62 protein-coding genes are annotated in these 53,655 nt (G+C 70.0%); 19 read left to right on the forward strand and 43 right to left on the reverse strand.

The window, feature by feature from the left end:
* Positions 1 to 231 precede the first annotated feature (231 nt).
* The 6 genes from QMK24_RS22495 to QMK24_RS22520 form a co-directional block, all read right to left on the reverse strand.
* Entirely contained in the window at positions 232 to 1,389 is a 1,158-nt protein-coding gene (locus QMK24_RS22495; protein ID WP_198359189.1) for a methyltransferase domain-containing protein, read from the reverse strand.
* The gene (locus QMK24_RS22500) at positions 1,386 to 2,351 is read right to left on the reverse strand and encodes an MvdC/MvdD family ATP grasp protein (RefSeq protein WP_198359190.1); all 966 of its coding nucleotides are present in this window, start codon (positions 2,349 to 2,351) and stop codon (positions 1,386 to 1,388) included. Before QMK24_RS22500 ends, QMK24_RS22495 begins: the two co-directional genes overlap by 4 nt.
* Positions 2,348 to 2,629 (reverse strand): putative ATP-grasp-modified RiPP, encoded by a 282-nt coding sequence (locus QMK24_RS22505; protein ID WP_198359191.1) that lies wholly within the window; start codon positions 2,627 to 2,629, stop codon positions 2,348 to 2,350. The genes QMK24_RS22500 and QMK24_RS22505 overlap by 4 nt, the downstream gene beginning before the upstream one ends.
* Before the next feature lie 347 nt (positions 2,630 to 2,976).
* Positions 2,977 to 3,348, reverse strand: coding sequence for a hypothetical protein (locus QMK24_RS22510; protein WP_283468411.1), 372 nt, complete (start codon positions 3,346 to 3,348; stop codon positions 2,977 to 2,979).
* Positions 3,342 to 3,848 carry an ATP-binding protein gene (locus QMK24_RS22515; RefSeq protein ID WP_198359193.1) on the reverse strand — a complete coding sequence of 169 codons (507 nt, stop codon included), beginning with the start codon at positions 3,846 to 3,848 and terminating at the stop codon, positions 3,342 to 3,344. The genes QMK24_RS22510 and QMK24_RS22515 overlap by 7 nt, the downstream gene beginning before the upstream one ends.
* A 60-nt stretch (positions 3,849 to 3,908) precedes the next feature.
* The gene (locus tag QMK24_RS22520) at positions 3,909 to 4,607 is read right to left on the reverse strand and encodes a bifunctional DNA primase/polymerase (protein ID WP_283468415.1); all 699 of its coding nucleotides are present in this window, start codon (positions 4,605 to 4,607) and stop codon (positions 3,909 to 3,911) included.
* A gap of 253 nt (positions 4,608 to 4,860) precedes the next feature.
* On the opposite strand from QMK24_RS22520, the gene QMK24_RS22525 reads away from it, so the two are divergent.
* Positions 4,861 to 5,727, forward strand: coding sequence for a helix-turn-helix domain-containing protein (locus tag QMK24_RS22525; protein WP_198359195.1), 867 nt, complete (start codon positions 4,861 to 4,863; stop codon positions 5,725 to 5,727).
* Positions 5,727 to 5,951 carry a DUF397 domain-containing protein gene (locus QMK24_RS22530; RefSeq protein ID WP_198359196.1) on the forward strand — a complete coding sequence of 75 codons (225 nt, stop codon included), beginning with the start codon at positions 5,727 to 5,729 and terminating at the stop codon, positions 5,949 to 5,951. Before QMK24_RS22525 ends, QMK24_RS22530 begins: the two co-directional genes overlap by 1 nt.
* A 65-nt stretch (positions 5,952 to 6,016) precedes the next feature.
* Here the strand turns inward: QMK24_RS22530 and QMK24_RS22535 are convergent, their stop codons facing one another.
* The 4 genes from QMK24_RS22535 to QMK24_RS22550 form a co-directional block, all read right to left on the reverse strand.
* Entirely contained in the window at positions 6,017 to 6,925 is a 909-nt protein-coding gene (locus QMK24_RS22535; protein ID WP_198359197.1) for a hypothetical protein, read from the reverse strand.
* A gap of 184 nt (positions 6,926 to 7,109) precedes the next feature.
* A complete protein-coding gene (locus QMK24_RS22540; RefSeq protein ID WP_283468419.1) occupies positions 7,110 to 8,540 on the reverse strand; it encodes a hypothetical protein in 1,431 nt (476 codons plus the stop codon).
* Positions 8,541 to 8,701: 161 nt separating this feature from the next.
* Entirely contained in the window at positions 8,702 to 9,214 is a 513-nt protein-coding gene (locus tag QMK24_RS22545; RefSeq protein ID WP_283468420.1) for a hypothetical protein, read from the reverse strand.
* Positions 9,211 to 9,918, reverse strand: coding sequence for a P-loop NTPase family protein (locus QMK24_RS22550; protein WP_198359139.1), 708 nt, complete (start codon positions 9,916 to 9,918; stop codon positions 9,211 to 9,213). Before QMK24_RS22550 ends, QMK24_RS22545 begins: the two co-directional genes overlap by 4 nt.
* A gap of 316 nt (positions 9,919 to 10,234) precedes the next feature.
* Between QMK24_RS22550 and QMK24_RS22555 the strand changes: the two genes are divergently transcribed.
* The gene (locus QMK24_RS22555) at positions 10,235 to 10,456 is read left to right on the forward strand and encodes a hypothetical protein (protein ID WP_198359140.1); all 222 of its coding nucleotides are present in this window, start codon (positions 10,235 to 10,237) and stop codon (positions 10,454 to 10,456) included.
* 59 nt (positions 10,457 to 10,515) lie between these two features.
* Here the strand turns inward: QMK24_RS22555 and QMK24_RS22560 are convergent, their stop codons facing one another.
* From QMK24_RS22560 to QMK24_RS22575, 4 genes are read right to left on the reverse strand one after another with little or no spacing between them, the layout of a single operon-like run.
* Positions 10,516 to 11,517 carry a hypothetical protein gene (locus tag QMK24_RS22560; RefSeq protein ID WP_198359141.1) on the reverse strand — a complete coding sequence of 334 codons (1,002 nt, stop codon included), beginning with the start codon at positions 11,515 to 11,517 and terminating at the stop codon, positions 10,516 to 10,518.
* A gap of 13 nt (positions 11,518 to 11,530) precedes the next feature.
* Positions 11,531 to 12,193, reverse strand: coding sequence for a hypothetical protein (locus QMK24_RS22565; RefSeq protein ID WP_283468424.1), 663 nt, complete (start codon positions 12,191 to 12,193; stop codon positions 11,531 to 11,533).
* Positions 12,190 to 13,236: a C40 family peptidase gene (locus QMK24_RS22570; protein WP_283468426.1), complete on the reverse strand. Its 1,047-nt coding sequence runs from the start codon at positions 13,234 to 13,236 to the stop codon at positions 12,190 to 12,192. The genes QMK24_RS22565 and QMK24_RS22570 overlap by 4 nt, the downstream gene beginning before the upstream one ends.
* 7 nt (positions 13,237 to 13,243) lie before the next feature.
* Positions 13,244 to 13,612, reverse strand: coding sequence for a helix-turn-helix domain-containing protein (locus QMK24_RS22575; protein WP_198359144.1), 369 nt, complete (start codon positions 13,610 to 13,612; stop codon positions 13,244 to 13,246).
* Positions 13,613 to 13,777: 165 nt separating this feature from the next.
* Between QMK24_RS22575 and QMK24_RS41535 the strand changes: the two genes are divergently transcribed.
* The 8 genes from QMK24_RS41535 to QMK24_RS22615 are packed head-to-tail and all read left to right on the forward strand — an operon-like array spanning position 13,778 to position 22,009.
* Positions 13,778 to 14,398 carry a DUF6668 family protein gene (locus tag QMK24_RS41535; protein ID WP_349307914.1) on the forward strand — a complete coding sequence of 207 codons (621 nt, stop codon included), beginning with the start codon at positions 13,778 to 13,780 and terminating at the stop codon, positions 14,396 to 14,398.
* Entirely contained in the window at positions 14,391 to 14,690 is a 300-nt protein-coding gene (locus QMK24_RS22585) for a hypothetical protein (RefSeq protein ID WP_198359146.1), read from the forward strand. Before QMK24_RS41535 ends, QMK24_RS22585 begins: the two co-directional genes overlap by 8 nt.
* Positions 14,691 to 14,737: 47 nt before the next feature.
* On the forward strand, positions 14,738 to 15,484 hold the full coding sequence (locus QMK24_RS22590; protein ID WP_283468429.1) for a DUF8175 domain-containg protein: 747 nt from the start codon (positions 14,738 to 14,740) through the stop codon (positions 15,482 to 15,484).
* Positions 15,484 to 16,710, forward strand: a complete 1,227-nt coding sequence (locus tag QMK24_RS22595; protein ID WP_283468430.1) for a TrbL/VirB6 family protein — start codon at positions 15,484 to 15,486, stop codon at positions 16,708 to 16,710. Before QMK24_RS22590 ends, QMK24_RS22595 begins: the two co-directional genes overlap by 1 nt.
* 36 nt (positions 16,711 to 16,746) lie before the next feature.
* Positions 16,747 to 18,246 carry an SCO6880 family protein gene (locus tag QMK24_RS22600; RefSeq protein ID WP_283468435.1) on the forward strand — a complete coding sequence of 500 codons (1,500 nt, stop codon included), beginning with the start codon at positions 16,747 to 16,749 and terminating at the stop codon, positions 18,244 to 18,246.
* Positions 18,247 to 18,264: 18 nt separating this feature from the next.
* A complete protein-coding gene (locus QMK24_RS22605) occupies positions 18,265 to 19,728 on the forward strand; it encodes a putative type IV secretion/conjugal transfer ATPase (protein WP_283468436.1) in 1,464 nt (487 codons plus the stop codon).
* Positions 19,725 to 21,482 carry a type IV secretory system conjugative DNA transfer family protein gene (locus QMK24_RS22610; RefSeq protein ID WP_198359151.1) on the forward strand — a complete coding sequence of 586 codons (1,758 nt, stop codon included), beginning with the start codon at positions 19,725 to 19,727 and terminating at the stop codon, positions 21,480 to 21,482. The genes QMK24_RS22605 and QMK24_RS22610 overlap by 4 nt, the downstream gene beginning before the upstream one ends.
* Positions 21,479 to 22,009: a DUF4913 domain-containing protein gene (locus QMK24_RS22615; RefSeq protein ID WP_283468438.1), complete on the forward strand. Its 531-nt coding sequence runs from the start codon at positions 21,479 to 21,481 to the stop codon at positions 22,007 to 22,009. Before QMK24_RS22610 ends, QMK24_RS22615 begins: the two co-directional genes overlap by 4 nt.
* 47 nt (positions 22,010 to 22,056) lie before the next feature.
* Here QMK24_RS22615 and QMK24_RS22620 read toward each other — a convergent pair whose 3' ends face one another.
* From QMK24_RS22620 to QMK24_RS22630, 3 genes are read right to left on the reverse strand one after another with little or no spacing between them, the layout of a single operon-like run.
* Entirely contained in the window at positions 22,057 to 24,048 is a 1,992-nt protein-coding gene (locus QMK24_RS22620) for a coiled-coil domain-containing protein (RefSeq protein WP_283468441.1), read from the reverse strand.
* 35 nt (positions 24,049 to 24,083) lie between these two features.
* The gene (locus QMK24_RS22625) at positions 24,084 to 25,562 is read right to left on the reverse strand and encodes a relaxase/mobilization nuclease domain-containing protein (protein WP_198359153.1); all 1,479 of its coding nucleotides are present in this window, start codon (positions 25,560 to 25,562) and stop codon (positions 24,084 to 24,086) included.
* Positions 25,562 to 25,960: a hypothetical protein gene (locus QMK24_RS22630; protein ID WP_283468443.1), complete on the reverse strand. Its 399-nt coding sequence runs from the start codon at positions 25,958 to 25,960 to the stop codon at positions 25,562 to 25,564. Before QMK24_RS22630 ends, QMK24_RS22625 begins: the two co-directional genes overlap by 1 nt.
* Before the next feature lie 303 nt (positions 25,961 to 26,263).
* Here QMK24_RS22630 and QMK24_RS22635 point away from each other — a divergent pair, with 303 nt between their 5' ends.
* Together QMK24_RS22635 and QMK24_RS22640 are read left to right on the forward strand one after the other, a co-directional pair.
* Positions 26,264 to 26,617: a hypothetical protein gene (locus QMK24_RS22635; RefSeq protein ID WP_283468444.1), complete on the forward strand. Its 354-nt coding sequence runs from the start codon at positions 26,264 to 26,266 to the stop codon at positions 26,615 to 26,617.
* 432 nt (positions 26,618 to 27,049) lie between these two features.
* The gene (locus QMK24_RS22640) at positions 27,050 to 27,511 is read left to right on the forward strand and encodes an HNH endonuclease (protein ID WP_198359156.1); all 462 of its coding nucleotides are present in this window, start codon (positions 27,050 to 27,052) and stop codon (positions 27,509 to 27,511) included.
* Between the two features lie 112 nt (positions 27,512 to 27,623).
* Here the strand turns inward: QMK24_RS22640 and QMK24_RS22645 are convergent, their stop codons facing one another.
* From QMK24_RS22645 to QMK24_RS22670, 6 genes are all read right to left on the reverse strand, one after another.
* Positions 27,624 to 28,634: a zeta toxin family protein gene (locus QMK24_RS22645; protein ID WP_198359157.1), complete on the reverse strand. Its 1,011-nt coding sequence runs from the start codon at positions 28,632 to 28,634 to the stop codon at positions 27,624 to 27,626.
* Positions 28,631 to 28,861 carry a hypothetical protein gene (locus QMK24_RS22650; RefSeq protein WP_198359158.1) on the reverse strand — a complete coding sequence of 77 codons (231 nt, stop codon included), beginning with the start codon at positions 28,859 to 28,861 and terminating at the stop codon, positions 28,631 to 28,633. The genes QMK24_RS22645 and QMK24_RS22650 overlap by 4 nt, the downstream gene beginning before the upstream one ends.
* Before the next feature lie 323 nt (positions 28,862 to 29,184).
* On the reverse strand, positions 29,185 to 29,337 hold the full coding sequence (locus QMK24_RS22655) for a hypothetical protein (protein WP_198359159.1): 153 nt from the start codon (positions 29,335 to 29,337) through the stop codon (positions 29,185 to 29,187).
* A gap of 77 nt (positions 29,338 to 29,414) precedes the next feature.
* Positions 29,415 to 31,046 carry a 3'-5' exonuclease gene (locus QMK24_RS22660; protein ID WP_198359160.1) on the reverse strand — a complete coding sequence of 544 codons (1,632 nt, stop codon included), beginning with the start codon at positions 31,044 to 31,046 and terminating at the stop codon, positions 29,415 to 29,417.
* Positions 31,043 to 31,417, reverse strand: a complete 375-nt coding sequence (locus QMK24_RS22665) for a hypothetical protein (RefSeq protein ID WP_198359161.1) — start codon at positions 31,415 to 31,417, stop codon at positions 31,043 to 31,045. The genes QMK24_RS22660 and QMK24_RS22665 overlap by 4 nt, the downstream gene beginning before the upstream one ends.
* Positions 31,418 to 31,448: 31 nt before the next feature.
* Entirely contained in the window at positions 31,449 to 32,879 is a 1,431-nt protein-coding gene (locus QMK24_RS22670) for a coiled-coil domain-containing protein (RefSeq protein ID WP_198359162.1), read from the reverse strand.
* Between the two features lie 94 nt (positions 32,880 to 32,973).
* Here QMK24_RS22670 and QMK24_RS22675 point away from each other — a divergent pair, with 94 nt between their 5' ends.
* A complete protein-coding gene (locus QMK24_RS22675) occupies positions 32,974 to 33,480 on the forward strand; it encodes a hypothetical protein (RefSeq protein ID WP_283468448.1) in 507 nt (168 codons plus the stop codon).
* Positions 33,481 to 34,240: 760 nt separating this feature from the next.
* On the opposite strand, the gene QMK24_RS22680 is transcribed toward QMK24_RS22675, so the two are convergent.
* The 13 genes from QMK24_RS22680 to QMK24_RS22740 form a co-directional block, all read right to left on the reverse strand.
* A complete protein-coding gene (locus tag QMK24_RS22680) occupies positions 34,241 to 34,594 on the reverse strand; it encodes a hypothetical protein (RefSeq protein WP_198359164.1) in 354 nt (117 codons plus the stop codon).
* Between the two features lie 44 nt (positions 34,595 to 34,638).
* Positions 34,639 to 36,774 (reverse strand): hypothetical protein, encoded by a 2,136-nt coding sequence (locus QMK24_RS22685; protein WP_198359165.1) that lies wholly within the window; start codon positions 36,772 to 36,774, stop codon positions 34,639 to 34,641.
* Between the two features lie 724 nt (positions 36,775 to 37,498).
* Positions 37,499 to 38,053, reverse strand: coding sequence for a hypothetical protein (locus QMK24_RS22690; protein ID WP_198359166.1), 555 nt, complete (start codon positions 38,051 to 38,053; stop codon positions 37,499 to 37,501).
* Between the two features lie 76 nt (positions 38,054 to 38,129).
* Positions 38,130 to 38,981, reverse strand: coding sequence for a hypothetical protein (locus QMK24_RS22695; protein ID WP_198359167.1), 852 nt, complete (start codon positions 38,979 to 38,981; stop codon positions 38,130 to 38,132).
* An 85-nt stretch (positions 38,982 to 39,066) separates the two neighbouring features.
* The gene (locus QMK24_RS22700) at positions 39,067 to 39,546 is read right to left on the reverse strand and encodes a hypothetical protein (protein WP_198359168.1); all 480 of its coding nucleotides are present in this window, start codon (positions 39,544 to 39,546) and stop codon (positions 39,067 to 39,069) included.
* A gap of 210 nt (positions 39,547 to 39,756) precedes the next feature.
* Positions 39,757 to 40,227, reverse strand: coding sequence for a hypothetical protein (locus QMK24_RS22705; protein WP_198359169.1), 471 nt, complete (start codon positions 40,225 to 40,227; stop codon positions 39,757 to 39,759).
* 44 nt (positions 40,228 to 40,271) lie between these two features.
* Positions 40,272 to 40,547, reverse strand: a complete 276-nt coding sequence (locus QMK24_RS22710) for a DUF6211 family protein (protein ID WP_198359170.1) — start codon at positions 40,545 to 40,547, stop codon at positions 40,272 to 40,274.
* 769 nt (positions 40,548 to 41,316) lie between these two features.
* A complete protein-coding gene (locus QMK24_RS22715) occupies positions 41,317 to 41,712 on the reverse strand; it encodes a DUF6409 family protein (protein WP_198359171.1) in 396 nt (131 codons plus the stop codon).
* A gap of 220 nt (positions 41,713 to 41,932) precedes the next feature.
* Positions 41,933 to 42,619 carry a hypothetical protein gene (locus QMK24_RS22720; protein WP_283468451.1) on the reverse strand — a complete coding sequence of 229 codons (687 nt, stop codon included), beginning with the start codon at positions 42,617 to 42,619 and terminating at the stop codon, positions 41,933 to 41,935.
* An 84-nt stretch (positions 42,620 to 42,703) separates the two neighbouring features.
* The gene (locus QMK24_RS22725; RefSeq protein WP_198359173.1) at positions 42,704 to 43,405 is read right to left on the reverse strand and encodes a hypothetical protein; all 702 of its coding nucleotides are present in this window, start codon (positions 43,403 to 43,405) and stop codon (positions 42,704 to 42,706) included.
* A 110-nt stretch (positions 43,406 to 43,515) separates the two neighbouring features.
* Complete coding sequence (locus tag QMK24_RS22730) at positions 43,516 to 44,178, reverse strand: hypothetical protein (protein WP_198359174.1); 663 nt, start codon at positions 44,176 to 44,178, stop codon at positions 43,516 to 43,518.
* Positions 44,179 to 44,393: 215 nt separating this feature from the next.
* Positions 44,394 to 44,564, reverse strand: a complete 171-nt coding sequence (locus QMK24_RS22735) for a hypothetical protein (RefSeq protein ID WP_283468454.1) — start codon at positions 44,562 to 44,564, stop codon at positions 44,394 to 44,396.
* Between the two features lie 164 nt (positions 44,565 to 44,728).
* Positions 44,729 to 45,205 (reverse strand): hypothetical protein, encoded by a 477-nt coding sequence (locus QMK24_RS22740; RefSeq protein ID WP_283468455.1) that lies wholly within the window; start codon positions 45,203 to 45,205, stop codon positions 44,729 to 44,731.
* 368 nt (positions 45,206 to 45,573) lie between these two features.
* On the opposite strand from QMK24_RS22740, the gene QMK24_RS22745 reads away from it, so the two are divergent.
* The 4 genes from QMK24_RS22745 (at position 45,574) to QMK24_RS22760 (ending at position 48,473) form a co-directional block, all read left to right on the forward strand.
* Positions 45,574 to 45,960, forward strand: coding sequence for a hypothetical protein (locus QMK24_RS22745; RefSeq protein ID WP_283468457.1), 387 nt, complete (start codon positions 45,574 to 45,576; stop codon positions 45,958 to 45,960).
* A gap of 95 nt (positions 45,961 to 46,055) precedes the next feature.
* Positions 46,056 to 47,459, forward strand: coding sequence for a DDE-type integrase/transposase/recombinase (locus tag QMK24_RS22750; protein ID WP_269290301.1), 1,404 nt, complete (start codon positions 46,056 to 46,058; stop codon positions 47,457 to 47,459).
* The gene (locus tag QMK24_RS22755) at positions 47,443 to 47,667 is read left to right on the forward strand and encodes a hypothetical protein (protein WP_269290299.1); all 225 of its coding nucleotides are present in this window, start codon (positions 47,443 to 47,445) and stop codon (positions 47,665 to 47,667) included. The genes QMK24_RS22750 and QMK24_RS22755 overlap by 17 nt, the downstream gene beginning before the upstream one ends.
* Positions 47,664 to 48,473, forward strand: coding sequence for an ExeA family protein (locus QMK24_RS22760; RefSeq protein WP_269290297.1), 810 nt, complete (start codon positions 47,664 to 47,666; stop codon positions 48,471 to 48,473). Before QMK24_RS22755 ends, QMK24_RS22760 begins: the two co-directional genes overlap by 4 nt.
* 32 nt (positions 48,474 to 48,505) lie before the next feature.
* Here the strand turns inward: QMK24_RS22760 and QMK24_RS22765 are convergent, their stop codons facing one another.
* Together QMK24_RS22765 and QMK24_RS22770 are read right to left on the reverse strand one after the other, a co-directional pair.
* On the reverse strand, positions 48,506 to 48,742 hold the full coding sequence (locus tag QMK24_RS22765) for a hypothetical protein (protein ID WP_283468460.1): 237 nt from the start codon (positions 48,740 to 48,742) through the stop codon (positions 48,506 to 48,508).
* Positions 48,743 to 48,878: 136 nt separating this feature from the next.
* Positions 48,879 to 50,483, reverse strand: a complete 1,605-nt coding sequence (locus QMK24_RS22770; protein WP_283468461.1) for a ParB N-terminal domain-containing protein — start codon at positions 50,481 to 50,483, stop codon at positions 48,879 to 48,881.
* Positions 50,484 to 51,061: 578 nt separating this feature from the next.
* Between QMK24_RS22770 and QMK24_RS41885 the strand changes: the two genes are divergently transcribed.
* Entirely contained in the window at positions 51,062 to 51,394 is a 333-nt protein-coding gene (locus tag QMK24_RS41885) for a DUF6233 domain-containing protein (RefSeq protein WP_502962635.1), read from the forward strand.
* A gap of 24 nt (positions 51,395 to 51,418) precedes the next feature.
* Here the strand turns inward: QMK24_RS41885 and QMK24_RS22775 are convergent, their stop codons facing one another.
* The 5 genes from QMK24_RS22775 to QMK24_RS22795 all read right to left on the reverse strand — a co-directional run bounded on the left by QMK24_RS22775 (position 51,419) and on the right by QMK24_RS22795 (position 53,545).
* Positions 51,419 to 51,649: a hypothetical protein gene (locus QMK24_RS22775; protein WP_283468463.1), complete on the reverse strand. Its 231-nt coding sequence runs from the start codon at positions 51,647 to 51,649 to the stop codon at positions 51,419 to 51,421.
* A 125-nt stretch (positions 51,650 to 51,774) separates the two neighbouring features.
* Positions 51,775 to 52,041 carry a hypothetical protein gene (locus QMK24_RS22780; RefSeq protein ID WP_283468464.1) on the reverse strand — a complete coding sequence of 89 codons (267 nt, stop codon included), beginning with the start codon at positions 52,039 to 52,041 and terminating at the stop codon, positions 51,775 to 51,777.
* Positions 52,038 to 52,364: a hypothetical protein gene (locus tag QMK24_RS22785; RefSeq protein WP_283468465.1), complete on the reverse strand. Its 327-nt coding sequence runs from the start codon at positions 52,362 to 52,364 to the stop codon at positions 52,038 to 52,040. Before QMK24_RS22785 ends, QMK24_RS22780 begins: the two co-directional genes overlap by 4 nt.
* Before the next feature lie 318 nt (positions 52,365 to 52,682).
* Complete coding sequence (locus QMK24_RS22790) at positions 52,683 to 53,225, reverse strand: bifunctional DNA primase/polymerase (RefSeq protein ID WP_283468466.1); 543 nt, start codon at positions 53,223 to 53,225, stop codon at positions 52,683 to 52,685.
* Positions 53,222 to 53,545 (reverse strand): hypothetical protein, encoded by a 324-nt coding sequence (locus tag QMK24_RS22795; RefSeq protein WP_283468467.1) that lies wholly within the window; start codon positions 53,543 to 53,545, stop codon positions 53,222 to 53,224. The genes QMK24_RS22790 and QMK24_RS22795 overlap by 4 nt, the downstream gene beginning before the upstream one ends.
* Between the last annotated feature and the right edge of the window lie 110 nt (positions 53,546 to 53,655).

Here is a 53,655-nt window from a genome sequence, read left to right on the forward strand (position 1 = left end):
CCGGGTAGCGCACACCGCTGCGCCGGCGGCCCGCCCTCGGTCTGACGTGGCCACACGTCCGGGTCTGGTGTGCTCCATGGGCGTGCAGTACGGGCAGATCAGCGGGGATATGGCGCGCTCGTGCCGGGCCATGCTGGGCCGGTAGTAGCTCGGGTCTCGCTCCGGCACATGGACACATGGACCGGCCCCGCTGCCAGAAGGTAGCGGGGCCGGTCCATGTGGGGCGCTCGCTCAGAACTTCGCCACAACGCTCCCGGGGTCCTCGAACCACACACGGTGTGTTCCGTCCGGGGTGACGGTCAGGCCGAATCGCCCCCATGACGGGCGCTGGTGCTGGTCGAACCAGCGCCATGACGCCTCGGCGACGGTCCATAGGTCCGGGTCGGCGGCCTGCTGGTAGGCCGCCGCCCCGGACGGCGGGTAGGACGCCTTTGCCCATGAGCCGTCCGGCATGACCAGCCGGCGGGTGGCGTGGTCCTGGTCGTCGATGCCGTATTCGAGATCGACGCCGGGGAGATGGGCGGCGAGGAGGAACAGGAAGTGAGGGGAGTCGAACGCTTCCAGGGGGATGCCGGCCGGGCCGCCCTGTCCGGACGCCGGTGGGCGCTGGGTTGCCGGGGTGTCGTAGCCCGTGGGGTGGTGTCGGGCGCGCATGAATGAACCGCCGTCACAATGGAACGTCCCTTGCAGGCTTCCGTCTGCGATGGCGTGGAGGACCGCCAGGCCGGAGCTGAGCGGCGGCATCACGTTGGCGATGATCCGGCCGCCGGGCGCGAGTGCCGCGGCCAGGTCCGGGCCGATGCGGTCCAGCGCGCACGTGGCGATGATCCGGTCGAACGATCGCGGTGACCACTGCTGGGTGCTGGCGTCGCAGGTCACCACCTGGGGGGTGGGCCGGTCCAGGCTGGCCAGCCTGGACCGGGCTGCCTCGGTCAGCTCGGGGTCGATGTCGGCGGTGGTGAGCTGGTCGGCGCCGGCGAGCCGGTGCGCGATCAACGCGGCGTTGTAGCCGGTGCCGGTCCCGATCTCCAGCACGGTGTCTTTGAATCCGATGTCCAGGGATTCCAGCATCCGCACCATGAGGCTGGGCTGCGTGCTGGAGGCGGTGGGCACCCCATGCCAGCCGCCGTCCTCGACGGGTGTTGCCGTGGCGGGGTCCAGGCGCGTGACCAGGGAGGTGTTCGCGTAAATGGGGGTGAGCCAGTGCTCTTTGTCGGCTGCGGTCCTCTGGCGCCACACGGTCGGGCTGCCGCCGCCATTCTGGTAGTAGACGGGGACGAACCGGTGCCGGGGCGTCTGCTCCAGCGCCCGCCGCCAGTGGCCGCCGTGCAGGTCACCGGACTCCTGCAAGGTGCGGGCCAGGGTGCGGGCGTGCGGCCGCCACTTCATGTGCACCACCCTTTCAGGGTGTCGGCGATCGTGTCGGCCAACGGGAACTCGACCTTCTCGTTCAGCCATGCGAACTGCCCGGACGGATTGGCCTCGTAGAACGTCCAGCGGCCATCGGTCCGGACAACGAAATCGTGCGCCGCGTACGTGAGCCCCATCCATTTCATGTAGGTGCGGATCGCGGCGGCGACGGAGCAAGGGACGGCCACCGAGCTGTACGTCAGCGCGTCGTAATCGGTCCGCCAGTCCAGGCCGGCCGCCGTGCTACCGGCGTCGATCCTCACCCCGTGACAGGCGCCGCCGATGACGATCACCCGCACCTCGTAGGCCTTGTCCTGAACTTCCTCCTGGAACAGGTGGGCGCTCGTCTCGATCCCGTCGAGCTCGTCCAGGTCGACGCGGCGGGTATACATCGTTTCCACCTGGCCGGTGTGCGCGATGTACGGGATGCCCAGCGGCTTGGTGATGAGCGGGGCTCCGACCTCCTTGGCGAACCGGCGGACTTCCTCGGCGCTGTTGGTCACCAGCGTGGGCAGGGTGTCCAACCCGGCCGCGGCCGCCACCCGAAGTTGTTCGGGCTTGAATTCGGCGGCGGCGGCCCGGCTGGGGTGATTCATCCACGGCACCGGAAGCCCGGTCAGGACACCGCCGAGCCCGATCCGGGCCGCGCCGCGCGCCCAGTGCTCGTCCGCGACGGACAGCCCGGGGAACTCGAACTGCTGCGGCCGATTCCAGTAGACGGCGCCGATGTCGGCCAAGTCCACACTGCGGCACGCGGTGGTCAGCCGGCCTTCCCACGGGCCCGCTGCGGGTCCGCCGCGGTGGTGGGCGCTGAGCTCCACCTCGGCCGGGAACTGCGCGGTGTCCATGCGGAAAGCGGGCACAGCCCGGTCGGTCAGGGCCTGCACGATTAAGTCGGTGGCGGCCTCATGGGGGCCGTCGACTACCAGGACGGTCCTCATTCGAATACGCCCGGGTCGGCGCCCTCGTCGTGCTGCGGCGGATTTTTGGTGTCTCCATCGGGGTTGGTTTTCTTGCTCGTCGCCATCGCCGTCAACGGGGTCCCGTCGGCGTACGCGGCGGTCTGGGTTCGCGGGTCGTACACCGGCCGGGGGTCGGGCACCGCCTGGGGGTCGGCCGTTTGGAGGCGGGCGCCGGTGACGGCGTAGGGCCGTACGGGGCCGGGCCTGGCTCCGACGGGGGCCGGTGTCTGGAGTGGGAAGGGTGCTGCGATCCGCATGGAATCTCCTTGGTCCTGGGTGATGGGATGTGCTGCCGGGTGGATCGGGGCCGCTGCCCGCCCCCAACGGGGGTGTGAGGGGCGGGCAGCGGCTGCGGGGTCACCGCGCGCTCGGCGGGAGGCGGTGCCGGCGGTAGGTGTCCCCGGCATCCCGTCCCGCCGGGCCGGAGGCCGGCGGCGGGACGGGGGCTGGAGGGGTGAGGATCAGTCCGCACGCCGCTGGAGGGATCCGTTGGTTCCCGACGCCACGGGGGTGGCGGGTTCGTCACCGGACCGTGCCGCCTCGGGCTCGGGCGTGGATGCGGCCGGTTCTGGCAGGGGGCAGGGTGGCGGCTGGATGGCAAACATCAGTCCTCGTTCCGGTTGGCGGGTTGTTGGAGGGTGAGCACGTGGTGAAGCGCGTCTCCGTCCGGCGAGAGCGACACCGCGACGTCTTCGCCAGCGACAAGGGCCCGTAGCACGGTGCTGTGTTGCCCCGGGTCGTCGATCCAGCCCCGGATGGGATGGGCCTGCGGGGGATCGGCCTGGGCGGCGATCCGGTCGAGCCGGTCGAGGAGCCACCGCAGGGCGTCCTGAGGCGTGTCCAGTGCCTGACGTGCGCATTTGATCGGCCTGCCGGTCGTTGACACGGCGTCATGCGAGCCCCGGTAGGTGCCGGGTGCCGGCAGAGTGAGGATGAGTGTCCGGCGTTCGTCCCGGCTGTGGGTCCGCGTCAGCACGCTGCCCCCTGCCGGTGAGCGGACACCGTGCACTCCGCCCAGATGGCTACAGCCACACCGTCGCCGACGATCTGACGCACTCCCCACCGGTCCGCGGTGATCTGCACGATGAGCAGTCCCCGGCCGTGGTCGTCTCCGTCCTCCGGTCGAGTTGCCTGGATCTCGCCCGGGTGGGACCGCTCGGCGGCGACGGTCAGCGTCACCACATCGTCCAGCAACCGGCAGATCACGCGGATGAGCGGCGTGTCGGTGTGGTCGACCGCGTTGGTCACCAGCTCGCTGACGATCAGTTCGCAGCCTCGGGCGTCGACCTCGTCGACCAGCCACTCGGCCAACGCCGCCCGGATGTGCTGGCGGGCCCGCCCCGGTGAGGTGGTCGCGCGCGGAAGGATCAGGCCGGCACATGCTGACGACGGGCGCCTCCGTCGGCGGGGCCGGGGTTGATCGTGCACGACGGGCAGGGTGGTGCCGAGTTCGTGGGGTGCGGCGGGCGGCGTCATGGGCCCGGCCTCCTCGGGTGCGGTGCCGTGCGCGGGCGTCTCGACCGCGCGTGTGCGGGGTCAGGGACGGGGCGGCGGCCGGAGCGCGACCATCACAGCGGCGGCCTGCGGCAGCGGGATCTCAGGGGCGGGCTCCTGGGCCCATTCGACGTGTCCGCCCGCGGCCGCGCCGGGTAGCGGGACGGGATGGGGCCATTCCTGGACGGTGACCCCGTGCACCTGCGGGAGCGGCTGCGGCTGCGGCGCGTTGCTGATCAGGACCGTGGCCCGTTCCCCGATGACGCGGAACTCGCGCACGGTCGCCGTACGCAGGACGGGAGCGATGATGCCGACCCCGGCCAGCCGCTCGTTCACTTCATCGCAGGTGAGGCCGTCAACCACTACTGAGGCGATGACCGCCGTCCCGCCGCCGCGTGCGATCACCCCGTACGCCGCCCGCTCGGCCCACAGGACGTCCAGGGCGTACGGGTTGGTGGTGGCCTCCTTCTCCCACCGGTGCGAGTCCTCGGGATGCAGGTCCTGGAGGGGGCACGGAAACGGGGGCAGAGACAGGCCGTCCGGCGCCTGGCCCCGGCGGCCATTACAGCTCGGCGTGACCTGCCATCCATACGAGGCGTACCGGCCCGCCCACGACCGGGCTTCCTCCGCCCGGTGGCGGAACTCGTCATTGCCGTGAGGCCGCTGAACCTGCATCAGACGGCGGCGGGGGTTTGATCGCAGGCCGGCTAAGTCCTGGGCTCCTCGGCTGATGGGCGACATGTCCGCACTCCCTTGATGGGTTCCGCGGGCCGTCGGCCGTTGATCATTGCGCGACCGGCTCGCTACATCCCGTGACGGGATTCCCTCCTAGAATGTGTCATGCAATCCCATGAGACAAGTGCATCACTAGATTTCACTCCTCAGAACTGGGCGGAAGGGCGATGTGACCATGGCTGACCGGGGTGTTGGGGATGAGGCAGACTTGCAACCGGCAAATCCATCACGACGACCGGTGCGGCGAAGGGGGCGGCAGATGAGCGAAATGGGCGGTCCAACGGTCCGGCGCCGCCGCCTGGGTAGCGAACTGCGGCGGCTGCGCGAGGCGGCCAATCTGGATCAGGCGGCGGCAGCTCGGCACCTGGAGTGCTCCACCTCCAAAATCTCTCGCCTGGAAAAGGGCAAGGGCCTGGCCAAAGCGATTGAGCTGCGAAGCCTGCTCGATCTGTACAAGGTCACCGACGATGAAGCCCGGAATCAGCTGCTTCTGATCCACCGCCAGGCGGCGGAAACCGGCTGGTGGGAGCAGGCGGAGTACGAACAAGTCCTGCCGTCCGGACATGGCGTGTACGTGGGCCTGGAGTCCGACGCCCGCAGCGTGCAGACCTGGCAACTGGGCTTCGTCCCGGGCCTCCTCCAAACCGAGGATTACGCCCGTGCTGTGCTCTCCGACGCTCGCCGGCAGTCTGCTGACGTCGATCGTCTGGTACACGTCCGTATGCAGCGCCAAGCACGCCTTGCCGACGGTCCTGATGCACTGGACGTCTGGGCGGTCATCGACGAAGGCGCGCTACTGCGCCCGGTCGGTGGCCCGGATGTGATGCGTGCGCAGGTACAGGCGCTGATCGCGGCGGCGGAGCGACCCAACATCACCATTCAGGTATGTCCGCTCGCCAAGGGCGCGCATCCTGGCCTCGCCGGATCGTTCTCGATCCTGGAATTCGGGCCGTCCGACCCGCGGGTCGGGTACGTGGACGGGCGAGGCGGGGCGCTGTTCGTCGAGCGGGATGAACCGGTTCGACAACTGATCCATGATTTCGACCGTATGAGAGCGGTCGCCCTCGATGAGTACGAATCCGCAGCGTTGCTGCGTGACCTCATCGCCGCAAAGGAGACACAGTGATGACCCCCCGAACCCCGCCCACCATTACAGACCCCGCGTCCCTGAACTGGTTCAAGTCCACCGCCAGCAGTGCCAACGGCGAATGCATCGAGATCGCTCTAGCGCCTGGCGGCGTCGTGGGCGTCCGGGATTCCAAGGACACCGGCGGCCCGGCCCTCGCCTTCACGGCCGGCGACTTCGCAAGCTTCATCGCCGCCGTGAAAGCCGGCCACCTCGACGCTTGAGCCCAGAGAGCAGAAGGGGCCGACCCGGACGGGTCGGCCCCTTCGTCGGTACTCAAGCTGGTACGTCACCGGCGCTTGCCGCGCCTCTTCGTGCCCCCCACGACCGACCGGCGGCCCGTGGTGGGCTTGGCCGGCACAGGAGCAGTCCGCTGGGGATGTGCCTCGGCACACGCCCGTGCGGCACACTCGGCCCGCTCCTCGGCTTCGGCCTGTGCCGTCTGTACCGCCTGGATCTGACCGTGTGCCACGGCGAGCGCCTTCCGGTCGTCCTGCGCCTGGAGCTCGCTTGCTGCGGCACGCTCGGCGGCGGTCTGCTCGCGCTGGTGTGCCTCGGCGCTCTCGCGCCTAGCGGTCTCCGCCTCGGCGTGCGCCGTACGGGCCGTGTGCTGTGCCTGCTCGGCGAGCTGCATCGCCGCCGACCGGGCGCCCTCGGCCGTGTGCCGGGTCTGGTCGCATCCGCTGTGTGCCGTCTCGATCCGGCGGTACGCCTCCCGCAGCTCGGCGAGCTGCTGCCGGACCGTTCCGGCCTCGCTCTGGGCGATGCGGGCCGTGTGCTGTGCCTGCTCGGCGAGCTGCATCGCCGCCGACCGGGCGCCCTCGGCGAGCCGCTGGGCCTCTTGTGCTGTGTGTGCCTCTTGCCGGGCGGCGTCCGTCTCCTGACGGGCTGCCACCGCCTCGGCGTGTGCCGCGTCGGCGGCGGCACACGCGCTGCGGGCCTCCTCTACGGCCTGTGCCACCTCGCGGTGTGCGTCCTCCGCCTGTCGCTGTGCCGCCTCGGTCCGGGCCCGGCAGTGTGCCGCCTCCTCCTGGGCTGTGGCCGCCTCGGCACGCGCCCGCTCGGCCTCGCCCCGGGCCTGGTCCGCCTCGGCGTGTGCCGCCTCGACGGCGGACCGCAGTTCCATCGCACGCCGTACCCGCTCCTCGGCGGCGGCCAACCGGTCGGCGAACTCGGCGGCACGTTCCGCCGGTGGCACAGGCGGCACAGTCCGCACTGGTGGCACGTCGGCGCTGTTCCGCGGTGCCGGTACTAACGCGGCCGGTGTGCTGATCCTCGTCCTGGTCGTCATCGTGGTCCCTTCGATCTCCGGTCATCGGCACACCCGGTGTGCCAGGCGGGGCCGGGGGGCGGACCGCTGATCCGCCCCCCGGATGTGCCGGTCACGCGGCGGCGGAGACCCGGCGTACAGACCTTGTGCCGCGCAGTTCGCCGATGGCTCGGCACGCGGACCCGCGATCGAGGGTGATGCCGGCCTGTGCCATCTCCGCCAACAGGTTCTCGGTGATGGCGTTGGTCGTCCGCTGATCCCCGGCCCGCACACGCACCGCGTACAGGGCTTCCAGGGCGGCCCGCTTGGTCGCGTAGCCCCTGAGGTCCAGGCCATGTGCCGTGTCCTCCGGAGCGAATGTGTGCCGCTCCTGGCCGGGCTGATCCGGCACACGCGCGGTCACCCGCGCACTCGGCACACCGTGTGCCGCCGCCGCCTTCCCGGACGCCTGCTCCGGGATGTCCTCGTATGCCTCGGCGTCGTCGACACACTCGGCCGCGCTGGCGTCGATTGTGCCGACGGCTACGGCGGCCGTGGTGTGTGCCGGTGTGCCGGGGGCGCCGGACGGTGCAGTGTGCGCGCCCGGACGGTGTGCCAGTACCGCCCGTTCGGTCTCGTCGGCCAGTGCCTCGATGTGCCGGATCTGCTCGCCCATGGCGTCCAGGCCGGCCGTCTGTGCCGCGTCGTCGGCCGTGTCCCACGGTGAGGAAAGGGTGAGCTCCCGCAGGCTGCGGGTGGATCGGCGCAGGGCCAGCCGCGCCGTGAACTCGCGGTGCCGGTCGGGGTCGTCGGCGATGCCGGCCCCGTCCATGGCGTTCGCCAGTCTCGCGCTGAGCCGCCGGGCGCCCCGCTTCTCCAGGTCGGCATCCGTGATGCGGTCGTACCGGTCCGCCAGGACCACCGCCCGGGACAGGGCCCGGTCCCTGGTGATCTCCTGGGCGGTCCGGTTGCGCTGCGACAGGCCCAGCAGCGACATCAGCCGCTCGCGCAGATCACGCGCGATCTGTGCCATCGGGGACTGGGACTCATCACCCGACCGGTGCCGCAGTTCGAGACCGAGTGCGGCGTGTGCCGACAGGGCGGCACCGAAGGAGCCGACGATGATGCGGACGATCGTGCCGGTTCCCAGTCCCCCGCCCTCGTGCCAGGCCGGGACCGCCGACAGGCCCGCGAAGATCCAAACCGCGCTGCCGTACCAACCGGGTGATCCGGCCTTGCTCGCCAGACGCTCGCGGGCACCGAGTACGCACATCGCAATCAGGGACTCGAACGCCGCGCAGGACAGCAGCCGCTCGGCCGTCCCCTGCATATCGAGCCCGTCCAAGGTGAACCGATAGCTGGTGTTGAGGCTGACGGAGGTGCAGACCAGGAACGCGACTGCGGCCGCGATCGTACCGGCGGAGAACTTGCGCTGCTCCGTCTTGTCCCGGCCCCTGAGGCTGAGGACGGCCAGAAGGGGAAGGACGACGGCGACCGCAGCCCCGGCAAGGCTGAGGACGGGGTACTGCTGTACCCACGCGGCGGCGCTGGTCAGTGCACTCATCGGGCGCCCCCGACGGACTTCCGGTCATTCTGGGCGGCTGTGGCTCGGGCGGCATTTCGGGCCGTACCGTAGTGCATGGGGAGTGTCCCTCCTCGTAGTGAGTGGCGGCCCCGGGTTTGCTGTGGAGGCGTCCGGGGTCGCTCACTTTGAACTTCAAGACTTCAAGAGTCTTGATCTCCGGGGATCTGAGAGTTCCGGATCCCAAGTTCCTTGAAGTACCGGGCTCGTACTTCTGTCTCGTGGTTGCCAGTGAGTGATCCCTCCGTGGCCACGAGCGCGTCAATCGCAATCCGGATGAGCGTGTTCGAGGTGATCCGCGGGCCGCCGATCCGAGTTCTGGCGTCCATCAGCTCCCGCGCGATGCGGTCAAGAGCGCCCCACTGATCCGGCCGGATCTTCGCGTACTTGGGCCGTACGGTGTCCGCCAATTTCACGCGGCCGCGAGCTGGCTCGTCGGCTGCCGCCCTCTCGGCCGCTGCTTGGTCCGCGGCCGCCTTCTCCGCTGCCGCCCTCTCGGCCGCTGCTTGGTCCGCGGCCGCCTTCTCCGCTGCCGCCCTCTCGGCCGCTTCCCTAAGCTGGCGGTCTTTCCGCGCGTCGGGATCGGGTGGAGCAATATCCTTGCCGGCGGCCGCCACCAAATCCGCGAACTGCTTCGGCCTGTTGATCTCGCTCATGCCGGTGCACCGAGCCGAATGACCTTGTACGGCTCGCCAAGCGCGGCAAGCAGTTCATCGCCCATGGCGTAAGCGTCCGCTGCGGCCTTGTAGGCGTTGAGCTCCTGGCTCAGGAAGACCGGCTGGCCGTCGAGCATCTCGTGAGCCCCGTATTTGCGGAGCCACGTGTCAAATACCGGCAACCCAAGGTCACGCAGACTGGTCTTGGTCTGCCTCGCCCGACCGAGCGAGGTGTACTCCACTTTGCTCAACAAGATCCGGTAGTTGGCCCCCATCGGCGACAGGTGGTCGCGGATGCTCCCCATCACGGCCTTGCTTACCGATCGCTCCGGCATAAGAGGAACGATCGTCAGGTCTCCGTCCGCCGCCGCTCGGATCTTCTCCAGGTCACGGTGAGGACCGTTGTCGGTCACGACGTATCGGAACTGCGTCATCTGTCGCACGCTGTGAAGTTCGGCTGGATCATCGCTCTCGGTCAGCTCGAACGGGATGGGGACCGCGAGGTTCTGGGCCATCTCGGTCACTCCCCCGTCCGTCTGCTTGCTGTCGGCATTGATCAGCAAGGTCGGGCCCAGCTGCCCGAGCATGTACGCGGACAGGAAGGCGACCGTGGACTTTGTGATTCCGCCCTTGCCTCCCCACACAGAGACAACCAACGGTCCGTCATCTCGGGGCGGCGCAATCCAAGACTCTTGATGTTCCATACTCACGGCCTTCCTGAACTTCCCAACTCTTGATGTTCAAGAGTTACAGCCTTGTGGCGCCACAAGCCGCCGCTGAGCCCACGGTACCGAGTACACAAGAGGCTTGAACATCCGAACAACGCGACACGCAAAGAACCATACTCCCTAAGTCTTGAAGTTCAAGACTTAGGGAGTATGGTTCAGCCTAAGTTCAAGAGTCTTGAACTTAGCTTTGGACGCAAGAGAGGGACCGGGCTTCCGACGGCCCGGCCCCTCAAGTTCGGCCCTGATCGGCGTTGACGCGCCGGGGGCCTTGATCCTGTTTGGAGGATCTGGAATGAGCGTAGGGGAGTGCTGGACCGAGCGGGACGCGCTGCAGGCCGATGCGGCGGCGGCTAACCGCGTGCGTGTGATGCGGCTTGAGCCGGGGGTGGTGGCGGGCCTGGCGGCGCTGTACGGGGACACAGGAGATCCGGTGCGGGATCTGTCAGCTCTCGGCGATGACGTGTTCGTCGACCGGTACGCGGCCGGAACGGTGCTGGGGGCCGGCGCCGCGTAAGCACCGCGTGAATGCCAGCGGGGCCCGGGAGTTCTCCCGGGCCCCGCTGGTGTTCTGGCCTATCGCTGCTGAGGGACTGCGGTGCTGTCGCGGGTGGCAGCATCCAGTTCCTTGAGGTGCCGTTGTGCGTGCAGGTAGGCCGTGTTCTTCTCGCCGGGGATGATCTGGCGCATGCGCAGAACAGCGGCGCCAACCGCTGCGGCTTCGTCCGGGTTCTGGATCGTGAGCCAGAGTGCGTGTGCACGCTTGGCCGCCTCATGTGCGGCAGCGTTGTCCTTCTTGTACGACCAGCGTTCGGCTACCTCGGCGTACATCACGACGGCGGCCGCGAGCTGTCCGCTCTCGGCGGCGACGTGAGCACGGGTTTCGCGGGCGCCGAGAGCGGCGGGGTGGCTGGGTCCATGCACGCGGGTCGCGGATTCGTCGAGCTCTGCAGCTAGGGCAAGGGCTCGGGCGAACGCTCCGGCCTCGACGGCTGCCCGGATCCGTAGGTATGTCGCAGGAGCGGGTACGCGCGGGTCCGGGATCGAGCGGACGGCAGGGGCGCTGAGCTGGGGGGCTGCTGGCGTCGTGTCAGGTGTGGCGGTCCGGGGCGGGGCGGGTTCCGGGGCGACCGGCTTCGGGGCTGGCTCCGGCGGCGTGCTGAGGGATGGGGCGTATCCGGGGACCAGCTGCGGTACGGGGGTGGGCTCCGGGGGAGTGACGGCGATGGGTGCGGGCGGCGGGGTGCCCGGCGTGGCTGTGCGCGGTCGCTCCACCCGTCCCCTCTTCCCGCGCTTGGTGGTTTTCGTGCGACGGCCGTCCCCGGCCTCGCTCACCTCACCGGTGGGGCTGATGATCAGTGGCCAGACGGTGCCGTCCGCGTCGGTGGCCTGTGCGCGGACGGGGCGGGGGAGTTCAGCGCCAGTGATGGCGGCCGCCACCGCGGCGACGGCCTCGGCCCGGCCCGGGTAGGGGCCGGGGCCGGTGAGCGGCCCGGAGAGGGTCACGGTGCCATCGTCGGCGGCGGTGAGCTGGTAGCAGGGCCAGGCGGGGACCTGGTCAGCGGTGGGTTTCGGCACGGCGGGGCTCCTCTCACTGGATGGTGACGGCGGATACGTGCCAGGGCTGGCCGTCCGCGGTGCGGATCAGCTCCACATAGGCGACGTCGGTAGTGGGTTTGCCGGTCCACGCGTCGCGGCCGTGTGGCGTGGTGGTGATCGTCCACTGGCGCCAGGCGTGCGCGCTGGTGTCGACGGGGCGGGCGGCGTCTTCGGTACGGGCGAGCGAGACGGTGGTGTAGGCGCGGTGCTTGGCCCACTCGTGCCACTGGGCGCCGGGGTCGGTCTGGGGTTTGTGCGCCTTCAACAGGCCGGCGTACTCGGGCGTCAGCCACCCGGCGACGGCCGCGCGCACGCTCGCGTCGTGGGTGGAGACGTCCAACGCGGTGTCATAGGTCCACATCACGGTCAGCGCGCCCTTGCTCACGTCGGTGGCGTCGCGCTGGTCGACACTGGCCGGGACGGGGATCCCGCCGTGCGGGGTGCCGGTGGTGGCGGACGGCAGCGGCTGGACGGTGGGAGACCCGGTGGGGTCCGGGTAGGGCCCGGTCCCGGCCGGTGCGGTGGTGATGGCGGCGTGGGTCGGGGCAGGGCTCGGCCGGTCGTCGGTACTGTCGTGCGAGCAGCCGCCGGCCAGAATGGCGGTCGCCACGGCGGCCGTGACCGCGAGTGTCCTTGGGGTGCGGGGCCTGGTCATCCGAACCGCCTGACGGTCTGGGGGACGCCCGTGTAGTACGGGTCGTCCAGAGAGGAAATCTTGACGACGTCGCCCGTCTTCGGGGCGTGCAGGAACTTGCGGTCGCCGATGTAGATACCGATGTGGTCGTAGTCGGTGCCACCGTGCAGCGCGAACGCGATCACGTCGCCCGGCCGCAGGTCACCGGTCTTGACTGCCGTTCCAACGGCCGCCTGCGCCTGCGAGGTACGGGGCAGCATGGTCTTGCCGCCCGACGCGTGGAAGACGGCGTATTGCACGAGGGAGCTGCAGTCGAAGCCGACGGTTCCGGATCCCTGGGCGAATCCGCGGCTGGGCCCGTCCACGGTGCCGCCGCCCCACGAGTACGGGGTACCGAGCCACTTCTTCCCTGCTGCCACGACTCGTTGCCCGAACGGGGTGGAGACGTCGATGGCTGTCAGGTCGGAGTACTTGGGGACCAGCGACATGATGCGCTTGACGTACTGCTGGGTCTCGGGGAACGGGGGGATGCCGTGGGCCTGCTGGACCGCGCCGGGCCCGGCGTTGTACCCCGCGAGCATGAGTTCCGTGGGGTCGCCCGTCACGCCCTTGTACCCCGCGATCTCTTTCGCGAGCTGGCAGTCGTACCGGCCCTGCGTCATGATCGCGTCAGCCGGGGTGAACGGGTCCGCCTTGCCGTCCTTGTCGGCGTCGACGCCGTACGTCGCCCAGGTCCCGGGCATGAACTGGCTCATGCCCTGGGCGCCCACACCGCTGACCGCCCGCGGGTCCCAATTGGACTCCGCCTCGATCTGCGCGGCGATGACCGGCGCTTTCACCGCCGGGCACAACTTTCCCGCTGCGATCACCCACGGCACGTACTCGGCCTTCACGCTGTGGATGTTGAGGGCGTCGCCGATGCCGTTGCCGATGTCGGGGTTCTTGTCGTCGTCCTCCTGACTGGTAGCGCCGACGATCGCCAGGCTGAACACGAATAGGCCGGCGACTGCGGCCGCCGCCGCCACGGCGCCGACGGCGGCGACTTGGCCGGTGGTGCCGCTCATGCGGTCCTCAGGTCTGCGGGCTGCCTTCCCCGGCGATCAGGGCAACGAGAGCGGATCTGCTGAACCGCCATAGGCCACCGACCTTGAACGCGTCGGCTAGCCCTCTCTTGGCGGCGAGGGTCCGCACATGGCGCGGCTTGATCCGCAGGACCCCCGCGACTTCCTCCAGCGTCAGCACATCCGGATACCCGCTCAACAGCTCGCCGACGTTGTGGAACCGCCACACCCCGCCGACCTTGAACGCGTTGGCGATCTTCCCCTTGGCGGCGAGGGTTCGTGCCTGGCGCGGTTGCAGTCGCAATATCCCGGCGACTTCCTCCAGCGTCAGCACGTCCGGATACCCACTCAGCAGCCCGCCATCGACTCCATCGATCATGGCGACGCATCCTAATCATTGACAGCCCCCCGGACCTCAAGATGACCTAACTCGACCAAGGTTAGCGCTTCACGTACCGAGCTGACGGTTTTTCAACTCACATGACGCCACTCGACGTTACAGATACACTCATGACATGCTACGGAGAGGAATGGAGGGGGAGCCGTGACCGCCGAGACACCAGTCAATCCCTGGGTACCGACAGACACCCGTACTACTCCGGACAGTTCGCGACTGCAAACGGTTGCGCCCGTACGTCCATCCGGCCCGGCTCAGCCGCAGGGCCCGGGAGTTCCGCCTCCGCCCACGGCCCTGAACATCGCCTACGTCCACCCCGCACCGTCCGGCGCGTGGTGGTGGCTGGGCTGCCACGGCGGCTCTGCCGTCAGCACGCTGGAGTACGCCGTACCCGGCGGCCGTGATGCCCATCGAGCCTGGCCTGTGGTCCAAGGCGGCGGCCCGGTGCCGGTCGTCCTGACCGCGCGCACCCATGCCATCGGTCTGCAGGCAGCCCAACGGGCCATCCAGCAATGGGCCTCCGGCGCCGTGCCCGGCGTGACGCTGCTCGGCCTGGTGCTCGTCGCCGATGCCCCGGGCCGGCTGCCCAAGGCGCTACGCGACCTGCGGCGCCTGGTCTCCGGTGGTGCACCCCGCACGTGGGACGTGCCGTGGGTGGAGGAATGGCGCTGCGGCGAGCCGCCCACCGATCACTCTCCCCGCCAACTCACCGTCCTGTCGCGCGAGCTGCAAAGCCTCGCCTCACCCTCGGGAAGCCGTCATGTCTGACCTGGTCTTTGCGGCCACTGACGCCGCGCACCACCTCACCACTCTTGCCATCCCCAACCCGGGACAGGGCGGCGAGCCGCCGTTCGCGCAAAAGTTGCTCACGATCCTCGGGTGGGTTGCCTGGGGCGTCACTCTCGCCTGCGTCGCGGGCGTCCTGATCGTCGCCGGAAAGATGGCGATGGCCCACAACCGCGGCGAGGGCGGCGAGCACGCCCGCGCACTGGGCATGGTCGGGGCCGCGTGCATCATCGCCGGGTCCGCATCCGCAATCGTCGGCACCCTGTGGGTCTGAGCTGATCGGCCCGTCACCGACCGCCACCGTCCGCACTGGGGGACAGCATGACCAACACCGATCAGTCGTCCACCGAAACCCGTGGCCCGTTCACCCGGACCTGGTTCATCATCTCGGCCGGTTTCATGGCCTGCGTGGGCGGCTTGCTGGCCGCTGTCCTGCTGTCGAGCGGGGATGACAGCACCGACGCGGCCCCGGCCCCCTCGCCCACCACCACGGCCGGGGTTGCGCCTACCGGCGCGCCGGCCGATGGCTCCTGCCCGGCGCTGGCCGACACCGATACGCGCGTTCCCACCACCGCTCCCGCCGGCGTGGAATGGACGCTCTTTCAGACGGTGGCGCTGCCGACGTCCAAGACGGCCGGTCCGGCTGTCACCGAGGGGGACGTGACCCGGTGCTATGCGCACACCCCCACCGGCGCCCTGCTCGCGTCCGCCCAGATCAACACCCGGTTCATCGTCGCCCCGGACTGGCGGACGGTGACGGAGAAGCAGACCGTTGGCGATGGCCGCACCAAGTACGTCACCACGCGGACCGCGGCTGAGGCCTCCTCAGGGCCCGTCACCAACAATCCGTCGGACCACGGGCAGCTCGCCGCGTTCAAATTCGTGACCTACAGCGCCGACACCGCCGTGATTCAGCAGGTGTGGCGGTTCCCCACCGGTCAGATGCAGGTCGTCACGGTGCCGATGATCTGGGATCACGGTGACTGGAAGCTGGAGATCGCGGCGAACGGTGCCGGGGCCACCGCCGTCACCTCGCTGGCCGACTACATCGTCTGGGCAGGTGTCTGATGGGTTTCTGCGACGTCGGACAGTGGTTCCCGCCTACCACGGGTCCTTGCATCGCCATCGACGTCATCGGTAGTGGTCTGAAGGACATCGGCGACTCCGCGTTCGAGAACATCGTCAAGTGGTTCGCGGAAGCCGCCGGGCAGACGGTGCAGGCCATGACGACCGCGTGGGTGAAGATCCCGACGCCCGACATCGGCGACGAGCAGGGGCACGCGCTCGGCCCCGTGGCCTGGATGCAAACACAGCTCAGTTGGCTGGTGGGTTTCATCGCCGTGCTCTGTCTGCTGCTGGCCGCTGGCCGCATGGCCTGGGAACGGCGCGGAGAACCAGCCAAAGATGCGGTGGCTGGGCTGATCCGGTTGAGCATCGTCTCCGGCGGTGCCGTCAGTATCGTGGCCCTGCTCACCTCGGCGGGCGACCAGTTCAGTAGCTGGATCATCGACAAGTCCACCCAGTGCCCTAACCCGGGCACGGGCTCCGACGCCTGCGCGAGCGCCTTCAACGCAAAGATCGGGGCGATGACGGCGTTCACCGCCAAGACCAACCCCGGAATGTTGCTGGTCATCGCCCTCCTGCTGCTGGCCAGCAGCCTGATTCAGATCATGCTGATGCTGTGCCGCACCGCGATGCTCATCGTGCTGGCCGGGACGCTCCCGTTGTCGGCCGCCGCGAGTTCCACCCCCGCTGGCAAGGCCTGGTTCCAGAAGTCGGTGGGCTGGTTGCTCGCCTTCATCCTCTACAAACCGGTGGCCGCGATCGTGTACGCGGCGGCCTTCTCCTCCATCGGCCAGACCAAAAACACCGACCTCGTCACGCAGCTGTCCGGCGTCGTGCTCATGATCCTGGCCATCTTCACGCTTCCCGCGCTCATGCGGTTCGTGACGCCGATGGTCGAGGCGGTCGCCTCCGCCGGCGGCGGCGGGGGAGCGGTCATCTCCGGCGCGGGCCAGGCCATCGCCACCGGAGCGAAGGCCGTCCCGCAGATGCGGGGTGCGGCGGTCGCCGGTGAGGCGGGCAAGAAGGCGAAGGCCGCGAGCGGGTCGGGCAATCCTCCGGACGCTCCCCGAACACCGCCGGGCAATGGTCAGCAGCCTGACCCGCCGCGCAATCCGCCGAACACCTCCCCACCGGACCAGAAGCCTCGGCAGGCGCCGCCGGATCAGCAGCCTCACCGGACACCGCCGCCCAATCCGCCCGACCAGCGCATGCCCAAACCGTCGTCCTGACGGTGTCCACGATGACGACGACCGAAGGGGGACCCCATGCCGACGAGTAGCACGCCGTCTCAGCTGACCTACGGCAACTGGCGCAAGCCGCAGACGGCCGGGTTGGGGAAGTTGGGCCTGGGCGGCACGCTGCTGCTGCTGGGCGGAATGATCGTGGTGGTCCTCACCGCCCTGGCCTCGGTGGTGGCGGCCCTGGTCCTGGCGGTCCTCCTGTTGATGGCTCTTGCGCCTTTGTTGGTCCGCGACCGGCACGGCCGTACCGCGCTGCAGCGCATGGCGGTACGGATCGGCTGGCGCCGCTCGGTATCCAACGGCAGCCACCTGTACCGGTCCGGGCCGTTGGGCCGCACCCGGTATGGCACCTGCCAACTGCCGGGGTTGGCCGCTGCCTCCACCGTGATGGAGGCCTCCGACGCCTACAACCGCCCGTTCGCCCTGCTCACCTACCCCAACACCAATCACCATGTTGTCGTCCTGACCACGGACGCGGACGGCGCCGGGCTCGTCGATCAGGACCAGGTCGATACCTGGGTGGCGCACTGGGGACAGTGGCTGGCCGGCCTCGCCCACGAGCCGGGCCTGGTGGGCGCGTCGGTGAGCATCGAGGCCGCACCCGATACCGGGGTGCGGCTGCGGCACGAGGTGGAAAGCAACCTGGTGGAGGGCGCCCCGGCGCTGGCCGCCGCCATGTTCGCGGAGGTCCTGGAGAGCTACCCGGCCGGGTCCGCGCAGATCTCCACCCGCATCACCCTGACCTACTCCGGCGCCGCCCGGCCGGGTGTCCCGCGCCGCACGGCCAACGATATGGCCGTGGAGCTCGGCAACCGGCTGCCGGGCCTGACCTCCACGCTCGCATCCACCGGCGCGGGCCCGGCCCGGCCCATGACGGCCGTTCAGCTGGCGGAGGCGGTACGCGTCGCCTATGACCCGAGCGTGGCCACGCTCGTTGAACAGGCCCGCTCGACTGGTGGAAGCGGCCTGACCTGGTCGGATTCCGGTCCGATCGGGGCGGAGGAGACGTGGGAGCACTACCGGCACGACAGCGCGCATTCCGTCACCTGGTCCATGTCGGAAGCTCCGCGCGGTGAGGTGTTCTCCTCGGTCCTAACGACCCTGCTGCGGCCGCATTCCGACATCGCCCGCAAGCGCGTGACGCTGCTGTACCGGCCGCACGACCCGGCCGCCGCCGCAAAGATCGTCGAGCGGGACCGGCTCGACGCGCTGTTCCGGGCGCAGGCCGAGCCGGTCAGCAAGGCCCGCGAGAACGCGGCCCTGCGGGCCGCCGAGCAGTCCGCCCGCGAGGAAGCCACCGGCGCCGGGGTGCTGCGGTTCGCGCTGCTGTACACCGCGACCGCCACCGACGCGGCGGACCTGCCGCTGGTGGCGGCCGCGACTGACACCCTCTCGGCCCCGGCCCGCATCCGGCTGCGTCCGGTTGTCGGCTCGCAGGCCTCCGCGTTCGCGGCCGCCCTGCCCATCGGCCTGGTGCTGCCGTCCCATCTGTCGGTGCCGGCCAGCGTCCGCGACAACTTCTAATCACCCCGGGGGACTGCCATGGCCCGCAACACCACTCCCAAGACGCCCCGGCCGCCTCGTCCGGGGCTGCGCGGCTGGTCCGGACGCGGTGCCGGCGCGGTCACCTACATTGACCCCGCCCCCGAATGGCGCGGTACCAGCGTGCAGGTGTGCGGCCTGTGGCCGTACGGGGCCGGCTCCGGCACCCCCATGATGGGCGTCCCGCTGGGCCGTGACCTGATGTCCGGCGCCACCGTGTGCGCGGATCCGATCTCGTGGTTCCAGCGCGCGAAGCTGATCCGTAACCCAAGCGTTTTCGTGCTGGGACAGCCGGGCCTCGGCAAATCCACCATCATCCGGCGCATGGCGCTGGGCCTGTCCGGATACGGCACCCTGCCGCTGGTCCTGGGTGACCTCAAGCCCGACTACGTCGACTTGGTGCGGGCGATGGGCGGACAGGTCATCAGCCTGGGCCGGGGGAGGGGACACCTGAACGTCCTCGACCCCGGCGAGAGCCTGGCGGCGGCGGCCCGGCTGACCGGCGACGCCCGCCGGGCGCTGGAGGCCGACATCCACGGCCGCCGCCTGAACATGGTGGCGTCGCTCATCACCATCCTGCGTAACAACCCGCCCACGGACCGGGAAGAGAGCATCCTGGCCGCCGCCCTCAAGGTCCTGGACGACCGGCACAAGGGGATCCCGGTCCTGTCGGACCTGGTGCAGGTCATCAAGGACGCGCCGGAGGATGTGCGGGTGGTGGCCCTGGACCGCGGGGACATCAACCGGTACCGCGACATCACCGAAGGACTGGAATCCTCCCTGGTCTCCTTGCTGGGCGAGGGCCGGTTGGGCGAGACCTTCGCGAGCCACACCACAGAACCGATGCGCCGCGACAGCCCGGTCTGCTTCGACGTCTCCTCGATCGACGATTCGGAACTGCAACTGCAGGCGGCTTCCCTGCTGGCCTGCTGGTCCTACGGATTCGGCGCCATCACCGCCGCGCAGGCCCTGGCAGACGCGGGCCTGGAGCCGCAGCGGCACTACTTCGTGATCCTCGATGAGCTGTGGCGGGTGCTCGCCGCCGGGCGCGGCCTGGTCGCCCGCGTCAACGCCCTCACCCGGCTCAACCGGCAGATCGGCGTGGGCATGGCAATGATCACGCACACCATGAACGACTTGCTGGCGCTGCCGACAGAAGAGGACCGGATGATGGCGAAAGGGTTCGTCGAGCGGTCCGGGATGGTGATCTGCGGCGGTCTGCCGCCGGCGGAGATGCCGCTCCTCACACAGGTGGTGGGCATGTCCCAGGTGGAACAGGACATGGTCTCGGGCTGGTCCACCCCGCCCTCGTGGGACTCCGCCCAGGGGCGCGAGGCACAGCCTCCGGGGCTCGGCAATTTCCTGATCAAGGTGGGCGGACGGCCCGGGATTCCCCTGCACGTCGACCTGACGCGCGCGGAGCGGGACGTCAACGACACGAACCGCAAGTGGGCTCAGCGATGAGCGCGACCAACAAGCGCCGCGGCCCCAACGATGGTGTGTCCGCGTTCCTGCTGCCCATCGGGGTGGGGGTGTTCGCGCTGCTGGTCGGCGTCGGCTGGACGTCCGCACGCCTCGGCGCCGGCCTGTCGGACAAGCCCTTGCCGCCCGGCAACCCGTTCGTCCTGCCGTTCGCGCTGGCGAAGGGCACCTACGTGTGGCCCGGCGGCTGGGCGACCGGGTTGGCCGCTGGTGAGGGCCTGGTCCTGGTCGTACTCGCGGTGCTGGTGACCCGTATGGTCCTGGCCCGTCGGCGTGCGCGGCCGCGTATCGACGCTGCCGCCCAACACATGGCCAAGGGCCGTGAGCTCGACAAGCTCTCGGCCGCACAGAATCGTGCGGCCGCAGTCCGGTGGGGCATCACGTCCCCGGATCCGGGTATTTTCGTCGGCCGGACGGTCATCGGCCGCCGCCCTCTGTTCGCCTCCTTCGAGGACATGCAGATCGACATCTGGGGGCCCCGTACCGGCAAGACCACTCGCAGGGCGATCCCCGCGATCGTCCGTGCCGGCGCCAAGCCCCTCTTCGTCACCAGCAACAAGCGGGACGTGGTGGACGCGACCCGCGGACCGCGCTCCGAACACGGCAGCATCCGTGTCTTCGACCTACAGGGCCTCATCGGCGAGGCCGTGAGCTGGTGGTGGAACCCGCTCACCTTCGTGACTGGCGTCGCACCCGCCCGACGGATGGCCGAGCATTTCGCCTCGGACGCCCGGGGCGCCAATGCCCGCACGGACGCCTACTTTGAGCCTGCCGGTCAAGACCTGCTGGCGTACCTGCTGCTGGCGGCGGCGCTCGACGGGCGCCCGATCACGCAGGTCTACAGGTGGCTGAGTAATCCGCGCGAGGCTGAGCCGGAGAGGATTCTCCGCGCCGCTGGCGCGGAGTACGTGCTACCTGCCGACGCGGTCAAAGCGGTCCTGATCGCACCGGAAAAGCAGAGGGGCGGCATCTACGGAACCGCCCTGCAAATGGCGTCGTGCCTGGTGAACCCGGCCGTGACCCGGTGGGTGACCGACAACGGGCACGACCTGCCGCAGCTCGACCCGCGCGAATTCGTGCGCTCGACCGACACCCTGTATCTCGTCTCCCGCGAGGGCAAAGACTCTGCGGGCGCCCTGGTCACGGCCTTGACCGTGGCGATCTGCGAGGCAGCCGAACAGTACGCCTCGCAGTCCCCGCACGGGCGGGTACCCGGCGGCATCCTCGGCGTCCTCGATGAAGCGGCGAACGTGTGCCGTTGGGCTGAGCTCCCCAACCTGTACAGCCACTACGGATCCCGCGGAATCAACTTGATGACGATCCTGCAGTCCTGGGAACAGGGCGTCGAAGTCTGGGGTGAAGGGGGTATGGCCAAACTCTGGGGGGCCGCGAATCTGCGGGTTTACGGCGGCGGCGCCGCCAGCGCGCAGTTCCTCAGCAACCTCGGCTCCCTCGTCGGCAACTTCGAGCCGGAGACCTACTCCCACAGCTACCAGCCACCGCAGCCGGGCAGCGGATTCCTCACCCGCTCCCGCTCCACCAGCACCTCTAGCCGGTCGGAGGAAATCCTCAGCGCTGCGGATCTGGCGGCCGTACCGCCGGGCCGGGCCGTGGTGATGGCCTCCGGCGCCCGTCCCACATTGATCGAGACCATCCCGTGGTGGACGGAGCCCTACGCGCCAGCAGTACAGGCATCGCTGGACAAGTACGACCCAGGGGCGGTGACGACACCGTGACGAGAATCGACGACGAGTGGGCAGAGGCCCCGGCCACCCCGGGCACGGAACCGGCGTCCCCGCCCGACCCGTCCAGCGACAAGAACGCCGGACGCGGCAAGCGCAAGGGAAAGAAGAAGAAGCCCGCTCCGAAACCGGTCTTCCAGTCCCTCGACGAGTTCGTGACGGAGTACCTCGCGCAGGTGATCCGGCGTCAACTCAACGGAAGTACCCAAACGTGGTGCCCGGCCTGGTGGAAGCATCCGGAGGCGATTTCGCGGCTGAGCGCCCTGTGGCGGGCCTGGGAGAACCTACAGCTGGAGCCGGCGTTGGGGATGTCCGTCTGGTGGCTACAGCACTGCGACCCGCACCTTCGGGCCCTGATGCATCCGGACACCGGACCGCTGGCTTCCTGCTCGCCTGAGGGCCACTCCGACTACGCGTATAAGCCCCTGCCGCTGGAGAAGTCGGACCCGGCCCTGTGGCTGTCCCCCTCGTTCAGCACCACCCCGGCACCGGAAGCGGCCCCCGGCACCTCCAACAACTGAAAATCCCTCGGCCGGGCACCCTGTGGTGCCCGGCCGGGGGAGAGGAATCAGAGCTGAATGCCGGTGTCCCGTTCGCGTCCGGCTGACGGGGCTCCGCCGGAGTTCTTGGCGGCGCTCGGGGGTGATTCCACGGCGGCCTCTACTGCCTGAGGGAAACCCATGGCAGCGATTCGAACCGCGTCGGCCGCCTCCTGGTCCGCCAGCCCTGCCAGGGCGGCGCTGGCCTCGACACGGCGGGCCTCCTGGGCCTCGTCGAGGCCCGCCTCCGACTCGTCCGGGGCGGCGGCCTGCTCCGGCAGTTCGGTCACCGTCCAGACCGCCGGATCCTCGGCCCCGGGCGAGGCGATAATGACCGGGCCGGTCCCAAAGCCCCGTTCCGCCTCTTCTGCCAGTGTCTCCATCGCCTCCGGCTGCGGAGGCCGGCCCCATCGTTCGGCGTACTCCTGCCGCAGACGGGCCAGCGGCTCGGCTGAACCCTGCGTGTATGCCTCGGCCGTTCCGGTCTGCGCACGCCGTTCCAGCCACCGACTCTGCTCGGTGAGCTGTTCCGCGGCGCCGTGATCGTCGGTCGCCTGCTGCCGCAGCCTCTCGCCGACGGCGCGCAGTTTCTCCGCCTCCTCGGGGCTGAGTTGTTCCGCGTCGTTGTCGAGTTCACGGGCGGCTGCGAACTCATCGAAAGCGGCCTCATACAGGGCCTGGGCCTGGTCGTCGAGCTGCTGGGCCTGGATGGACAGTGGGACCGCGGGACCGGGCTCCTCGCGCCCCCCGAACAGCTCGGCAATCATCTCGGCGTCGGCATCGGCCGGGACGATCAGCCCGTGATGATCGGCGATGCTCTGACGAAGCTGGGAGCGGATTTCATCGCGGGCCCGGCCTTCCTGCCAACCATCGACATGGGCCCATACTCCGGCAATCTCCTCGGCGCTGGCGGTCGACCACCACCCGGCGTCAAGGCTCTCGCTCAACGTGCGGGCCTGGAACTCATGCGCGGGGTTCTCCCCGCGCAGGGCGGCGGCGGTTGCCTGAATCTGCACGCTGATCGCTGCCTGTTGCGCCTGCAGCTCCGAGACACCGATGTTCACGGCCTCGACGTTCTCGGTGAGGCGCCTCCGCTCCGCGTCGGACAGAGACGGGTCGGTGTCCAGTCGTGCTTGGTATTCGGCCTGTCGGGACAGCCGCAGCTTCTCGTCTGCCTGCAGACGGTCCAGCTCGCTGGTGAGCACGTACAGCCGTTCAGCGTCGGTGGCCTCCTCGGTACCGCTCAGGATCCGCCGCTGGCGGTCCTGCTCGGCTGCGAGAACGGGCTGAACCTGCTCGGCGCTCAACACCGCAGCGGGCACCCGTACGGGGTCCAGATCGCCGGTGTTCTCGATGACCTCGACGGTGAACCGGCTGCCGTCGCCGATGTCACGATCGGCTGCCCAGCGGAGGAATTCCTCCGCCCCCAACACTTCGGCGGGCATGCCCGGGGCGGCGACAGCCTCGCCCTGGTACGCGGGACGGTATGGGTCCTCGCGGTCCCGAATGATGATGATGAACGAGGTACCCGGCGATTCCTCGGCAACGGCCCGTGCCTTGTCGAGCATGGCGCGGAAATCCCGGTCCGTGAACGTGATCATCCGGGCGAGTTCCACCCCGCCCACCGGCCAGTTCGGAACGTCGATTCCGAACCGCTCCTTGAGCTGTTCGCGCAGGTGCTCCAGCGTCGCGGCGGCGTACGGGTCCGCGCCGGCCCACTCCGAAGCGGCCTGCCAGGTCCGGCCGATTCTGCGCGGGTCGGCGTCCTTCCAAAAACGCTCCTGCCATGCGGCCCGCAACAGCGGGTCGGCCGCTGCCCGCTCGGCCCGCAGCCGCTCTGCGGACTGGCGGCTGCGTTCCTCGCTGGCCTGACGCTCCCGCTCGTATTCGCGTTCGCGAGCCCGCACCACGGACTCAGCGATCAGCGCCGCAATGGTGATGGCGAGACGGATGGACTCCGCGACCGCTTCCATGCTCGCGGCGTAGACTTCTTCGGTCTCGTTTTGGTAGGTCTGGCTCATCCCGTACCCCCTTGTATCGGGCCGCCGGCTCGCGGCTATCGGCCGTGCTGCGGTCCTTCCGGGCCGCGTTCAAAGCTCGGATCCGTGTAGATCGGGCCTGGCTGCGGCAGTGCGCCGGGGCTGTCCTGGAGTTGCTGCCGTGCGCTCTGCAGACGGGCGAGGTCTCCGCGTGCACTGGCCTCGATCTCGCGGGCCTGGTCGCGGTCGTGTCGCGCTTGGTGCATGCCGTGGATGGCACGCATGGTGTTGCGGAGGGACTGTAGGAGAAGCGCCTCCCCGATGCGGGCCAAGGCACCATTGCGTGAATGGTTGACCACCAAGATCACCCCCCTGAGTTCGCCCGGGTTTCCGGGCTGTTGGTGGCGCTGCCCGTGGGGCAACTGCGCCGAGCGTGCCAGCACATCCGCCGCGTGAGCCAGCGGGCCGGGACGGTTTGGCTCGATCCGCGCAGACCATGCGGAAAATACTGCTGCGGCCTCGCGCGCGGTTTGCGACCACCGCACGCTGTCACCTGGTGGAACATCCGCCAGACGCTCACGCCAGTCGGTGACCTGCTGGGCGGCGATCTCCCATGCGGATTCGTCGCGCATCCACGGACTATTCATGACGCGGTCAGGCCCGCTGCCGCGCTCCGTCCACGCCGAAACTGCCTCTGCGGGATCGCTGTCCGGCCATTGCATGCGCAGAGCGCTGAGTGTCAGATCACCGGCGAGCTTTCCGCCGCCGAACCACGTGGGCGGCATGGAGCGATCTTCGCTGCGCAACGCGACGGAATAACCCACGACCGATCTCCGGTCACCGGTGCCGAAACGGGGACGGGCAAGAACACCGGAACAGCGCAGACGCTGGACGAAATCCGCCTCGCTGTTAGCTCCTCCAGCGGCGGCACGAACTCGCCGGGCGAGCGTACGGCGGGCAGGCTCGGGAAGTCCCTGACGTGTAGCGGACTCGCGTTCACCGCGCTTGATACCCGGCACACTCTGGCCGCGTCGTCCTTCGACGATACGCAGCCCTAGTTCCGTTTCCAGCTCGCCACAAATCTGCTGGGAGCGGGGGCGGTCCCGCCACACGTTGGCCTTGGTCCCATCCTCGCGGACCAAGTTGACCGCAACGTGGATGTGATCGTTTCCTCCGGTGCTCTTGCCGTGGTGCACCGCGATCCACCGGCATGGCGCTTTACCGGATGTCGAGCTAAAACCCATGGCGTCGACCATGCGGCCGGCTACCGTCGCCCACTGCTCGTCGCTCAGCTCGCCGTCCTCCGGGGGTAGCGAGATTGAGCAGTGCCAGACGTACCCGTCCTTCACGCCGGTACCGAACAGGGTCTTAGGTGCGGTGAGCTCACGTGATAGCGCGCTGAGTTGCCCGTCCTGCGTGAAATGAGGGGCGCCCTCTGCGGCCAGGCCCGCATGGCTGGCGATCATGCGCGGGTCGGTGTGCTCGTTTGCCCGGCCCGGGCCGAACAGGTACCCGACGAGCCCCGGGAGGTCCTGGCCGCGCGTCACGTTCGGCATCACGGGCGCACGTCCTCAGCGAACTCCTCGACTCGTCGCATAGCAACGGCGGCCCGCTCCAGCGTGGCCGCGATCTGCCGGTTCGGAACATCCACACCGGCGTTCAAGGTCTTGGCGATCTGGTTCACATTGTTCGTGACGTTGGCGACGAGTCGGCGCAGCCCCATGAGCTCCTGATACAGCGCCACACGCTCCGTCCGAGTCTGCGGCGGGGTGCCCGTAGCCGCCTCGATCAACGCTCTGGGCACGCTCACGCCCATCGCGATAGCGCGGGCCTGCACCGCCACCCATTCGTCGTCGGTCATCAGCACTTTCGTCACGTGCCGTCGTCCGCCCACAACACGGGTCAGTCGCCCGCCGGAAGGGGCGCCGGCACGGCGCGGCTTCGGCTCGCTCATCGGTCCCACCCCTCCCAGCGAAGCGACCCCATTCCAATGGGGACCACACGTCAGTGTGCACCGCGCGCCGCCAGGCGGCCAGCGGCAAAGCGAGATCAGGTTACCTGATCTACTAGCTTGCTCCTGCTCTGCTTCGGCTGCCCGTTTCCGAAAACCCTCTCTGGCCTGCGCGTTCGGGAATGGTTAGCGCTGGCTCAGGCCCTGCGGAATCGGAGGTGCCGTCAGAAGCCAGACGGAGCAGTGTGAACGGTGTCCGGCGGTATGGGCATGCCCCGGAGGAGAAGCGCCCGGTACGCTGCCGTCATGAGCAATCCTCCGAAAGACGAAGATGTCCTGGCGGCGGCGCAGAACCTCCTCAGCGAGCGCCTCGAAGTGATCAAGGTTCTTACCGCTGACACGAGGGCTGAGAGGCACGCGCAAGTGGCTTTGCTCGACCTGGCCAAGGCCACGGCCCAGACGTACGCCGAAGCACTGCGTATTGGGTGGAGTCCCGAGGAACTCAAGCGATTGGGGTTCAACGAGCCCACGGTCAAGCTCCCGGGTCGGCCTCGGCGGGTCCGTGGCGGGAAGTCCTCGGGATCTGTCAGCACCGTTCCGGCCCAGCCAGAGGCAGCGGACACGATCGCTCCTGCGGCCTCCGAGGCTGCGACCGCCTAACGGGGGAACCACACGGTCCGATTGCCCCTGAAAGTCGGTGGCAGGGCGGCATCGACGTCCGGTCTAGGTGACCACCCGGCCCCCGGGTGCGGCTCTCGTGGAAGCGCGCCGAAACGGCGGGCAGGGCGGGGGAAGTGTCCGGGCGAGGGCACCGAACGGCCCTACCGCCCGGCACGTGGCCGGGCACCGTCCCGACGTCGTCGACCCCTTGGACACCGTACGCGGCCCGTCAGCACGTCACGGGGCTGGCGGGGGGCAGTAGCTGCCGCGCTGTGGCCCGACCCGGCACCGCCTCCGGCCCCGTCGGCATCATCGTTGCCGACGGACGCCCGCGAGGATTACCGGACTGGAGACCCGATGCCAACCGTTCCCGAAGTCGTGCGGCCGCCAGCATCAAAACCACGGTATGCGGACGTCCGTGAATGGACGCGCATGCGTTCGTACATCGTCGTCACGTCGGCCTGTTGGGTTTATACCGGCGGCCTGAGCGACGACGGATACGGGCGCTTCTGGGCGGCGGCCGGACCAGCCGAAAACCGGTCAGACGTAGTGCGGCCATCACGATGGATGTGGGCTGCACATCACGGACCGATCCCTGACCGGATTGTGTGCCGGCACCGCTGTGATCTGACGATTTGTGTGCGGCCCGAGTGCCTCGAACTCGGAGACCAGGTGGACAATCTCATGGACGCTGCACGTCGCGACCGGATCACCAATCTCGGCCGAGTCGGCAAGGCCGACCGGCGGGGTGCCGCAGCGGCCGCCGGAGCCATTCGGACGGCCATCCTGGAGGCCGTAGGCGACGGCATGCACGATCCGGTGGAACTAGCATCGGTCGTATCCGCCGCGCGGGCGGAGGGCGATCCCTACGGCGCGCATCAAAGACTGTTTTGACCCCACCTAACGGTTCCACTTCGTGCTGGAGTGGAACCGTTAGGTGGGTCGGATCACGCCGCGTTCGGCCTCTCGATCCAGGCCCGCAGGGGTTGTATCGAGGATGGCAGGGTCATCGCTCGGCTTCTTCGTCGCGCTCACGCTGTGGTGGTTCCTCTGGCGTCAACGCGACGGAGGTATCGGCTGAGCTGCCGCCGATGACGGGGCCTCTGCCGAAACCGAGTCCGGCGATCCGTGCCGTGTTGCGCCGGTCCACGACATCGGGGTGCAGAAGCGGTCTGGCAAGCTCGTCAATACGGTCTAGCTGGGCTCGGAACTCCTGCGGCATCTCGCGCCGTAGCTTGTCCTGGACCGTGAGGAAATCCCAGGTCTCGGCTGGCGACAGCGGATGGTTCCGAGCCTGCTCGATGGCCGCCGCAAAGCCAGGAGTGTCCCGCCACTGACCACTCTCGGTCTGGGCGTTCGCAAACCCTGGTTTGGCCTCGCCCCGCCGGTAGACGGCTTCGTAGTGGGCCAACAGCTCGGCGTCGATTGTCTCGGCCAGCACGGGGATCCCGACGAACGACGCTTCCGACTTTTCCGGAAGGGTCAGGCGGCCCTGACCGCGGTCCTTCACCTGTTCCCAGTAGCGATTGAGGATGCCTTGTTCGCTGGCAGCTCGCGATACCCCAAGCGCGACGGCCTCGACAATGAATCCTGCGGCGCGGTTGTCGCGGATCGCCTGCGCCGATGCGGCCGGATCGTTCGCGATGTCCTGGACGAGTACGTTGATCCGGCGGTCCCGGGTGTACTCCATGGCCTGTCGCATCCATTCGCGGCCGGCTGGCCCGATGTAGCGCGTCATCAGCCGGTCGTCACGAGCCATAAGTTCGGCGTAGGCCGGGTGGTACGGCTTGTAGAGGTCGGTGTCGATGTCGGCAAACCCACCTCGGGCGTTGAGCTGGCGCGCGATCATCGCGGCCACTGCCGTCTTCCCGGCGCCGGGCTGCCCTATGAGGATGACGGCTACGGGCTGTTCTTGTGGCCGACGACCCTCTAAGAGGTCGGGCACGATGCCCGTCTCGAACGCGTGCCGGCTTTCGGCGGGAGAGAGTGTGTAGTGCTCCGCTTCGGGGTCGGTCATACGCGGCCGCCTCGGCGGAGGATGTGGAGTTGCTCGGCGTACTGGGCCCGCACCCGGGCAATCCCCTTGCTGTCGGTGGGGTCCAGTGCCTCACGCTCACGCTGGCTGGCCGTCCGACGGCGCCGGTACTCGGTGAGCTTCTGCTCATCCCGCACTGTCTCCGGACGGTTCTCTTCCTCCGCGATCAGTTCGGTGTAGGCGCCCACCACGCCGAGAATCGCCTCCACGGCGGCCTCATATGCAACTGATCGTTCCGATGACCACTGGTACGGATCCATAGATCCGCTGATCGGTTCCAGGACGTCACTCCCCCTTGTTGACCTTGCAGGTGTGGCCAACTTATCGGAGCGCGTAGGCGACTGGTTCGGCCGCCGGCTACGTGTAGTTGTGAGCTGCACTGCGACCCATCCGCCCAGGACTGTGGCGAGTGTGAGGGCCGCGTACTTGGTGCGTCGATTCATCGTGTGACTCGCTTCCAATTGCGGTTGCATCTGGTTGAGGTCGCATCGCGGGTGGTGCAGGGACTGGCTCGATGGTGGCGCGCGGCAGGTCACTCCGGATCGGGTTGTGCGGCGAGTTCCACTAGGCGTGAGATCACGGCGTGACAGTCGGCCAGTGCGCGGTGGCCGCCGTTGAGTCGCTGCCACGTGTAGTTGCCCCAGAAGTCGGACCACTCGCCGGCCAGAATGGCGTAGGCCTCCATCGCGCAACGGTCCCACTGCTGGGCGTCCATCCAGGCTGCGGCGTGCGGGTGGAGCTCGTGCTCCAGGAGTCGGCGGTCTACGGGGTGGGGTCGGCGGGGGTGAATTGGTGGCCGTGCCCCTCGGCGATGTCGAGAAGGATGGTACGGGCCGCGTGGCAATCGCCGAGTGCCCGGTGGTCTCCGTCCAGGCGCCAATCCCTGCGGAGTCCGTGGAAGGCGGTCCGGGCCGCCATCAGGCACCCCCATCGGTCGTCGTCGGCAAGGTGCATGAGGCGCTTGCCGATCCGTGCGGTGTCGCGGGCGATGGTCTGCCGGTCGAACTGCGCGTTGTAGGCGAGCACGGTCCGCCCTCGGGTGACGTGCCGTACTTTCGGGAGTACTTTCCCCCACCCGGGGGCGGTCTCCAGCTCCTCATCCGTGATGCCGTGGATGGCTCGGGCGCCGTCGCTGACGGGCTCTCCCGGCTTCACCAAAGTGTTCAGCAATGGGGCGCCGGTGGCGCTGTCGGTGATGGCGATCTCGCAGACCAGCCCGGCCAGTGAAGTGGTCTCGGTGTCCACAATCGCGCTGGCGCCGGGCTGGAGCATCTGCCGGGCCCAACGGGTGTGCTCGCCCCACGGGGTGCCCAGGGTGATCCGGCTCGCGTGCGGGGCGGCCTCGGTGTCGTCCTGGAGCTCCTGAGCGACGGTGGCGCGGGTCGGCCGGCCGTCGTGGTGATCCCAGTCCAGTGCCCACGTGTCGGCGGATCCGTCGTACTGAGCCCACACGGTGACCTGGTGCCGGTCGGCGAGCTCGGCGGCGAACCGGCGGACGATGGCGGCACGGGTCTGGGATCGGTGCGCGTACTCCCGCAGCACGGACGGTTTTCCCTTGGGCACGGCGCGGACCGCGTCCCAGTCGACGTCCGGGAGCTCGCGCAGGGCGAGCACCGCGCCGGTGGTGTACATCGGCACGTCCACGGTGCGGTAGGTGCCGGTCTTAATGGTGGCGATCTCGGCCGGCTCGATCCATCCGGCGGCCACGACGTAATCCCAGTCGGTGCGCCGGATCTCCAGTGCGGCGGCGGCCTGGTCGGGTCCGATCAGCCGGCTTGCGGTGACCTGCTCGGTCAGCGCCTCGTCGGCGGCGAGCGCGTCCAGGTCGGCGTTCGCGTACCGGTCGAACCGGCCCGGTGTCAGGTGTCGGGCGGTGGCCACGTCGGTGAACTCGCGGGCCTTCCATCCGAGGTACTGGGCGGCTTCGTGACGGTCGCGGCTGGCGGCGATCCACGCCACCCGGGCGGCGACCGTGGCGGCCAGTTCCTCGGCGTGCTCGGCGGCCAGGCGCTCGGCGTCCCGCACCGAATACAGTGGCCAGCCCTTGTAGGTGTCCAGGACGGCGATCCGGTCGCGGTCGGCCATCTCGCGGACGTCAGCGGCGGTCGCCTCGACGCCGGCCGTCTGGTGCCACAACTCGGCGATGCGGTGGGCGCCCAACGCCTCGCGGGCGGCGATGGCCTCCAAGAGGTCCGGGGCCTTGGGGCGGATGGTGTCCGCGGCGGCGGCGGACCATCCCCGGGTGTGGTCGCGGGGCGGGATGACACCGAGTTCCTGACCACGGGTGAGGTGCCAGGTAGTGACGCCCAGTTCCTCGGCGAGCTCGGCCCCGGTGACCACGGTTCGGGCCTTCGGTGCGGGTCCCGTCGTGGCGGGGGCGGCGTCGGCGGTCACCGGATGTCCAGGCCGTAGGCGCGGGCGACGACATCCATAATCTTCGGATCGACCTGCACCCGGCCGTAGGCGGCGGTGCGGTCGTCGCCGACGTCGCGGCGCGGCTGGTCCTCGCGCCGGATGATCGTCATGCCGGCGGAGAGCCGCAGCGCGTCCCAGATCGCGGCGCATTGCTGCTCGGTGCCCGTCACCCTCACCTCGGCCGGGGGCGGCCCGCTGGGGGTCGGCGCCTGGGCGGGGATCGGGACGGCGGCGGCATGAGCGGTGTCACAGAACACCATCCAGACCGGGCCGCGCTTCTCGGCGATGCCCGCGCCGGTGGCGACCTGGGCACGGCAGCTACCGCACTGCCCGGGGTACTTGTTGGCCATAGTCGTATCAACTCCTGTGCGTGGGGTCGGGTTACTGCTGCTCGGCGGGTCCGCGCTGGCTGCGGATGGCACGCGCCTCGGTCTCGGCTGCCTGCGCCCGCTCCTCCGCCCGGGTGGCCCGTGCGTCGGCGTTGTCGGCCCGCTCTTCGGCCTTGGTGATGCGGGCTTCGGCCCGGTCCGCCCGGGTCTCGGTCTCCTTGGCCCGGCGCTGTTCGCTGTCCGCGCGCTGCTCGGCGAGCTGGCGTTGCCGGGTCTGCTCGGCGAGCTCTTCGCGCACGGTGACCAGTTCCGCGGCGATCTGGTCCCGCTCGGCGGCGGCCTCGGTCGCCAGGGCCCGCGCGGCGTCCTTGGCCGTGACGGCGGTGGTGGTGCTGTGTTCGGCGGCGGCCTGGGCGCGTTCGGCTTCCCGGGCCTGTGCCTCCGCGCTCTCGGCCCGCTCGACGGCGGCGGCTCGTACGGCCTCGGCGATGCGGGCGGCCTCCTCGGCGGTGTCCGCGCGGGTGACCGCGAGGCGCGCGGTCTCGACGGCGGCGGCGCGGTCGGCGGCGGCGTGTTCGGCGGCCGTGCGGGCTGCTTCCATCGCGGCAACGGCGGCGTCTTGCGCGCGCTGGGCGGCGACCTGCTGGCGTTCGGCTTCCCGCGCCTGTGCCTCGGCGGTGTCCGCGCGTTCGATGGCGCTGGTGCGCTCACGCTCGGCGTCCTCCCGGCGTGCGGTCTGGCCGGTGAGATCCCGCAACGCCTGATCGCGCTGGGCGACGGCTGCGGCGCGGGCCGTGTCGGCGGCGGTCGCCTGCGCGGTGGCCTGCTCGCTGCGCTCCTTGGCACGGCGGGCCTCCTCGGCGAATGCCACGCGGGCGGCCTCGGCGGAGACGGCTTTCCCCTCGGCCTCGCCCTGGAGCCGGGCGGCCTCCCGCGCGTCGGACAGCGCGGTGTCCCGTGCCCTCTCGGCGTCCTCCTTGGCCACCTTGTCGCGCTGGGCTGCGGCCTGCGCGGACTGGGCCTCGGCGCGGGCCTGCTGCGCGTCCCCCCGCGCGGTCGCGGCGTCGGCGGCGGCTCGGGCGGCGGTGCTGTTGGCGGCCGCCACCTCGGAGGCGTTCGCAGCGCGGGCGGCAGCCAATCGCGCTTCCATGCCCTCGGGGCTCTTGACGCTCTGGATCTCGCGCATCAAGTCCTCGGAGACCTGCCCCAGCCGCTCCGTCAGCTCCTCCGCGCGGATCAACTGGCCGGGCAGTCCCGGACTCGTGCGCTCGCGAGCTCGGGCGGCCTTCGCGTCGTTCTGACACCGCTTGTCGCAGTACTCCGGCGGCCGTCCGGCCCCGGTCCGGCTCTTGGGGATCCGGGCACCGCACGACGCGCACGGCTCGGGCCAGTACCCGTACGGGGCTTCCCCCTGCTGCTCGGAATCGGCGCCGGTGTCCGGCTCGTCGTCGCTCATCTCGCCCGTGGTGGTGTTGACGCTCATGCGGCTGCTGCTCTCGTGTCCGAAGTGCGGGAAGTGCTGGAGGGGTCGGGACCAATTCTGTCGATCCGACAGGGTCGGCGGCGCCGTTCTCGGTGTGGGGGTCGGGCGGTTGACGGTCGGCTGCCGGGACCGGCTCGGGGTGCTGCGGGTCCGGGCCGTAGTGGGTGATGACCGCGCCCGGGTCGTCGCCGTACTCGACCGGGGCCGGGTCGTCGACCTGCCGCCACACCGCCATCACCGCGGCGTGCCGGTCGGCGGCGTCCCGGACGGTGTGCTGCTCGTCCTGGGCCAACTGCTCAGCGCCCTCTACGGCGGCCAGGACGCGGGCCTTGGTGACCTCGCTCTCGGCCGCCAGGCGATCCATCGCGGCGCGGGCGGCCACGTGCCGGCGGCGGGCCTCGCGGCCGCAGTAGAGCGGGGCGAGCCGGTCAGCCTCCTCGGCGGCCGGGACCGGCGCCTCCTTGCGCCACACCTGGTGAGCGCGGGCACCGTCCGCAGTGGCCACCACGGCACCCCATCCGGTGCCGCCCTCGTCGCGGGCCAGGAACCCCGCCTCGATCAGGGCCTCGACCCGGGCGCGGGCCACCTTGCGGCCTCGTGAAGTGAGCGAGGCCCGGGTCAGATCCAGCCGGAAGAACGTGCCGTCGTCGGCCCAGTGCAACAAGCCCGTCATCGCCCACAACACCGCGTCGGCCTGCGCGGCACTCCACCCAAGCCGGGCCGCCTGCTCGGCGCGGCGGTCCGCGTCCAACAGCTCGCGCACCGCCTCCTCATGCCCCGCGTAGTGCCGACGGGCCGCGAACAGCGCCGGACCGCGCTCCTCGAACCCCTCCTCGACCACAGTCCAGCCACCACCGGTACCGCAGCGCAGACACAGCACACCCCACCGGTCATCCCGCAAATTCAACGACCGGACCGCCACCCGCGAATCCGGCAACTCGGCGGTACCGGCGACCTGCTGATGCATCATCATGTCTCGATCCTACCATTTCTGGAATACTGTTTCTAGTATTCCAGAAATTAAAATTGGCAACGGATTGCGGATTCTAGGTGGGGTTTCTGTCGGCTTCTCGCCGACCGGTTGCGCTGCGCGGACCGTGGTCCGCGTTCTCGGCCCCATCTCGGTGCCGGCGTTCTCGCGGCGGGCTGTGCGCCTCACGCCGTGTCAGTTTCCGCATGTGCATGCGAACTGTTGCCGGTCCTGCTGGGCCTCGGCGCCCGGGTGGAGGTCAGGCGCCGTAGTGGTCGTCCCGGTGGTGCTGGGCTTCCCGGTGCGAGTCTCACCGGCCGTCGTGCTCCGGTGCGGTTCGCGGTGGTGCGTCTGCGACTCTACCGCGTGCGCGGCCTGGAGGGCGAGAGCGTCACAGGTGGGCGTGTCGGGCGCCGGCTGCGGTAAGGACGTCCTCCGTCACCCGGTCCTCCCAGAGCTGCCACATGGTGATAGCCAAGTGGGCCGGCTCCTCGTACTGCGGGTGCCGCGCCGCAAGATGGGCCAGGGCGTGTGCGCGGCGGCGGTGGTGACCGGCGACGTCATGGGCGCTGGGCGGCTCGACGCCGTACCGCGTCGCGTCCAGGGCGCTCGTCAGGAGCTCGGCGCCCTCGTGGCTGAGTCGGGCGAGCTCGGCGTATCCGGCGGCGTCGCTGCTGGCGGCCGGGCCAGGCAGGGCCAGCAGGAATCCGCGGGCCTGCGTGTGCTCCTCGGCGCTCAGGGCCACGGTGCTGCCTTTCCTCGGCTGGACAGTGACGGGGCACCAGGATCTCACGCGGCGGCCGCCGTGGTGTCGGTCTCGGCGATCTGCGGGGCGAGCTGGCTGCGGACGGCGGGCAGCTCGACGACACGGCCAGCCTGGGCGAGCTCGTCGGCGGCCGCGAAGTACTCCAGGGCGCCGATGCGCTGGGCCTCGATCTCCCATGCCCGGCGGTGGTCCGCCCGGCCTTTGCCGGGCTGGCTGCCGGTGCTCTTCGCCCCGGGGAAGCGGGGGTACTTGCGGTCGTACGGATCCATCCCCGGCAGCACCATCTGATCCGCCGGCGCCCTCATGCCCTGCTCGCGCTTCACCTCGATGAACTCCCTGCACCACTCGACGTCACGTGACCACCACCGCGCCCGCTCCTGGTCGACCACGGCCGTCATCACCTGCTCCGCGGTGCGTGTCGCGGTCCCCAACTCCGCGGCCGCCTCGTACAGGCTCCTCGACGTGCGTACGGCTCTCTGCCGTCCTGTCCGGGGGTCGGTCCTGATCTGGATCACCTGCACTGTCTGGAGAGCGTCCAGGTGCCTCCTGATGGTGTCCTCCCCGTACCCGGTAGCCACGGTGAGTTGAGAGAGCTGGACACCCGTCTCCAGGGCCTCCAGGGTGCGGGCAGCGTGGTGACCCAAGGAGTGCCACAGGCCGGACTGTTGAAAAACGATCTTCGCGGGGAGCTGCGAGAGAAGAACATTGAGGGCGGGGGGGGGCGGGGTGTTACCACTTCTGTCGGACCCCGTGTGAACTGGGGTTTTGTGCGGCGTAGCGGGGACGGCAGGGAGGGTGTGGAGCGCGCATCGGTGGTGCTCGCTGGTGGGGCACTGGTGCTCGGCGGCGACGGCGATGCGGCGGGCGATGCCCCCGGCCAGGCTGGCGGGAGCGGTCTCCGCCAACCACCCGTCAGGCAACAGCCGCTCGCGCAGTGCCTGGGCGACGGTATCGGCATGGCACCCCGCCAGCACCGCCACGACGCGGCAGGATGCGGACACGTCCGCGCTGCCGGACCGCGCCATGAGGTAAGCCACGGCACGCAGAATCGCGCGGTCCATGGGGCCGGACTGCCGGGCCCAGTACGCAGCGCCTACCGCCTCCATCCGGGCCAACAGGTCCGCGGCGGCCGCCGCGCCCTCGGTCAGTGCCTCGGTGGCGTCGGGGGTGTCGGTGGCGCGGCGGGGGCGGCGGGCCGCGTCCCAGACGGCGAGCTGCCAGCACCGCTTCATCCGGCTCCTGGCCTGCGCCGGGGACAGAGCCACGCGCCGGGCGCCGTTGCTGCTCGTCCGCAGCCATTCCAGGGCCGGGGAAGCCCTCTTGTCGGCAACGAGCTGGGCGGCCTGGTCATAGGACCACCCGGCCGCCGCGAGCATCACCAGGACCGTATGGACGATCCGCTGATGGTCGCCGGCCCCGGTGCCGGGCGTGCGGTGCAGTGCGGCCAGGGCCTTGGTCCCCACCGGCCGCCACGGCACCGCGATGCGGTCGTGCCCGCTGGCATCCTGGGCGATCGGCCGCAGCACCGGACCGCGTGCCGCGATCGACGGCGGCACCACCCGGCCCCGCTGGTACTCCCGGCCCGCTACCCGCTGCGCGGGTACCGTCTCGGTGCGGAAGGCGGTGGTGGTGGCCGCGCGCCGCTCGTCGAGCAATGCCGGCGCCCCGGCCATCGCCTCCAACGTCGCGGCGAAATCCTCGAACCGCTCCACCGCCGACCCAGACCGCAGGATGACGACGGCTTCACCGATCGTGTGGGCCGTCAGCCGGGCGAATCCGCCCTTGCGGTGCAGGGATCCGGGCGGGCGTACGGCGCCGGCCGCCGGGTTCGTCATCGGGGAGGTGTCGAGCGTCGGGAACAGCGCCTGCGCGGCCTCCATGATCCTGAGCGCGAGGGACGGGCTCATGCCCTTCGGCACCGACGTCCACAGGTGCACTCCCCCGCCCGGTCCGGACGCCACAGGAACCGCCCGGATGCCGTGAGCCGCCAGCAACTTGCCCAGCGCGAGCGCGTCGGCCCACACGCGGACCGCGCCGCCCCGGCTGGCGTCCAGGTCGAACACCACGAACAGGAAGCGGTACACGTCGTTCTGTGCCCACTGACGGCGTGCCAGGTACATGGCAACCGGCCGCGCCGTGGTCGCCTCGCTGTTGGGCAACGAATCGGGGTAATAGTTCCCCCATCCGGCTCCCTCCGGTCCGGCGGCCCGGTGCATCCTGCCTGGAGAAAGGCTCAGGAACTCGGTCAAAATGCTCTGTTCTTCGCTGGCGGTGACGTCGACAAGTCCGCTGATCGACACTCCGATTGGCGGCATAGCTGTTCCGTCACCATCGCTTGTTGCTACGATGGCGCTGTCCTCTTCGGTCTGGTGGACGCACAGAAGCTCGGTCCGGCGGTTGATCCGTCAGATGGGGCCCTGCTTGGGAATGAGACTCCTCGGGTGGCAGCCCGTATGAGGAGACTCAAAGATCATTCAGTTGTCCCTGTCCGGCGCCCCCTTCACGGGGGCCTTTTTTTTAGCTAGCTATGCGCGCCTCCCGGGAGGCGGCCGGTACCTGTTGCCCGTGCAACTCTTTGAGTGCGCGGCGGAGTACTTCGGACCCGGACACACCCATGACACGGATCAGGTCCTCGTACCAAATGCGCGCCGGCTCTCCGGGTTCCATCAACACGGATGCGCGAATCGGCTTATCGGCGGCGAACGCGCCGGTTTTGCCTCGCTGCTGCACTCCTCTGGGTCCTGCCATGATCGCGATCTTAGACCCAAGAGCCGCGTTCATGTTGCACGACTGGGCGTGTTGGAAGAACTTCTTCCGGTGACGGGAGTGTTTGGCGGGCCCTATGGGCGAATTCGCCCGGATCGTAATGGGTCTGATGGCCGGTCAGACAGCGCCGCTCGGCGTGTCGCGCGCCTGGGCGGTGAATCCGCGGCGGCGTGCGGTGGTCTCGACGTACGGCACGTGGGTGGGGCACGTCTCCACTGCGGCGACCTGCTCGCCGGCGGGGTCGCGCAGGATCATGCGGTGGGCGGCGGCGGGGACTTGGCCGTACCGGTCGCGCATTCCGCGGCCCACGCATACTTCGCATTCGGTGTACGTGCCTGCGGCCAGCGGTGGGGCTGGGACCTCGACGGTGATTTCGCGGATCACCTCACGCACTACCTCGACGATCTCGACCCTGGTCATGGTGGCGCGCTGGGCGGCCAGGATCTCGGCGGCCGGCACGGCGACGGGCGGAAGCGTCCACTTCTGATCCACGCGGGCGCTGGCGGCCGCCAACCGCTCTTGCGGCGGTAGGGCGAGGCGGCGTTGCTTCTCGGCCTTGGCGGCGGCGTGACGCTCAGCCTCTGCCCGCCGCGCCGCCTTCAACCGGCGGTTCTCTTCCTCCTGCTGACGCTTGGCGCTCAGGCGCTGTGAGACGTCTCCGGGGGTTGCCATCTGTCCATCATCGACCATCGGTTGAACGCGGGTGGGCCACACCGAGCGGTGTGGCCCACCTGGTCGCCCTGGCAGGCTAGCTGTCGGTCTGCGGGTCGGTCTCCTGCGGGGCAACCGGTACGAAATCAGCTCCGCACTGGCCGCAGAAAACGGGCTCGGGCTCCTCGCCGACGGGGGCGAACGCGGCCCCGCACAGACCACAGATCACGGGGCCCGCTTCGTACATGGCCGGAGTGACCTGCATGGATCGCGGCTTCTTGCACTGGCACACGACTTTGAAGCGCTTTCCGTTGCGCTTGTCCTTCTCCTCTTCCTGCTCTGCGCCGCCCTCGTCCTGGGCGCTGTCGCCGGCCTCGTCCTGTTCGGTGGGCCGCGGGGCGTATCCCCGGTAGGGCAGTGCGGCAGCGTCCAGGGCCTCGATCACCTCGGCGTACGCGGCCGCCGTGGTGTCGGGCAGGGTGCAGAACGCCCAGCCGTGCGTGGGGACGGACTCGCGCGGGCCCTGCATGCCCATCTCCTCCGCGAGTTCAACGAACTTCTTGTTGTGGTACCTCAGCGCGTCGCCGCTGCAGTCCTTGATGCCCCGGGTGGTGGCGACGCCGTGGGCGGCCTCGTGGATCATGACCGCCAGGACTTCCCGGGCACCCTGGGCGATGAGTTCGCCCGCAATGAACATCTCGTGCGCGCGGGTGCTGCCCTCACGGGTGGCCCACTGCCTCTCAACGAAGTGGCCCAATCGGGCGCCCCCGTGTTGGTTCTGGTTGCCGGTGATGAGCACGGCGCGCGGTACGTCCGGGTGGCGGTCGCGGATCGCTGCCCACGCGGTTTCCAACGCTGCGATGATCCGGCCGCCGTGGTCGAGCTCGCGGGCCGGGGCTGCGGCCTGCTCGGGGATGGTGGCGGTGGGGGTGTCCGTGGCGTCGGTCATCTGCCGTTTCCTCATTCTCATGTGCATGCGAAGTCTGGACCAGAAAGGGGCCGGGGGCGGCGGTGTCGCTGCCCCCGGCGGCTGGCTACTTCCGGTCCGTCGTGCGCTGTGCGGGGAAGCGGAGGGGTTCGACCGAGCGGCGCGGGCCGGGGATGCTCGGGATCACCGGCGCGTTGTCGTCATGACTGTCGGTGTCGGCGCGCAGATCCCGCGCGGTGAGGAACTGCGCGAGGGCGTGGAGGCAGTGAGCCGTGTCGATGTCGAACGCGCGGCCCGGGGCACCGTCGTAGAGGATTTCCGCCCGCTCGCCGGAGAACACACCGTCGGGGGAGGTGTAGAGAACGGCCGTCCATGCGGTGTGCTCGCTGGGCAGGTGGTGGATCCGGGCGTCGTCGGCAATGCCGATGCTCGCGCCGTCCGCCAGGTCGACGAATACCGCCCAGCAGCCCCCCGCCACGTCCCGGGCGGTAGAGGTCAGCCCCTGCCGGGACAATGCGGCCTGGAGGCGCCCTCCGGCGGTCTCCTGGTAGGGCGTCATGCGGCTGTCGTTGCTGCTCGTGCTCATGGGGAACTCCGTGGTGTGTAGGGAGTGGCCCGGCCGGTCGGCCGGGCGATGCGTCGGGAAGCGGTGCCAACCCCTCCCGAACAAGCTCTATTAAACCATGTTTAACTCTGGCTGTCCAGCCTTCTTGCTACGCCGATCGAGTGAAGGTACTGGTCAGGTGCCTCGGGGGCCGACTGCCGCAACTGGGGCCGGCCAGCTGCGGCGTGGTGGCTACCGCCCCGTCTCTGTCTCGCTTTGATCCTGGTTTCCGCGGGTGCGGGCGCGGGTCAGGATGCGGCGGGCGGTGTAGTCCGGGACCGCGTACGCCTGCTCGATGTCCTGGCGGGTGACCTGGGGGCGGCGGCCGGCGTCCGCGTCGGCGATCCACTGGGCCACTTCGGCGGCGCGGGGGTCGCGGTCGGGGCGCGGTGCAAGGCCCGGGGCGCCGCCGCGGCCGCCGCGGCTGCGGCGGCGCTCGGGGTCTGGCCGGGTGGTGGTGGCGTACGCCTGGGCGCGATCGAGCCGCCACATCGGGCGCCGGCGGGTCGGCAGCTCGTCCCAGCTGTCCGGCTCGGGGAATCCGTCCGGGGGCTTGGTCAGCCAATGAGAAAGGGTGGTGGTGTCCTTGTGACCGAGGAGCCGCGCGAATTCGGCCGGGGGAATCAGGCGCGTGGGGTCGTTGTCCTGGGGCGTTCCGGGCACGTCGGGTCTCCATGGGTGCGGCATGGTGCCGCTGGTCGTGGCGCTCACCGGACCGGAGTCCACGTGACGGGACCGGCGTCGGTGCACCGTGTGACGGTGGCGATGTCGGCGATCGTCACGGTAGCGGCCCAGTCCCAGTAAGCGGGGTGGTCGTCGGTGTGGTTGAGCTCGTAGGTGTCGGCCACGGCCTCGGGCGGGAGATCGGCGACGACGAACGAGGCGCCGGCCTCGACGCCGGCGCTGTTGCCGGGGCACAGGGTGACGGTGTCGAACGGCAGCGGGCTGCCGGATTCGAGGGCGGGGGGGAATGCGTTTACCATGTGGGTGCTCCTGTGTAGGGAGACCTCGGCGGCGGTGCCAACCAATACCCGCCGAGGTGACGACGGCCGGCGGATTCGTCCGTCGGCCGTCGTCGTTGCGTCGGTTGTCAGAGTGCGCGCTCCCGGCCTGTGGGCCGGGGTTGCTGTCCGGGAGACGACACCCCGGACAGATTCTATTAAAGCATGTTTCCCGGGTCTGTATCAGTCGTCTCGCGTGAGTGGCCGGCGTGCGGCCGGCTCCCGGGGCAGTGCAGTGTGCTTGCCGCCGCGCTGGTCGATCGGGTCACGCGATGCGGGGCACGCTGTACGGCCGCTTGTCTGTAAGAGGGTTTTTGGGCCGCACTACAGCAAGGTGATTTGGCTGCACTCCCGAACGCGCGGACGACAGCAAGGAGAAGGCCACACCGGCCCCTTCTTGCTGGCCAGGCTTGTGCGCCAGCTCCCCAAAACCCTTCCCACAGACAGGGGTGGCGTTGTTCTGATAGACGTCGGCGCGGAGCTGGTATTCGGACATTCGGGACCTCTGTCGGTTGGTTGTGCGGTGGAAACTCTGCGGGGTGGCCGGGTGCCGGCGCGCGCTCCCACGCCCGGCGCCCGTCGCTGCTCGGACTGGCCGCCTGCGGCCTGGCCGGGCAGGGGCGGTGAACGCGCCGGGCAGCCGGGGCCGCCGCCCCGAAGGGGTGTCCTTTCAGGGCGCGGCCGGCGCGGGGCTGCCGGTCGCGAGGTGCGGGGCTGGCCGCCGGGTGGCTCCCGGCGGCCAGCGGACCGGCTACCGGTCGCGGTGCTCGCGCTGCTCGTGGGCCCGCTCGACCCGCTCGATCAGGGGCGCGAGGCAGTCCAGGTGCCAGGGAGCCGAAATCAGGGCCAGCCCGCGCTCGATGGACTCGAACGCGCCGCGCGGCATGGTCTCCAACGTGGTGGACAACGGGGTGATCTCGGCCGGGAAGATCGCGTGCATGCTCTCGCCCGACTGCGGCTGTCCCTGGCCCCAGAACCACACCAAAACCATGGTGGCGCTCTCTGCGGCGCCCCATGCGTCCACGACCACACCGGAGCCGGTGGGGATGCGGGGGTACTGCGCGAGCGGCTGGACGCTGACCAGCGTTCCGGCGGGCAGATCGCGGACCGCCGGTACGGGGCGGGCGATGCGCTGGGCGGCAATCATGGGTGGCTCCTTGGTGTGTAGGAAGCGGCCCGGCCGGTCGGCCGGGCGGTGATCCGGGAGGCGGTGCCAACCCCTCCCGAACAAGCTCTATTAAACCATGTAACAGGTGTTGCTGTCCACTCGGAACGGGCGCCGAATGGGTGAACGGCGCTGATCACAGGGGCCGTTGGGTCCGACCGGGGCCGGTGGGGGGGGTCGGCCCCGGTCGGCTGAGCGGGCGTCAGTCCTTCGCGGGGGTCCAGCGGCAGCGAATCAGGTTCGTCTGTCGGGTGCCCTGGTACTGGCCGTGGCTGGCCACCGTGCCGGTGACCTGCACGCGGGCCCCCTTGTCCGGGACGTTCTTGGTCTTGGCCTCCCAGACGTAGATGTGGTGGTCTGCATCGCGGAACTTGACCAAGAGGCGCGGCTGCTCGCTGTAGCCGAAACGGCTGCTGCCCTGGTCGACCACCACCGCCACGGTGACGGTGAGCGTCAGGCGCTCGCCCTGGGCGCACTGGTGGCGGGAGTGCTCGGCCGAAGCGGTGCGCTCGGCGGCCATCGCGGCGCGCTGCTGCGTGCGCCGGTAGGCGTCGACGGCGGAGCACAGAACGGGGATGTCCCGGGTGCTGGCGCGCTCCATGCGGGCGATGCGGGCGAGGGTGGTCCGGTAGGCGTTGCCGCGCTCGCCTTCGGCGCACCATGCCAGGACGGCGGGGGTTTCGGCGGCGGCTGCCTCGCACTGGGCGGCGAACCTCTGGCGGTCCCCGCGCTCGATCGGGTCCTGTGCGAAGAGCCAGCGCTCGACATCCATGGCAGTGGGTACGGCGGGTTCCCACTGGCGGGTAAGCGGCTGGTAGTAGCCGCGTGCGCGGGTGACGGCGGCGGCGGCGCGGATGATCTCGGTGGGGGTCAGTGCGGCGGTGGCCACGGGTGCGCTCCTGTGGTGTGTAGGGGGTTGGGCGGGGTCCGGCGGCGGACGGGGTGCCGTCCGTCCGCCGCCGGGGCGGTGGGGCTATTCGGCCGCGTCGCACGCGCACAGCGTGCGGAAACCGTCGCTGTCGACCTCGATTTCCTCTCCGCAGTCCTCGCACCGCGCGGCCCGGGTCCGGACGGCGGGGGCGGCGGCCTGCGGGGCCTGGCGGCCTCCGTGGATCGCGGCGTCCTGGGTGAGCGGGCCGTGATCGGCCTCGTACGCCCGGGGCTCGGTGACGGTCCACGCGTGGAAGAACTGGTTCGTCTGCTGCGGGTGCGCTCCGCACACCAGTAGGCGGGTGGCGGGGTCTACAGCGGGGTGCAGTACGCGGGTGGCGGGCGCGGTGCAGTGCCCGGCCTGCGGGCTGACGAACACTTCGCACGTGAGAGGGGGCGGGGTGATGATCAGTCGGGGGAGGTTGCTGCCCATGCGGAAGTCGTTGAGCGTGGTGACCTGCCATCCGGCGGCCTTGAACGCCCGGCGGTAGGCGTTGGCGGCGTCCTTGATGGCCCACGAGCGGCGCATGGTGTCGTGGTAATCCTCGCTGCTCGTGGCGTCGTCGTGTGCGTGCTCGTAGCTGACGACGATTTCGCCGGTTGCGCTGCGGGGGTCGAGGTAGGCGCCTGCGCTGAGGGTGTGGCCGGTGGCGTTGAGCGTGGCGAGGGGGAGGGCAGCGCGGGTGAGGATCGCGCGGGCGGCGCGGACGGCGGGCGCGGGGGTCTGGGCGGTGGCGTCGGTCATGGGTGTTAGTCCTCCTGGGTAGGGTCCGCCGGTGGTCCGGGCGGGGTGGGGAGGCGGTGCCAGCCTCCGGGGGTGGGCGGGGCGCCGGTGAGGCGCCCCGCCCGGTGGGACTAGCGGAGCGGGGTCACCTGGTCGACGTCGACCGGGCGCGTCATCACGACGCGGATGACGTCCAACAGGCGCGGCGCGAGCGCGTAGCGGCGGGGGCGCCCGTCGTACAGGTGCGCGTGGGCACGGCGGACGGCGGCACCGTCCGGCAGCACGGCGGGGCCTTCGCCGTCGTACTTGTAGAAGCGGTGGACCTGGTAGGCACCCGGCACGTCGGGGGCCGGGCGGTCCTGCTCGCGCGGCAGTACCTCCACGTTGGCCGGGAAGTAGGTCAGGGTGTCGGTGCACTCGGTGATGGTGACCTGCTCGGCGCCGGGCAGGCGGCCCGCCCATTCGTACTGCGCGCGGGCCGTCTCGCCGGTGTGCATCTTGCTTGAGCGGAAGCCCTTGCCCTGGATGACGTACTCCACCTGCCAGTAGCGGGTGCGCTTGGTGCGGACGGCGTCCAGGAACGTGATCACGCGGTTCGCGACCTCGGCGGCGAACTCCCCGCCCTCGAAATACGCCTCCACGCGGGCGGCGGCCTCGCCGAGAGTGACGGCCGTGGTGGCGATGCGGGCATGCAGCGAGCGCTGCGAGTCGCGGGACTGCTGCGCGATGAACGCGAGTCGTACGAACTCGTCCAGCTGCTGCGGGTCGTGCAGATCGGGAGTAACGGTGTTCACGGGTTCTCCTCGTGTAGGGGTACGCCTCAGGCCGGCCTGGGGCCGGGGGTTGCTTCGGGAGGCGGTGCCAACCCCTCCCGAACAGTCTCTATTAAACCATGTTCGTGGCGTTGTGTCCAATCGGGCCGATGTCCGAATGGGGGCAAGTCCGCTGGCCATGGGGCCGGTTGGGGTCCCGCCGGACCGGTGCGCGACCGGTCCGGCGGGGTGGTGGGTCAGGCGGACCGGCGGCCCCTGGGCGCCTGGATGGCCTCGATGGCGTGCGCCTGGGCCTCCTGGAGCCGGTTGGCGACCTTGGCGGCGCGGGCGGCACGGTCTTCGGGGGTGCCGTAGTCGGCCTTCGCCTGGGCCAGCAGGGCGCGGGCGGCGGGGGTGGGCTTGCTCATGGGTGACTCCTGGGTGTGTAGGAAGTGGCCCGGCCGGTCGGCTGGGCGGTGGTCCGGGAGGCGGTGCCAACCCCTCCCGAACAGTCTCTATTAAAGCATGTTCTTGGTGGTGGATCTACCCTGCCACGCCCAACGGGGTGCCTGGTTTTGGTGGTGATGTGCCGTCAGATTTCGCCGCGATCCCTCAGGTAGGCGGCGTACAGGGTGGCGACAAGGGAGTCGGTGGTGGCGGGGACTCGGCGGGCGTCTAGGGCGCCGTCCCGGCGGCCGTGGAAGTAGATCGGAAAGGGCTTGGCGATCGGCGGTACGAACAGTTCATACAGGCCGTGGGCGCTGGCTACGCGGACGGATGCGGCGGCGGCGTCGGCGTTCCATCCGTAGGCCCGGCGGTCGGCGGTGAGCCATTCCGCGAGGTGGCGGTGGATGGCGCGGGCCTGGAGGACATCGGCGTTCGGTGTGCCGACGGGGGCGGCGGGCGCGCATCCGCACCCGGCCTCGATGGCGGGGGCGCCGGTCAGTTCGCGGGTGGGGGCCAGCGCCTGCGGGCCGGTGCCTCGGGCTTGCAGCACGTAGGCGGCGGCCTCGGCGGGGCCGGTGAGGATGAGCGGGCGGCCGGTGACGGGGTGTTGAGAGTCACTCAAGATGCCGATGTGGGCGGTGAGTTGGGGCATTCTGTGTGCCGACAGATTCGAGCGCATGTCGGTGTGGCCCCGGTGTTCGTTGGCGGCGGCACCTTGCCGATGAGGGCATGCGAAGGCCCTCCCGGTGATCTCTTGGCCGAGGTGTCCCGGGAGGGCCGTGGGTAGCACGCGGAGGTGCTGTGCTCACGGTAGGGACGAATGCGGCCGAGGTCGAGACCCGGTTGGCCAACGAGGAGTTGGCATGCCCGGATTGTGGGGGTGTGCTGGCGCCGTGGGGCTGGGCCCGGGGGCGGGTGCTGCGGAGCGGGACAGGGGCGGTGCGGCTTCGTCCGCGTCGCGCCCGGTGCGGTGGGTGCGGGGCATCGCATGTGCTTCTCCCGGTATTCGTGCTGGTCAGGCGGGTGGACCTGGCGGAAGTGATAGGGGCGGCGCTGGCCGCGAAAGCGTCAGGGGCGGGGACGAGGGTGATCGCCGGGCAGCTTCGGCGGCCGGTGGACACCGTGAGGGGCTGGCTGCGCAGGTTCTCCGCGCGAGCTGAGCAGATACGGGCGTACTTCACGGTGCTGCTGGTCGAGGCGGGGGTCGATCCGGTGATGCCGGCCGCGATGGCGACGCCGTTCGCGGACGCGGTCGCCGCGGTCGCCGGGGCATGGAAAGCGGCGGCCTCGCGCTGGCCGGACATCGGCGAGGTGTCGCCGTGGCAGCTGGCCTGCGCGGCCTCGCAGGGCCGGTTACTGGCACCCACCTGGCCTTGATCAACGATCAACACGAACTCCCTCTGACGCAGCGGGGTTTGCTCCTGAAAGCCTCGGCGGGCCCATAGCCATGGCGAGATGTCAGGAAGGTGGACGTGTCGAAGAAGGACGACGAGCAGGCGACCCGGCTGGAAAGAGCCCGGTCGATCGGCCTGTTCCGATACATGCTGATCAGAGAGGCCGCGGACCCGACGCTGACCAGCCGCCAGCGCGGCAAACTGGTGCGCCAGCTCGCTTCGCAGGAGCACACTGACGCGGACGGCCGCACCGTGAGGATCACCCGGTGGACGCTGGACCGGTGGATATTGGACTGGCGTCAGGGCGGGTTCGACGCTTTGGTGCCCTCCGCCCGGCAGTCCCAGCCGCGGACCCCGCCGGAGGTGTTCGAGCTGGCCGCCGCGTTGAAGAAGGAGAACCCGGACCGCACGGCCGCGCAGGTCCGCCGGATTCTGCGGGCTCAGCTGGGCTGGGCGCCGGACGAGCGCACGTTGCAGCGGATGTTCCACCGCACCGGCCTGGTCGCGCTCAGGGCTCCGAAGGAGTCGGCGGTGTTCGGCCGGTTCGAGGCCGCCCGCCCGAATGAAATCTGGACCGGGGACGCGTTGCACGGGCCGCGGATCGACGGCCGCAAAACGTACCTCTTCGCCTTCGTGGACGATCATTCGCGGGCGGTGGTCGGGCACCGCTGGGGCTTCGCGGAGGACACCGTCCGCCTGGCCGCGGCCCTGCGGCCGGCTCTCGCGGCCCGAGGCGTCCCCCAGTACATCTACGTGGACAACGGGAGTGCCTTCGTCGACTCGTGGTTGCTGAGGGCCTGCGCGAAACTCGGCATCAAGCTGGTGCATTCCACCCCGGGACGGCCCGAGGGCAGGGGCAAAATCGAACGGTTCTTCCGCACCGTGAACGGTGAGTTCACCGTCGAGATCGCCTCCGGCACCGGCGAGGTCGGACGGGAGATCAAGGACCTCGCCGAGATGAACCGCCTGTTCACGGCATGGGTCGAACAGACCTACCACCGGCGGGTGCACTCCGAGACGAAGATGCCGCCGCTGGAACGCTGGATGGCCGGCGCCCCCTTCCCGGTCCCGGCCCCGGCCGACCTGGCCGAGGCTTTCCGCTGGTCCGAATACCGCAGCGTCGGCAAGACCGCAACGGTGTCCTTGCACGGCAACCGCTACCAGGTCGACCCACACCTGGCCGGCCGCAAGGTCGAGCTCGTCTTCGACCCGTTCGACCTGACCTTCCTGCGGGTCCGCGTCGACGGGCAGGACGCGGGCACCGCCCTGCCGTTCCAGATCACCCGGCACTCCCACCCCAAGGCCCGTCCCGAGGTCCCGGCCGACGAGCCCAGGCCCACGACCGGCATCGACTACCTCGGCCTGATCGACGCCGCGCACTCGGCCGAGCTCGGAGAAAAGATCAACTACGCGGCCCTGGGCTGGGACGGCCCCGCCAGCGTCGACCTGACCGGCACAAACGACGATGCCGCAACTTCCTGATCCGGCAGGGCTCGCGGTGTTCCTGACCGAACTGCACGGCTTCTTCGAAGCCTGCGACCAGGACGTCGACGCCGCCCTGGCCAGGCACTTCGGCGAGGACACCGCCCCCGACTGGATCATCGCCGTCCTGGAACTGGTCATCGAAAGCCTCACCGGCCGCCCCATGACACCCGTCCCCACCAGCGAACTTTCCGGAGCACACACGTGATTGAGAAACTCCAGGCCCACTACGGATTCGAGCGCATGCCCTTCGGCCGGAACCTTTCGCCCGGCATGCTCCACCGGCACGACTCCCACAACCAGGCCGTCGCCCGGATCTCCTGGTGCATCGCGGAGCGGTCCATCGGCGTGGTCACCGGCGAGGTCGGCGCCGGCAAGACCGTCTCGGTCCGCACCACCCTGGACGCACTCGACCCCTCGAAATACACCGTCATATACCTCCCGAACCCGTTGATCGGGGTCCGCGGCATCCACGAAGAGATCGTCAACTCCTTCGGCCAGACCCCCTCCCATCTCGGTTCCCGCCTGACCGTTCAGACCGGCAAGGCCCTGATGGCCGAGCGTGAGGAACGCGGGCGCACCCCTGTCCTGGTCCTGGACGAGGCCCACCTTCTGTCCTACGAACAGCTGGAAACGGTGCGGATGCTGACCAACCAGGGCATGGACCAGGACTCGCCGCTGTCCTGCCTGCTGGTCGGCCAGCCGACCCTGCGGCGGACCATGAAACTCGCCGTCCTGGCCGCCCTCGAACAGCGGACCGCCCTGCGCTACACGATGCCGGGCATGACGTCGGCCGAGACCACCAGCTACGTCGCCCACCACCTCAAACTCGTCGGCCGGCCGGACCAGCTGTTCACCGAGGACGCCCTGGCCCTGATCCACACCACCTCGCGGGGCTACCCCAGAGCGGTCAACAACCTTGCCCTGCAAGCCCTGGTCGCCGCGTTCGCCACCGGCAAGAACCTCGTCGACGAGGCCGCGGCCCGCGCAGCCGTCAGCGAGGTGGTCGACTGACCGTCCGGCACCTTGCCGACGAAAACGACACCTCACCGACGACCGCCCCGCTGGGACCGCCCCAGCGGGGCGTCGCCGTCCTGGTTCGTCGGCACCGTGAACGCCGCCTTCGTCGGCATTTTCAGCGTCGGGCAACAGACGGGGGTGACGGTCCAACTTCCGTCCGCGTTGCTCTCGACCTGGCGGAGCGGGCCGGTTACGACCAACTCGAACAGCTCGGCGGCGGCGTCGTGGGCTTCGGGCGGGGCCTGGCGGGTGGCTGAGCGCACGGGGGATCTCCTGGCGTGTAGGGGTTGCCCTGGCGGGCGGTGTGGCCGGGAGTGCCGTCCCGGCCGGTGTGCGGGTGCGCGCGGGGCGCGGGGGTCCGGCCCCGGGGCGGAAGCTCCACCCCGGGGCCGGTGCCGGTCAGCTCAGGGATTCGGCCTGGGGCTGCTCGGCGGTGGGCTGGTACTCCTGGCCGTCGCGGACGGCCGTCTCGATCGCGGACGGCTCGTATCCGAAGGTGGTGAGCCAGGTGAGCCACTGGGCGGCGGCGTCCCGGTTGGCGTTGACGTGGGAGGTCGACTCGCGCCACGCGGACCGGTCCACGTATCCCTCGTACACGGCGGCGATGGCGGCGAACGCCACGCGCGGGGCGTCCTTGGGCTGGGTCCACCGCTCCAATACTTCGGCGCGGGTGGTGCCGTCCGGCATGCCCAACACCTTCGGGAGGTGGGCCCTGGCGCGGTCGCCGTCAATGCGGCTGGCAAGGTTGGTGGAGGGGGTCAGCAGGGCCCGTGCGGCGGTCTGCGTCATCTGGTCGGCGGTGGTGCGGGACAGGCTCCGGCGGGTGATCAGGGCGGCGATCCACTCGCGCCGTACCTGCTCGGCGGTGGCCCAATCGAGGTTCCCGGCGATGATGCGGCGCCGCTCGGCGCCGTCCGGCTTGGGCTTGCTGAGTTGGCCGTCGATGTCGCGGACCTGGTGCCCGAAGAATTCGGCGTTCGCGCAGTACTCGACGTACGCCCCTGCGCCGTCCTTGAGGACCCATACGGCGCCCTGGCACTGCGTGGCGTGCTGGGAGGTGTCCCCCACGATGTAGTAGAGGCTGGATGCTTTCGGGCTCAGCTCCACTTCGGCGAGCATCCGGGCGGATTTGGCCTGGAGTTCCGCGCGCTGGGCGGCGAGCTTGTCGCGGGCGTCGAGTTCGATTCCGGCCCGGCGGATGAGCCAGTGGGCGTCCGCCGTGGGGTCGGCTGTGAGCTTGGCCGTGATCTTCTCGGCGGCCTCGGCGTCGCGTGCCTCCATGTCGGCGAGCGCGGCCATGGTGACGAGATCGAGCGACCCGGCGGCGGCCTCGGCCTTGCGGGCGGCTTCCGAGTTGAGCGCGCGCATGGCGGTCTTGATGGCCTTTTGGGTGGTTCCGGCGGCGGTGGCCATCCGCTTGACGCCTGCTCCGGCCTCGGCCGCGCCGAACAGTGCGTTCGCCTGCTCGCGCTCGCTGAGCGCGGTCCGGTGGCGGGCGGTGATCACCATGTCCAGGAAGGTTCCGGCGTCGTCGCGCTCGTCGTGCTCGTAGGGGGCGTGGGTCAATCCGGCGGCCTCGGCCGCGTAGTAGCGGCGGTGGCCGTCAACGATCTGCCGCGTGCCGTCGGGCAGGATGCGGAACTTGATCGGGATGCGGCATCCCTCGGCGGCGAAGGTTCCGACGAATTCGGCGCTCAGGTCCAGGGATTCGCGGGGGTTGTCCGGGTGCGGGGTGAGCTCGGTGAGCCGGATCATCGGCCGGTAGGTGACCGGGACTTCGGTCAGTCCGGCGGCCTGGGCGGCGGCCAGACGCTGCAAGCCGTCCATCACCTGCGGGGCGCCGGTCGACGTGGTCACGACGTACAGGGGGTCAGTGACGCCGTTCGCGGTGATGTCGGCTGACAGGTCCGCGTCGGGCTCGGGCAGGATGTTGCCCGGGTGGGCGGTGAGTCGGTCGATGGGCAGGGTCGGCCATACGGTCGGCTGGGCTGCGACGGTGGTCATGCGGGGTGCTCCTGATGTGTAGGAAGTGGCCCGGCCGGTGGGCCGGGGCGGTGTGCCGGGAAGCGGTGCCAACCCCTCCCGACATGATCCATTAAACCATGTTCTTGGGTGCGTTGTCCAATCGTGGGCATGATCCAATCGGGTTAAAACAGCTGGTCAGGGGTCTTTTGGTGGGGTCCGGCGGGTCCCCGTGGTGACGCTCCCGTGCCGGGGCGATGCGGGCGGGGCCGGAGGCTGTGCCGGGTTCGGCCGTAGCGCGGCAGCTGATGCCCCCCGCCAGCCCCGTGACGGGTCGTCGGGCCGTGTGCGGCGGCCGGGGGTTGGCGGCGTGAGGACGTGTACGCGGCCCCGTGCCGGGCGGCGGGGGCCGCTGGTTGCCCGGCCGGGCCCCCTCCGCCGCCCTGCTGGCCGTTGTGGCGCGCTTCAACGAACCCGGCGGCCGGGGTGCGGCTGGCCACCTAGACCACTCAGCGTGGCCGCCTTGCCGGCATCACGTCGGACGTTATTCGAACTAGAATCGAATTATGGAGAGCGGCCGGACAGCGACGGAGACCGGGCGGCCCGTGGCGGTGGTGCACATGCCGGACGGCAGCACCCGGGAATGCGCGGTGGGCCGTCGGCGTCGGGCGGCCGATGGGAGCTGGTGGTACGAACTGTCACCGGCGCCGCTGGAACCGGTGGCGCCGGGTCCGGAAGCTGAGCCCGGGGGCTGGCCTCCGCCGGCTGCCGATTGGAGGGCGCACCGGCGGTACTACGCCACGGGTGAGCGCTGGTTCCTACATCGGGGTGGGTGCTGGATCGAGGGCGAGAAGAAATTGACCGTGGCTGAGGCCCGTGCCCTGATGGCGTCGCCGCTGGGGGTGGGCTGCGACGTGTGCGATGCGGAGGACGGTCTCCAGGGTCTTGACTAGGCCGAAGGTGAGACCGAGACGCTTCTATGCACGGAGAAGCATCAACCGCTTCAGCTCATCAAGTTCGTCCACGCGCAGCCCCAGACCCAGCTTGCTCAAGATGTGGAGCGCCCAATCGCGGTCGCCCTTGCGTGGTTTTTCCCTCGCGGGCACGGGCTCGTGAGGGGCCTCATGCCCCTCTCCCACCTGGTAGAGCACGTCGCAGAGCTGCCTGAATTGTTCAAGACTGATCGTCGGCCGGTTCTCTGTTGTCATGCCCACTCACCGCACTTCCGCGTGGGGAATAGCCCATCAGGGCTCATGATGCTGGACGCTCACCCGGTGCGCACTTCGGCCTGTGCCCCCCCAAGGAGGGCGACGGCTGGGCAGATCGGTGGTGCCTACGGGCCTGCGATCAGGAAGATCAGCTCAACGCGGCCCTCGTCGTGATGGATGCGGTAGAGCAGGGTGATCCGGTCGCCGGTGCCGGTGGTCGGGTCGGTCGTCACGCGGCGGAGGTCGGCTCCGCGTACCGGCTCGGAGGTGGCATTGATGGTCGGGTCTTGGGCGAGCTGGCGGCAGGCGTCGTACACGGCCCGGCGGCCGGCGGGGGTGAGGTGTGCGAATTCCTCGCCTATCCGCTCGGGGATGTCGATGGTCCAGGTCACGCGGCTCCGGCTTCGTCGGTGAGCCCGTAGGCGGCAAAGAGGTCATGGCCTCTTTGGAGCGTGGCGGTGCCGGCGAGTGAGGCGCCAATGGCGGCCGTCACTTCGGACCTGGTGCGCAGGGCCCACACGTGCCGGTACTCGGTCAGGAGTTGCCCGACCTCGTCCAGGCGGACGGCGTCGAGCGCGGTGTTGAACGCGACGAGATCGGCGGGGGAAACGGCGGCGAGCGCGGCACGGAGTTCGGGCAGCGTCTGGGGGCCCTCGGCTGCGGACAGCCGGTATGGGCTGCGGGGTGTGGGCTCGTGTGCGGGCTGCGCGCTCATCCGGAACTCCTCCTCGTCTCCGTCTCCACGGTACGCGCCGGGGTTCTGTCTCGGCCAGAGAACGGCGATCCCGTCCACGGCCGGGCCGTGGACGGGATCAGCGCCCCGGGCATTCGGATGCCCAGTGCCACACCTGGGCCGGAACCCGCGTGTGTTCCGGACAGTCGGGGTGTTCCTGGTTGTCGGCGACCCCTCCGCATGCGGCTTTGGGGCAAAGGCAGTCCGGGAAGCTCCCGCCCCGGTGGGTGGTGGCGCCGTGTTTGACGTACTGGGATGCGCGGGCGATGGCCTCGATGTCGCGTGCTGGGCTGGGGCCGGTCACCTGGTGCTCCGGTCGGGTAGGGATGGGAGCCGGGCGGAGATCCATCCGGGTAGAGGAGCTACGGGCACGTCGTGGACGACGGTGTACGTGTTGCCGCCGACGACGGACCCGGGCCCGATGAGGTAGCCGCCGGTGTGGCGGCCGGGGCCGCGTACGTCGATGCCGGGTCCGAGGGCGGTCCGTCCGCCGGAGCTGCTGCCGATGGTGCAGCCGTCCGGCGCGAGGAAGTACATGTGCCGGCCCCCGCTCGGGGTCGCCGCCGTCAGCGTCTCGGGCCACGGCTTCCCGAGCCTGGCGGCGAGGTGGGCGAGCACGGCCAGGCCGTCAGCCTCGTCGTGTAGGTCCAGGTCCAGGCCGATGACTCCGCTCGCGCGGCATCCGATGCCGATGTTGTCGCCGTCGCGCCAGAGTTCCCGGACGCGTTCCGGGTTGGTCAGGCAGCGCGACCGCCAGGGGCCGGCGGGCTTCCGGCCGCCGGGCGGGAGTGGGAACACGGCCAGCCCGCGGGCGGTGAGGTCGACAGCGGCGGCGGTGGTCATGCCGGAACCGCCTGCTGCTCCTGCTCCTGGTCCTGCTCCTCGTCGTCCTCGAAACAGGTGCACTCGTCGTACGGGCTACAGGATCCGGCGCCGCACTCCCGGCAGTAGATGCCGTGGTCCGGGTCGTCGTCGTCGGGCTCGTCGGCGTACTCGTGGTGCCGCCAGCCGGAGCACTGATCGTTGTAGCAGCCGCACCCGGGGCACTCGGGGCAGACCATGGCGTTCGTCCAGCCGCACTTCTCGCACAGGAGTTTGTTGCGTGGGTCGTTCTTCTCCTGGGTCAGGTAGTCGACGGCTTCCCGGTGTTGGGTGCCGTTCAAAATCGTGATGGGTTTGCCACTCGCGATGATGATGTTCGGGGATGCAAAGAGCCCGCTGGTGGGGTTCCAGCGGGCTCTTTGATCTTCATGGTGTCACTGGGATGTTGATG

Source organism: Streptomyces sp. PH10-H1 (assembly GCF_030063355.1).
GTDB lineage: Bacteria > Actinomycetota > Actinomycetes > Streptomycetales > Streptomycetaceae > Actinacidiphila.

Bases quoted from the DNA above. Each gene is read 5' to 3' on its own strand.
- QMK24_RS22495 (WP_198359189.1), bottom strand. From the start codon at position 1,389: ATGAAGTGGCGGCCGCACGCCCGCACCCTGGCCCGCACCTTGCAGGAG.
- QMK24_RS22500 (WP_198359190.1), bottom strand. From the start codon at position 2,351: ATGAGGACCGTCCTGGTAGTCGACGGCCCCCATGAGGCCGCCACCGAC.
- QMK24_RS22505 (WP_198359191.1), bottom strand. From the start codon at position 2,629: ATGCGGATCGCAGCACCCTTCCCACTCCAGACACCGGCCCCCGTCGGA.
- QMK24_RS22515 (WP_198359193.1), bottom strand. From the start codon at position 3,848: ATGACGCCGCCCGCCGCACCCCACGAACTCGGCACCACCCTGCCCGTC.
- QMK24_RS22520 (WP_283468415.1), bottom strand. From the start codon at position 4,607: ATGTCGCCCATCAGCCGAGGAGCCCAGGACTTAGCCGGCCTGCGATCA.
- QMK24_RS22525 (WP_198359195.1), top strand. From the start codon at position 4,861: ATGAGCGAAATGGGCGGTCCAACGGTCCGGCGCCGCCGCCTGGGTAGC.
- QMK24_RS22530 (WP_198359196.1), top strand. From the start codon at position 5,727: ATGACCCCCCGAACCCCGCCCACCATTACAGACCCCGCGTCCCTGAAC.
- QMK24_RS22540 (WP_283468419.1), bottom strand. From the start codon at position 8,540: ATGAGTGCACTGACCAGCGCCGCCGCGTGGGTACAGCAGTACCCCGTC.
- QMK24_RS22545 (WP_283468420.1), bottom strand. From the start codon at position 9,214: ATGAGCGAGATCAACAGGCCGAAGCAGTTCGCGGATTTGGTGGCGGCC.
- QMK24_RS22550 (WP_198359139.1), bottom strand. From the start codon at position 9,918: ATGGAACATCAAGAGTCTTGGATTGCGCCGCCCCGAGATGACGGACCG.
- QMK24_RS22555 (WP_198359140.1), top strand. From the start codon at position 10,235: ATGAGCGTAGGGGAGTGCTGGACCGAGCGGGACGCGCTGCAGGCCGAT.
- QMK24_RS22565 (WP_283468424.1), bottom strand. From the start codon at position 12,193: ATGACCAGGCCCCGCACCCCAAGGACACTCGCGGTCACGGCCGCCGTG.
- QMK24_RS22570 (WP_283468426.1), bottom strand. From the start codon at position 13,236: ATGAGCGGCACCACCGGCCAAGTCGCCGCCGTCGGCGCCGTGGCGGCG.
- QMK24_RS22575 (WP_198359144.1), bottom strand. From the start codon at position 13,612: ATGATCGATGGAGTCGATGGCGGGCTGCTGAGTGGGTATCCGGACGTG.
- QMK24_RS22585 (WP_198359146.1), top strand. From the start codon at position 14,391: ATGTCTGACCTGGTCTTTGCGGCCACTGACGCCGCGCACCACCTCACC.
- QMK24_RS22590 (WP_283468429.1), top strand. From the start codon at position 14,738: ATGACCAACACCGATCAGTCGTCCACCGAAACCCGTGGCCCGTTCACC.
- QMK24_RS22595 (WP_283468430.1), top strand. From the start codon at position 15,484: ATGGGTTTCTGCGACGTCGGACAGTGGTTCCCGCCTACCACGGGTCCT.
- QMK24_RS22600 (WP_283468435.1), top strand. From the start codon at position 16,747: ATGCCGACGAGTAGCACGCCGTCTCAGCTGACCTACGGCAACTGGCGC.
- QMK24_RS22605 (WP_283468436.1), top strand. From the start codon at position 18,265: ATGGCCCGCAACACCACTCCCAAGACGCCCCGGCCGCCTCGTCCGGGG.
- QMK24_RS22610 (WP_198359151.1), top strand. From the start codon at position 19,725: ATGAGCGCGACCAACAAGCGCCGCGGCCCCAACGATGGTGTGTCCGCG.
- QMK24_RS22620 (WP_283468441.1), bottom strand. From the start codon at position 24,048: ATGAGCCAGACCTACCAAAACGAGACCGAAGAAGTCTACGCCGCGAGC.
- QMK24_RS22625 (WP_198359153.1), bottom strand. From the start codon at position 25,562: ATGCCGAACGTGACGCGCGGCCAGGACCTCCCGGGGCTCGTCGGGTAC.
- QMK24_RS22630 (WP_283468443.1), bottom strand. From the start codon at position 25,960: ATGAGCGAGCCGAAGCCGCGCCGTGCCGGCGCCCCTTCCGGCGGGCGA.
- QMK24_RS22635 (WP_283468444.1), top strand. From the start codon at position 26,264: ATGAGCAATCCTCCGAAAGACGAAGATGTCCTGGCGGCGGCGCAGAAC.
- QMK24_RS22640 (WP_198359156.1), top strand. From the start codon at position 27,050: ATGCGTTCGTACATCGTCGTCACGTCGGCCTGTTGGGTTTATACCGGC.
- QMK24_RS22645 (WP_198359157.1), bottom strand. From the start codon at position 28,634: ATGACCGACCCCGAAGCGGAGCACTACACACTCTCTCCCGCCGAAAGC.
- QMK24_RS22655 (WP_198359159.1), bottom strand. From the start codon at position 29,337: ATGGAGGCCTACGCCATTCTGGCCGGCGAGTGGTCCGACTTCTGGGGC.
- QMK24_RS22665 (WP_198359161.1), bottom strand. From the start codon at position 31,417: ATGGCCAACAAGTACCCCGGGCAGTGCGGTAGCTGCCGTGCCCAGGTC.
- QMK24_RS22670 (WP_198359162.1), bottom strand. From the start codon at position 32,879: ATGAGCGTCAACACCACCACGGGCGAGATGAGCGACGACGAGCCGGAC.
- QMK24_RS22690 (WP_198359166.1), bottom strand. From the start codon at position 38,053: ATGGCAACCCCCGGAGACGTCTCACAGCGCCTGAGCGCCAAGCGTCAG.
- QMK24_RS22695 (WP_198359167.1), bottom strand. From the start codon at position 38,981: ATGACCGACGCCACGGACACCCCCACCGCCACCATCCCCGAGCAGGCC.
- QMK24_RS22700 (WP_198359168.1), bottom strand. From the start codon at position 39,546: ATGAGCACGAGCAGCAACGACAGCCGCATGACGCCCTACCAGGAGACC.
- QMK24_RS22710 (WP_198359170.1), bottom strand. From the start codon at position 40,547: ATGGTAAACGCATTCCCCCCCGCCCTCGAATCCGGCAGCCCGCTGCCG.
- QMK24_RS22715 (WP_198359171.1), bottom strand. From the start codon at position 41,712: ATGATTGCCGCCCAGCGCATCGCCCGCCCCGTACCGGCGGTCCGCGAT.
- QMK24_RS22725 (WP_198359173.1), bottom strand. From the start codon at position 43,405: ATGACCGACGCCACCGCCCAGACCCCCGCGCCCGCCGTCCGCGCCGCC.
- QMK24_RS22735 (WP_283468454.1), bottom strand. From the start codon at position 44,564: ATGAGCAAGCCCACCCCCGCCGCCCGCGCCCTGCTGGCCCAGGCGAAG.
- QMK24_RS22755 (WP_269290299.1), top strand. From the start codon at position 47,443: ATGCCGCAACTTCCTGATCCGGCAGGGCTCGCGGTGTTCCTGACCGAA.
- QMK24_RS22770 (WP_283468461.1), bottom strand. From the start codon at position 50,483: ATGACCACCGTCGCAGCCCAGCCGACCGTATGGCCGACCCTGCCCATC.
- QMK24_RS41885 (WP_502962635.1), top strand. From the start codon at position 51,062: ATGCCGGACGGCAGCACCCGGGAATGCGCGGTGGGCCGTCGGCGTCGG.
- QMK24_RS22775 (WP_283468463.1), bottom strand. From the start codon at position 51,649: ATGACAACAGAGAACCGGCCGACGATCAGTCTTGAACAATTCAGGCAG.
- QMK24_RS22785 (WP_283468465.1), bottom strand. From the start codon at position 52,364: ATGAGCGCGCAGCCCGCACACGAGCCCACACCCCGCAGCCCATACCGG.
- QMK24_RS22790 (WP_283468466.1), bottom strand. From the start codon at position 53,225: ATGACCACCGCCGCCGCTGTCGACCTCACCGCCCGCGGGCTGGCCGTG.